Origin of the sequence: Pelagicoccus sp. SDUM812002 (assembly GCF_031127835.1) — a bacterium.
Classification (GTDB): Bacteria; Verrucomicrobiota; Verrucomicrobiia; order Opitutales; family Opitutaceae; genus Pelagicoccus.
On sequence record NZ_JARXHX010000014.1, the window covers coordinates 1 to 57671 of the forward strand.

38 protein-coding genes and 1 pseudogene (1 of these 39 running past the window's edge) are annotated in these 57671 nt (G+C 54.7%); 17 read left to right on the plus strand and 22 right to left on the minus strand.

Annotated elements, in window-relative coordinates:
* The 4 genes from QEH53_RS17675 to QEH53_RS17690 all read right to left on the minus strand — a co-directional run.
* Positions 1 to 7787, minus strand: a 7787-nt coding sequence (locus tag QEH53_RS17675) for a hypothetical protein (protein WP_309024540.1), incomplete at its 3' end; no start/stop codon positions are given.
* A 40-nt stretch (positions 7788 to 7827) separates the two neighbouring features.
* The gene (locus QEH53_RS17680; protein WP_309024541.1) at positions 7828 to 9810 is read right to left on the minus strand and encodes a tail fiber domain-containing protein; all 1983 of its coding nucleotides are present in this window, start codon (positions 9808 to 9810) and stop codon (positions 7828 to 7830) included.
* A 41-nt stretch (positions 9811 to 9851) separates the two neighbouring features.
* Entirely contained in the window at positions 9852 to 11534 is a 1683-nt protein-coding gene (locus tag QEH53_RS17685) for a hypothetical protein (RefSeq protein ID WP_309024542.1), read from the minus strand.
* Entirely contained in the window at positions 11531 to 12358 is an 828-nt protein-coding gene (locus tag QEH53_RS17690) for a hypothetical protein (RefSeq protein WP_309024543.1), read from the minus strand. Before QEH53_RS17690 ends, QEH53_RS17685 begins: the two co-directional genes overlap by 4 nt.
* A 418-nt stretch (positions 12359 to 12776) precedes the next feature.
* Here QEH53_RS17690 and QEH53_RS17695 point away from each other — a divergent pair, with 418 nt between their 5' ends.
* The 4 genes from QEH53_RS17695 to QEH53_RS17710 all read left to right on the plus strand — a co-directional run bounded on the left by QEH53_RS17695 (position 12777) and on the right by QEH53_RS17710 (position 17232).
* Complete coding sequence (locus QEH53_RS17695) at positions 12777 to 13397, plus strand: hypothetical protein (protein ID WP_309024544.1); 621 nt, start codon at positions 12777 to 12779, stop codon at positions 13395 to 13397.
* A gap of 77 nt (positions 13398 to 13474) precedes the next feature.
* Positions 13475 to 15334: a zinc-dependent metalloprotease gene (locus QEH53_RS17700; RefSeq protein ID WP_309024626.1), complete on the plus strand. Its 1860-nt coding sequence runs from the start codon at positions 13475 to 13477 to the stop codon at positions 15332 to 15334.
* A gap of 396 nt (positions 15335 to 15730) precedes the next feature.
* Positions 15731 to 16819 carry a Gfo/Idh/MocA family oxidoreductase gene (locus QEH53_RS17705; protein ID WP_345785739.1) on the plus strand — a complete coding sequence of 363 codons (1089 nt, stop codon included), beginning with the start codon at positions 15731 to 15733 and terminating at the stop codon, positions 16817 to 16819.
* A 161-nt stretch (positions 16820 to 16980) separates the two neighbouring features.
* Positions 16981 to 17232 (plus strand): hypothetical protein, encoded by a 252-nt coding sequence (locus tag QEH53_RS17710; protein WP_309024545.1) that lies wholly within the window; start codon positions 16981 to 16983, stop codon positions 17230 to 17232.
* Positions 17233 to 17536: 304 nt separating this feature from the next.
* Here QEH53_RS17710 and QEH53_RS17715 read toward each other — a convergent pair whose 3' ends face one another.
* Positions 17537 to 18385 carry an alpha/beta hydrolase-fold protein gene (locus QEH53_RS17715; RefSeq protein WP_309024546.1) on the minus strand — a complete coding sequence of 283 codons (849 nt, stop codon included), beginning with the start codon at positions 18383 to 18385 and terminating at the stop codon, positions 17537 to 17539.
* A gap of 127 nt (positions 18386 to 18512) precedes the next feature.
* On the opposite strand from QEH53_RS17715, the gene QEH53_RS17720 reads away from it, so the two are divergent.
* Positions 18513 to 18770 (plus strand): hypothetical protein, encoded by a 258-nt coding sequence (locus QEH53_RS17720; RefSeq protein ID WP_309024547.1) that lies wholly within the window; start codon positions 18513 to 18515, stop codon positions 18768 to 18770.
* Between the two features lie 408 nt (positions 18771 to 19178).
* Here QEH53_RS17720 and QEH53_RS17725 read toward each other — a convergent pair whose 3' ends face one another.
* The 3 genes from QEH53_RS17725 to QEH53_RS17735 all read right to left on the minus strand — a co-directional run bounded on the left by QEH53_RS17725 (position 19179) and on the right by QEH53_RS17735 (position 26951).
* Positions 19179 to 22124, minus strand: a complete 2946-nt coding sequence (locus QEH53_RS17725) for a hypothetical protein (RefSeq protein ID WP_309024548.1) — start codon at positions 22122 to 22124, stop codon at positions 19179 to 19181.
* Between the two features lie 108 nt (positions 22125 to 22232).
* Positions 22233 to 25334 (minus strand): hypothetical protein, encoded by a 3102-nt coding sequence (locus QEH53_RS17730; protein ID WP_309024549.1) that lies wholly within the window; start codon positions 25332 to 25334, stop codon positions 22233 to 22235.
* Between the two features lie 411 nt (positions 25335 to 25745).
* Positions 25746 to 26951, minus strand: a complete 1206-nt coding sequence (locus QEH53_RS17735; RefSeq protein ID WP_309024550.1) for a Gfo/Idh/MocA family oxidoreductase — start codon at positions 26949 to 26951, stop codon at positions 25746 to 25748.
* A 244-nt stretch (positions 26952 to 27195) separates the two neighbouring features.
* Between QEH53_RS17735 and QEH53_RS17740 the strand changes: the two genes are divergently transcribed.
* Together QEH53_RS17740 and QEH53_RS17745 are read left to right on the plus strand one after the other, a co-directional pair.
* Complete coding sequence (locus tag QEH53_RS17740; protein ID WP_309024551.1) at positions 27196 to 27372, plus strand: hypothetical protein; 177 nt, start codon at positions 27196 to 27198, stop codon at positions 27370 to 27372.
* A 213-nt stretch (positions 27373 to 27585) separates the two neighbouring features.
* Complete coding sequence (locus QEH53_RS17745; protein ID WP_309024552.1) at positions 27586 to 28671, plus strand: leucine-rich repeat domain-containing protein; 1086 nt, start codon at positions 27586 to 27588, stop codon at positions 28669 to 28671.
* A gap of 32 nt (positions 28672 to 28703) precedes the next feature.
* On the opposite strand, the gene QEH53_RS17750 is transcribed toward QEH53_RS17745, so the two are convergent.
* Entirely contained in the window at positions 28704 to 29618 is a 915-nt protein-coding gene (locus QEH53_RS17750) for an AraC family transcriptional regulator (RefSeq protein WP_309024553.1), read from the minus strand.
* Positions 29619 to 29787: 169 nt separating this feature from the next.
* Here QEH53_RS17750 and QEH53_RS17755 point away from each other — a divergent pair, with 169 nt between their 5' ends.
* From QEH53_RS17755 to QEH53_RS17770, 4 genes are all read left to right on the plus strand, one after another.
* A complete protein-coding gene (locus QEH53_RS17755; protein ID WP_309024554.1) occupies positions 29788 to 30525 on the plus strand; it encodes an SDR family oxidoreductase in 738 nt (245 codons plus the stop codon).
* 133 nt (positions 30526 to 30658) lie between these two features.
* Positions 30659 to 31420, plus strand: coding sequence for an SDR family oxidoreductase (locus QEH53_RS17760; protein WP_309024555.1), 762 nt, complete (start codon positions 30659 to 30661; stop codon positions 31418 to 31420).
* A 408-nt stretch (positions 31421 to 31828) separates the two neighbouring features.
* A complete protein-coding gene (locus QEH53_RS17765; RefSeq protein ID WP_309024556.1) occupies positions 31829 to 32374 on the plus strand; it encodes an AAA family ATPase in 546 nt (181 codons plus the stop codon).
* A 102-nt stretch (positions 32375 to 32476) separates the two neighbouring features.
* The gene (locus QEH53_RS17770; protein ID WP_309024557.1) at positions 32477 to 32770 is read left to right on the plus strand and encodes a DUF4143 domain-containing protein; all 294 of its coding nucleotides are present in this window, start codon (positions 32477 to 32479) and stop codon (positions 32768 to 32770) included.
* A gap of 321 nt (positions 32771 to 33091) precedes the next feature.
* Here QEH53_RS17770 and QEH53_RS17775 read toward each other — a convergent pair whose 3' ends face one another.
* The 10 genes and pseudogenes from QEH53_RS17775 to QEH53_RS17820 all read right to left on the minus strand — a co-directional run bounded on the left by QEH53_RS17775 (position 33092) and on the right by QEH53_RS17820 (position 45643).
* Positions 33092 to 33808: a hypothetical protein gene (locus QEH53_RS17775; protein WP_309024558.1), complete on the minus strand. Its 717-nt coding sequence runs from the start codon at positions 33806 to 33808 to the stop codon at positions 33092 to 33094.
* A gap of 8 nt (positions 33809 to 33816) precedes the next feature.
* Positions 33817 to 36879: an N-6 DNA methylase gene (locus QEH53_RS17780; protein WP_309024559.1), complete on the minus strand. Its 3063-nt coding sequence runs from the start codon at positions 36877 to 36879 to the stop codon at positions 33817 to 33819.
* A gap of 357 nt (positions 36880 to 37236) precedes the next feature.
* Positions 37237 to 37386 (minus strand): annotated as a pseudogene (gene lpxI / locus QEH53_RS17785) (UDP-2,3-diacylglucosamine diphosphatase LpxI); the annotation flags it as partial.
* A gap of 156 nt (positions 37387 to 37542) precedes the next feature.
* The gene (locus tag QEH53_RS17790) at positions 37543 to 37803 is read right to left on the minus strand and encodes a hypothetical protein (RefSeq protein WP_309024560.1); all 261 of its coding nucleotides are present in this window, start codon (positions 37801 to 37803) and stop codon (positions 37543 to 37545) included.
* The gene (locus QEH53_RS17795; protein WP_309024561.1) at positions 37796 to 38314 is read right to left on the minus strand and encodes a hypothetical protein; all 519 of its coding nucleotides are present in this window, start codon (positions 38312 to 38314) and stop codon (positions 37796 to 37798) included. The genes QEH53_RS17790 and QEH53_RS17795 overlap by 8 nt, the downstream gene beginning before the upstream one ends.
* Positions 38315 to 38424: 110 nt before the next feature.
* Positions 38425 to 39261 (minus strand): UDP-2,3-diacylglucosamine diphosphatase LpxI, encoded by an 837-nt coding sequence (locus QEH53_RS17800; protein ID WP_309024562.1) that lies wholly within the window; start codon positions 39259 to 39261, stop codon positions 38425 to 38427.
* A gap of 131 nt (positions 39262 to 39392) precedes the next feature.
* Positions 39393 to 39779, minus strand: coding sequence for a GxxExxY protein (locus QEH53_RS17805; RefSeq protein WP_309024563.1), 387 nt, complete (start codon positions 39777 to 39779; stop codon positions 39393 to 39395).
* A 27-nt stretch (positions 39780 to 39806) separates the two neighbouring features.
* Positions 39807 to 42377, minus strand: coding sequence for a leucine--tRNA ligase (gene leuS, locus QEH53_RS17810; protein ID WP_309024564.1), 2571 nt, complete (start codon positions 42375 to 42377; stop codon positions 39807 to 39809).
* A 194-nt stretch (positions 42378 to 42571) separates the two neighbouring features.
* A complete protein-coding gene (locus QEH53_RS17815) occupies positions 42572 to 43063 on the minus strand; it encodes a hypothetical protein (RefSeq protein WP_309024565.1) in 492 nt (163 codons plus the stop codon).
* A gap of 87 nt (positions 43064 to 43150) precedes the next feature.
* Entirely contained in the window at positions 43151 to 45643 is a 2493-nt protein-coding gene (locus QEH53_RS17820; protein WP_309024566.1) for an esterase-like activity of phytase family protein, read from the minus strand.
* 442 nt (positions 45644 to 46085) lie between these two features.
* Between QEH53_RS17820 and QEH53_RS17825 the strand changes: the two genes are divergently transcribed.
* The 4 genes from QEH53_RS17825 (at position 46086) to QEH53_RS17840 (ending at position 50398) form a co-directional block, all read left to right on the plus strand.
* Positions 46086 to 46595, plus strand: coding sequence for a hypothetical protein (locus QEH53_RS17825; protein WP_309024567.1), 510 nt, complete (start codon positions 46086 to 46088; stop codon positions 46593 to 46595).
* Between the two features lie 16 nt (positions 46596 to 46611).
* Positions 46612 to 47361 (plus strand): hypothetical protein, encoded by a 750-nt coding sequence (locus QEH53_RS17830; protein WP_309024568.1) that lies wholly within the window; start codon positions 46612 to 46614, stop codon positions 47359 to 47361.
* Positions 47362 to 47552: 191 nt separating this feature from the next.
* Positions 47553 to 49406 (plus strand): response regulator, encoded by a 1854-nt coding sequence (locus QEH53_RS17835; RefSeq protein ID WP_309024569.1) that lies wholly within the window; start codon positions 47553 to 47555, stop codon positions 49404 to 49406.
* A gap of 185 nt (positions 49407 to 49591) precedes the next feature.
* Entirely contained in the window at positions 49592 to 50398 is an 807-nt protein-coding gene (locus QEH53_RS17840; protein WP_309024570.1) for a hypothetical protein, read from the plus strand.
* Positions 50399 to 50441: 43 nt separating this feature from the next.
* Here QEH53_RS17840 and QEH53_RS17845 read toward each other — a convergent pair whose 3' ends face one another.
* Both QEH53_RS17845 and QEH53_RS17850 read right to left on the minus strand, forming a co-directional pair.
* On the minus strand, positions 50442 to 51770 hold the full coding sequence (locus QEH53_RS17845) for a DUF1080 domain-containing protein (RefSeq protein WP_309024571.1): 1329 nt from the start codon (positions 51768 to 51770) through the stop codon (positions 50442 to 50444).
* 31 nt (positions 51771 to 51801) lie between these two features.
* Complete coding sequence (locus QEH53_RS17850; protein ID WP_309024572.1) at positions 51802 to 53217, minus strand: Gfo/Idh/MocA family oxidoreductase; 1416 nt, start codon at positions 53215 to 53217, stop codon at positions 51802 to 51804.
* Between the two features lie 72 nt (positions 53218 to 53289).
* Between QEH53_RS17850 and QEH53_RS17855 the strand changes: the two genes are divergently transcribed.
* The gene (locus tag QEH53_RS17855; protein ID WP_309024573.1) at positions 53290 to 54489 is read left to right on the plus strand and encodes an ROK family transcriptional regulator; all 1200 of its coding nucleotides are present in this window, start codon (positions 53290 to 53292) and stop codon (positions 54487 to 54489) included.
* Between the two features lie 183 nt (positions 54490 to 54672).
* Here the strand turns inward: QEH53_RS17855 and QEH53_RS17860 are convergent, their stop codons facing one another.
* Positions 54673 to 55383, minus strand: a complete 711-nt coding sequence (locus QEH53_RS17860) for an aquaporin (RefSeq protein WP_309024574.1) — start codon at positions 55381 to 55383, stop codon at positions 54673 to 54675.
* A gap of 109 nt (positions 55384 to 55492) precedes the next feature.
* Between QEH53_RS17860 and QEH53_RS17865 the strand changes: the two genes are divergently transcribed.
* Positions 55493 to 57671: the 5' portion of an ATP-binding protein gene (locus tag QEH53_RS17865; RefSeq protein ID WP_309024575.1), read on the plus strand. It continues 779 nt past the right edge of the window; 2179 of the gene's 2958 nt are visible here — the first part of the coding sequence; it begins with the start codon at positions 55493 to 55495; its stop codon lies beyond the right edge, outside the window.

Below are 57671 nucleotides of genomic sequence, written 5' to 3' on the forward strand. Positions count from 1 at the left end.
AGCACCATACCGGAGGAGTAGATCTTGGTGGCGAAGCTGGATTGGGAGAAGGAGTGGTCGCCAGCGGCGAGTGGCCAGCCGAAGAAGTTGAGCCCTGGCTCGACGGTGGTCGAGAAGCTCAGGACGATGCCGGGGACGGCGCGGCCGTCGGAGCGAGCAATGTTCTCGGCGTAGATGGCGACATCCGGATCGTTCATCACGTTGCTCATGATGTGCTGCTCGAGTACTTGTTTCCAGAGCAGGTCGTCGTCCGGCGTGGCTTGGTCGGCGCGGATGCGGAAGAGCTCTTGGCGCAACGAGAAGAGAGTGCCGTTTTTATCTGGGTTGTTGAGGCCGAGGCGGCCTTTGGCTACGGCCCAGTCGTCGCGCAGTCCGCCGAGAATAGAGGAGAGTCCGGTTTCGCCGTTGCTCGCTTCGATCGGGTTTTCGCCGTCCCAGGCTCCGACGGAGTAGGTCTTGACGATGCTATCGATGAAGGCCTTGCCTTCCGGGGAATCGAGCAAGCCTGTTTCGTAGTCGTAGGCGCGGGCGGCGCTGTAGGCGTAGATCTGGGCGAGCGAGAAGAGGGATTTGTACTGGGAGAGCTCTTCGTTGCGCAGTTCGCGGAAAACGAGATCGCGAGAGCGGTATCCATGAATTACCGACGCGGCTCGTTGGCGGAAGGTTTCACGTTCTGAGAGGATGTGGTTGGCGTCCGCGTAGAGCTTGGCGACGCGTTCGTTGGCGCGTTGCAGTTCGGTCAAGCGAAGGGAGATGTCGAAGGCGGTGGCGAGCACTTGGTCGTAGAGACGTTCGAACTCAACTACGTGCTGTTTCGTCACCGAATCGAAGTTGTAGTTGTCGATGTACTCTTGGGCTTGGCCTTCGAGGTCGGCGGCTTCGGCTTCGAGCAAGGCGGACTTGGTATCAGCAGCCCAACCGAGCAGCTCTTGGGCGTAGGCGGCGGTGTTGCCCGAGAGGAGTGCAGCCATGCGGCCGATGGAGGTGGCGTCGTTGGAGAAGCCGACCGAGGTGGGAGCGGCTTCGGCTGAGGCTTCAGCGAGACCGCGAATGTAGTCGGCGGTGAGGGCGAAGGCGGCGGCGGAAGTGGTGAGCGTGAAGGAGGCTTTAGTCATGGCGGCAGCCTTGTCGAGATCGACGGCAGCGGCGTCATTAGCAGCCCCGAAGTCGTCTATGAATTCTGAATACAGCTGATAGTCGCGGTCGAAGCGACGGTTGAGCGTATCGAAGGTGTTAGCGGCAGATCGCAGGTTGATTTGGGCTTCGTAGGCGTCGAGCAAGGCTTGCTGGATTTCGCCAACTTGGCCGCGGCGACCGAGGCCGTTGGTGACGGTGTCCGAGAATTGTCCCAATGTAAACGGCGAGAGCTTGAAGGTGCGAGTGGCGTATTCAACCGGATCGCGCAAGCGATCGTAGGCATTGTCTACCGACCATTCGGTGAAGGGGTCGAAGTTGACAGGCTCGCGGAATTCGACGGTCACGTCGGAGGTTGTATCCACCAGAGCGGACGGACGATCGATGAAGTAGGAGTGGTAGAGGTCAGGACCGTCGTAACCTTGCTTGTAGAGCTTGCCAGGGCCGACATCGCCGGCGTAAGGGGTTCCGAAAAGGGTGATCAGTTGGTACTGGTAAGCGTCCTCTTGGCGCTGGATAGCGGCGTCGTAGTCGACGAGACTGTCGTTTTGTTGGCGAAGGAGATGGTTCATCTCGCCCGCTTGGTCGAAGGCGTTCTTGGCATTGACGGCGGCTTTGACGGCGCGGTCGTAGATTTGCTCGAAGTGGGATTTTCCAGCGGCCAGCTCGGTGGGAGAGATGTCGAAGGACATGGAGCCAGGGGCGAGGCCGAGCGGATTGACGTGGGCTTGCTCGCCCATGGAAAGGGTGAGGACCTTCTCGGCGCTGGTTACGAGTTCGTTAATCTCCGGAACGGTGGTACGATCAATTTTTTGGATACCTTCGTGCACGGTGTCGACGTCTGGCAGCATGGCGTTGGCGGCCACCCAATTGTAATAGGCACCTTGGAAGACGCGGGAAGACCACTCGTCGGTGCCCCAATGACGGGTTTGGCCGGTCGAGCTGTTGTACTTGCCGTCTTGCATGTGGTCCCAGCCTTCGTCCTCGTCGGAGATGTGAGCCTTGCGAGCGGTGAAATCGATGGTCTCGACGCCGGTACGAGCCAAGGCTGCTGCTGCGGCGGCGAACTTGCGTTCGTCTTGGTAGTCGACTTGCACGGTTTGGCCGAGGACAGAGACGCCTTCGGTGCTCGGCTTCCAGGTGTAGACGGGCGAGGTCAGCAATTTGTAGTAACCCTTGAGGGCCGTGAGGTAGTGTCCGTAGGCGTCGCCATGACCTTGTGGATACATGTAGTAGGCATCGCTGGCGTCTATGCTTCCGTCGGCGTAAGGGCCGTCCGCTTTTTCCTCGATGCCATAGTTGACCGCGTAGAACGGTTCGCCGGAGTTGATGCCATTGGTGTAGTTCCAGTAGAGGCGATTATAGGATGGAGTGGTGCGAGTGCCTGGGCTGAGGAAGTCGTCGCGACCTCGCAGAAGGGCGAGCGTTTCGTCCATGAGGTTGGCCATTTGTCCTTCGAAAGAGAAGCGGGCGGTATTGACGTCGACGGCTTCGCCATCGGCGTCGATGAGGATCGTCGGATTCTGGGCGTCGTCCCAGGCCTCATTGCCGAGGGTCATGTAGAGATCGTTTAGATACCCGGCCACCAGAAGCAGCGTGTCGTTAACGGAATCGGTGGTGATACCGGACTCGAGGCTCTGGCGTTTTACGCGGTTGAGCACAGTCTCGTAGATTTCGATCAGGCCGAAGTCGTCGATGTTTTCGAGGTTCAGCGCGACGTCGCCTTCCCAGCGTTTGCCGGCTTGGGTGAGGATGCTGACGTCGGTGCTGATCGGGTTGTTGTAAAGGTCGGTCTGGCGTTGGTTGAACGGATTGATGCCGTCCAGCACGCGCTTGACCCAGCTTTCCACCAGCACGGGTTGCGTCCAGCTACTCCAGGTATCTCCGGTGACGAGGCCCGCAGATTCCTTGGCACGGTAGCGCATGGTAAAGTAGGTATCGGAGAAAACGAGCAGCGGGTCACCGAGGGGCGAGCCAGCGGAGCCGCCGATGACGATGGAGTTGCTGAACGTGCCGTTGGGATGAAGCCAGGGGGAGCCGACGGATTCAACGAGGTCGGTTTTCGAGGGGACGTGTATCCGGAAATCAATGGCACTACTTGAGCCGCCCGCTGCTTCGGTGGAATAGAGGGCGATTTCGATGGTGTTTGTTCCGACTTCGAAAGCGTCTGGGGGGACTTGGAATTGGTAAGCTAGCCCGTCGTTTGCTAAGCCGCTGCGTGGGGACTGAGCGGGAAGGTTTCCGGGAATGCCGTAGCCGAAGGGAACTTGATAAGCGAGGGTGGGTTCTCCGTTGACGTAGAGAACAAAACCGTCGCTGAAACCGAGGTCCGCGCTAAAGATGACTTCGGAAGGGATTCCGTCGGAGAGGTCGAGTCCGGTTACGCTCTTGAGCATTTGGCCGGGCAGGAATTCGTCGACATCGTACTCGCTGTTGTTGATCTGGATGGATCGAGGGAGCGTGATTTCGGTTTGCGGATAGAGGAGAGCTGGTGGTGAGGTGTCGGGATCGGACAGCATCATCCAAGTATCCGTCGATCCTGCGGTGCCGATGGAACGGGTCTGGCCATAATTATAGATAGCGGGGCTCGCACCGTCGACGGGTAGCGTGTAGCTCCATTGGAATTCGAAGTTTTCCGGATGAGCCGCGAAGTCACCGCTGTGGCGAAGGGAAGTCTGCTCATCGAGGGGATTGGAGGCGGCGATTTTCTTGAGGTCGCCTTGGTAGAGCTCCGGCGTGACGCGGATGATCTGCATGTCGACCGGTTCACCCTGGGGCGTGAAGGCTTCGCCGTTGGCGAAAAGGAGGGTGACGTAGCCGCTGCCTTTGCCTAGAGCGGTGAGGGCGTAGCTGTCGACTGCTGTATCCGAATAGGTGATACTTGGAAGTTCGTCGCTACCGACGGTGGCGGTCTTCGAGGAGTCGACGATGTAGGTGCCGCGACTGTTGGGATTTTCAATGAAGGTCTCGACCGTGGTGGAGAGGGCATTGATAGCGGTATCCCATGCGATCTTGTGCGGATCGGCGCTGTCGACGAGGATTTGCAGAGCTTCCACGTCGTCGGGGCTGAGCGTATTCAGATTTAAGTAGTCCTCGCCGGCGATCTCGTCCTGGAATTCGCCGATGAGCACGAGCCCGCCGAGGTCTCCCAGCAGCGGATCGAAGTAGAAACGCTGCTGCAGGTGCGGCTGGGCGAGTTGGAAGTAGGTCTTGCCGTTCTTGCTGGTGGTCTTGAGCGAGACGGGCAGGGAGGTCATGCCGAGTCGAGAGTCGTTGATGAGGACGGACTTGGCTCGGGTCGCGTCGTGGAGGGTGACGCTCGGTGTCGCCTCGTTCGCGATCGATTGTTGGTAAAGAACGTGAGCGCTTGTTTGTCCGCGGACGGCGGGGAGGCCGCGTTTGGGCAAGGCGAGCGTTTCACCGACGGTTAAGGTCGGTGGGTTTTCTGGCCAAGTGGGGAAATAGCGGATGGTGAGGGAATCGCCGATGACTGGATCGCCGACGCTGTCGCCCTCTTCGTCGAAAGGACGTAGGAACGGGAGGACGGTGCCTGTTGCAGGTTGAACGCGATTTGGGAAGACGAAGTCTGGCCGCATGGTGTAGTAGAACTTCATGCCGAGGGCAGGGTGTCCGCCGTCGTGCGGTCCTCGGTAGACCCAAACGTAGCCCTTGCGATCCTTGAAGGTGAAAGGCGTGTAGGCCTCGGGCGCTTCAGTTGAAAATGGAGGATCTCCGTATCCGGATTCTGGAACGACTTCCGTGTTCTTCACGGAACCGTCGGCATCGACCGGGAGGGGAAGCAGTGGCAAGGGCAGCGGAGCACTTACGATGGTGCCGGCCGTAATGTCGTAGGCGAAGCTGTAGTTGGCGTTCTCGCGCAGGACTTCATAGACAGCCATGGCTGGGCGTTGGTCGGCGGGATCCGTGTATTGGATGAGGACGCGCGGAAGCGACGTGAAGGTTGAGCCGATGGTTGCTCCTTCGGTGAGGTTAAGGTCGTCACGCAAGGCGTATCCACGACCGCCGATCATGAGTGCGTGCTCTTCGTTCGGATTGTAGCCTGTTTGGCTGGGATCCGGCTGGTTGTAGATGGTTCCTTGGGATACGGCGCTGGAGAGGCTTCCGGTTCCTTGGTTGGAAGCCATGACGATCTGGTTTCGCAAGGGAACGTCGATGGAGAGGGTATCGATGCCGAAGGATTCGTCGTGCGCACCACTGTTGAGCGTAGACCCGAATCCGACGGTCAAGGTGCTGGCAATCGGTTCGGTGGCGGTGGCGGTAGCGACAATGCGTACCTTAAAGGCTTGGTCGTTCCAGCCGCGTCCGTGGAAGTTTTTGTAGCTGCCGGGCACGGGCACCATTAACCACTCGTAGCGGATGTTGCCGAAACTGGAAGTGCCAGAGATTGGATCGACTACCTCTTGGCCAGAGAAAGGAACGTCGATGACGCGGTTGCCGTTGAGGTAGACGCGGAAATTTTCCGTATCCCAGGAGTCAATACGGAGGAATCCGAAGGTGACTGTCGCTTGGTTAGCGTTGTTGCCCGCCATGGAGAAGGTCTTTTGCGTGGACGGCTGGGCGGATTTCGCGAAGGGTCCGAGGAAACTGCCAGGAACTCCGTCTATGACGCTGGTGGTGTTGTCGGTCCAGCCGGTTGCTCCCTCGTCAAAGGATTCCTTGTCGATGGAAAGGGAGGTGCGGTAGGCGACGTTGTAGCGACCGACTTTGGCGGTGGTGTAGAAGTCTGAGAATTCGGAGGAAGGTGCTTTGACTTTCTTGAACCACCAAACGGTTAATGGATTCGATTCGCCGGGCAATGCGTTGACGGGGATGATGGCTCCTTTTTCGGCTGCGGACACGCCATTCAGGAACGGATCGATGTAGGCTGTAGGTGAATACGAAGTGCCTTCGGCGATGTAGCCTGCGAGTGAATAGTCGGATGATGGAGGAGCGACGCGTTCGCCAACGTAGGCTGTACCCGTGAGAGCACTACCGCCATCGCCTTCTTCGAAGTCGTCTCGGTCGTCCGCTTGAGCGAGGAGGCGTACGTACCAGATGCCGCCGTTGTCGCCGGTAAATTTGAGGAGGGTGCGGTTGAGTTGGTCGCCCCCGCTGCCGAGATTGACGAGCAGGCGTTGGCTGACGGTGTCGAGAAGCGTTTCGTCGCCTGAGGGAGCGTCTTGGTAGATTATTGTTGGGATCTTGCCGCCTTCGAATTTCAAGCCGGTGCCTGTATCCACGGAGCTGCCACCCAGGCCGACGGTGTAGGAGGCGAAGTCGGTAACGTCGCTCGGCCAGAACTGGAGGTATTTGTTAAGATGCTTTGGCCAATCGATGATGAGCCCGGGCGATTCGCCTTCGGCGAGGTAGATGGAGGCGTCGTGGGATTCTAGCCAGTAGAATACGACGCGGTCCTCGATGTCGTTTTCACGTTCCGCGTAGTAGGCCAGCGAGCCGTCGGGGCGTGGGTTCGAGCCGTAGTAAGCGGTTTGGTCGGAAGAGCTGGTGGTGGTGACCGGAACGGCCAGGAGATTTTCGTCGGGAGTGGGGCGGATTTCTTCGCCCAGCATGACGGTGAGTGTTTTCGGTCTGGCTGCTTGCTCGACGCTGACGATGTCGGCGCCGATGAATTCATGCGTGCCATCGTCGCGCAACTCGCCGAGGTACTCGATGAGGATGCGGCCCACTTGATTGTAGGCGTGTAGTTCGCCTCGGCCGTTGTTCTTTTCGTACCAGAGGGTTCGCAGAACTTCGGTGGCTTCGGCGTTGGGATCGGCGGCGGAGCTTCCCGCGACGACGAACTCCTCGTCGACGGTTTCCGGGAAGACGTTGCTGTAGACCGGATTGACGGCGACGATGCGGCCAGACGGGATGTTTACGCGCGGGCCGTTGAAGCTTTTTTCCGTCCAGAAGATGGTGCGGACGGGGGTCGAGGTAGCGGAGGAAACGGTGAAGGTTTCCTTGTAGAAAATGTAGTTGTTGGTATCCGGATCTGGGATACTCGAACGCCAGGTGACGGACACGTTGCCCGGCTGGTTGGCGAAGACCCGTTTGGCGTGTGGGCTGTAGTAGTAATTGGAAAAGGCCCCTTCCGAGAGGGCGGGGACGGCGGCGGCTTCGCCGGTGCGGTAGTCGACGGTAGGGTTTCCGCTCGGATTGGTAAGGGATTCGGCGGGGCGGACGGGCTCGGCTCGCCAGAAGGTTTCGGGGTTGGCGATCTCGATTTGCTCGCCATCCGAATTGGTAATGAGAGTGGGTGGCGTAATTTGGTCGCCGAAAAAGTAGCGCGGCACGCCGGAAGCGAATCCGCCGCCGATGGAGGCGCGTTCGAGGATGACGCCTTCTCCGGATTCGATGCTGTTGGGATAACCGGTGTCCGTGTTGATGGGGCCGGCTGAGCCGCTAGCTTCGGCGACGTTGGAAAACTGTGGGGTAATGGTGGGCTCGCCGCTTGGGCTGGCGTTGGGGCCTAGGGGCGGGATGTGGTTTGTATTGTCTGCAGGGATACGTTGGCTGAGATTGTTGTAGGTACCGCTCTTGTTCTCGTATTGGGCGAGAAGGAGGGCGGACGGCGCGAACGCCAGAGCAACCGCTAATTGAATGAAGCGGATTAGGCCGAAGCGTGATCTACCAGTTTTGGGTATGCCTTGCATAACAATGAGGGTGGAGGTGACGAAGTGTCGCTCTGGACCCCTACTTGGCTGCTGTTAGCATTTGCTCGATGGCGGCGAGTCGTTTTTCCAGATCTGCAATCCTGGCGTCTTTGGCGGCGAGTTCATCATTGAGGCGTCGGGTGGACGCTTCGATTTCGGTCAGAAGGGCTTCCTTTTCCTGATCGCCGCGTTCTTTCAGTTCTTGGATCGCCTTGATTGCGATGGTGCCAAAAGCGGTGTAGCCAACGGTCAGGTGTTCTTCCGTTTGGCCGACGGGGAGCCCTGAGCTGATGATGTCTGGAAAGAGAGGCTGTACCTCCTGGGCAATCACGCCGAATTCGGAGACAGAGTCTTCAGCTTGGTCGCGCCACTGGAAGCGACGCATGCGGAGCTGGAGGACTCGATCTAGGACTGGCTCCGCGTCTTCGACGTTTTTCTTCAAGCGGGCATCGGAATAGAAATCCAGATTTGAGTCGCCATTGTATAGGAAGGTTCGCCAGCCGCTATTGTGGTTTGAGTTGTACACGTCGACAGAGACACCTCTATTGTCGTATCGGAAACGGGCGTACGAGGTTCGCCCGTCCATGGAGCCGACGACAGCGAGTGAGCCTCCTATCGTCAAATCAGCTTGAGAAGTATCCGAAGTATTGACACTGACTTTCCTGTTTCCGTAGACGTTGAGGACTTCGGTCATGCTGCTCGAGCTGCCGCGACCGATGGCTACTTTGCTGCCCGAGCCGGACGAGAAAATCTGAAGCGTGCCACTGGATATGCCGAAGCCGTACTTTTCGGAACTATTGGAGCCGTAAAGCGCAATCTTTTCGCCCACTGTGTCAGCAAAGCTGAGCGGAACTCCGGGGCTGGTATTGCCGATGCCGACTTTTCCGTTTGTGGATACGAAGAGGGAGTCGTTCTGGAGACTTGCTCCGTCTTTCCCGCCTAAAACTCCTGCACCGGTTTCGGCGTAGATTCCGTATTTGCCCCAGGCAGAGCCAACGCGCAAGCCGTTACCGTCGGACTTTTCAGAGTCCTTGAAGAAGTTGCGGCCAAAAGTGCCGTTGAAACGAACTCCCGCGACGTCGAGTTTCGCTACGGGGTTTGTGGTGGCGATGCCGACGTTCCCATTGCCTTTGATACGCATGGTTTCATGGAAGTTGCTCGAAGTGCCGTAGCCGAAGCCGATATCGGAATTACTGGAACTCGTGTAGAGCTGCATCATGCCGTTTTGGATTCCGAAACCGAAGTGGTTGCTGCCATTTCCATAGAGGGAGATCTTGTCGCCCAATGTGTTGGAAAACGTGAGCGGGAAATTCGGATTGCTTTGGCCGATACCGACATTTCCGCTGGAACGGTAGACGTTTGCGCCGCTGGTGTTCCAGAGGCCGATGCTGTTGGTGTCGAGCTTGGCGGCGGTGATGACGTTGTTTCCGATATCTGCGGTGGCGATGCTGCCATCAGCGATCTTGGCGCTGGTGACGGCGGAGGCGTGTATTTGGTTGGTGGTGACAGCGCTATCGGCGATCATGCTGGTGCTGACGGCACCATTGGCGACGGTTTCGGCGACTTTGGCACGGAGGGCGTAGGCACCGCTGACCAATTGCTGGCGAGGGGCGATTTCGGCGTCGACGGTGGCGCCGTTTCCGTCGTCGACGGTGATGCCGAGGTAGAGAGAGGTTGTGCTCGCAGCGTTAGTGATGTCGCTGAGCGACTTGTAAGGGGTGGTTGCTGGGGAGCTGGGTCCTGGAGATCCGGATACGCCGGTGCCGTTTCCGATGAGCACGCTGAATTCGCCTGCTGAGATGGTGACGGTCTGGGTTTCCGCATAGATGGCAGTGCCGCCTGTGGAGACTGTGTAGAAGCGGAAGGTGACGGTACGGTTAACCGGCGTGGCATTGCCGATGAGAGCGCCCGCGGCATCTGTCACGCGGCCTTGGTAACTCATGAGCGAAGGCACGGTATCGGCGTAAGTGGTGACGATTGAGAGACTCAAGAGCAGTCCGAGCAAAGTTGATTTAGCGTTCATAGAATTGGCGGGTTGTTTTTTGAAATTGGTTTGTTGGAGGATCAGTCTTCCGACGGCGTGAGATCGATGTCTGCAATCTCGGAGATGCGTCGCATGGCGAAGGTGCCGCTGACTTGGAGGGGCTGGCTGTTGAGGCCGGTAAGCGTTTCGGCGTAGGTGCCGCCGAGGACGGTGGTTCCCCAACCGGAAACAGAGGCCCCGCTGGGAGGTTCGTTCGTGAAAGTAAATTCGCAGGTGCGACCGATCGAGTAGCTCTCTTGTCCTTCCCCTAGCTTGAGGGCGAAGGAGGCATCTAGGTTGTCGTGGTCTGGGTGATACGAGTGGACGAAGGGGTTGGTGGGATCGTCGTAAGGGATAGAAATATTACAGGTGGCGGTGTCGCCGATTGCGACGGAGCCGGTGGCTGCGATGAAGGGAACGAGTGGCATTTGGGCGGCGAAGTAGCGCTGCGGCGATACGCCTGACTGAGCGTAACTTTGGATAGCGTCCTCGCTGATAGCGATTCCGCGTGGGTTGCCAGGCGAAGCGAGGGCGCCAACGTACGCTTGCGAGAGGAGGCGGGCGACGCCTTCGCCGTCAACGTGCATGAGGAAAATCAGCTCGAAGGGGCGGGAAGTGGTGGAGCCGGACGGATTAGGAGAGATGTTTACTACGTTGCTTACGGTTGCTTTGGAAAGCCAGAGACCCGCAGTGCTGGCGGCTTGAGCGCTCACAGGCAGCCGGACGTCGGTTAAGGAAGACGTATCGCGTATTCGTAATATGGATGCGTGATGGGCGTTTGAGTTCGTTAGTTCGCGGCGGTCGACACCGAAATCGAGGTTGGCTCTGCCTGAAGCCGGAAGGGTGACAGTGAAGGAGCCTTCAATCGGAATCTGATCGTAGGAACCGGTGGAGCTGTTGAATACGCGTCTGAATAGGGTGACGCTGCCGTTGATGCCAGGTTGGCCGCTTGGGGCTGGTACAGAGTTTTCTAGGTTGATGGTCAGCGTGAGGCTGGTGGTGGACCGATTGGTGACGCCAACTGTAATGGAATTTAGGGTACGCCCGAATGCGAGCCCGTCGTCGCTGGGTAGTTCGTATTCAAGGGGTGCGGTAAAGTTGCTGACGGTGGCGGTTTGAAACCAGTAAGCCGCTTGAGGGTCGATGGTTTCGGTGCTGGGCGAGACCTGTATGGGATTGGATGCATTTAGCGGTCCGCCTGTGTATTTGTAGATCTTGGACGAGGGAGAAAGTACGGTGGTGTTGGCTGATGGGAAGCTGGCAAAGTACTTGGAGAAGGTAGGCGTTTGGGAGAGAGCGGGAAACCCCAAGAAATTGGCTCCGGAGATTTGCCACGAGGCGGCGGGTGGAAGCGGCTTTTGCTTGAGGACTAGGGAGGTTGCTCCTTCGGAGTGTATCAGGTATGCGGAGTTTCCGATGAAGCGGGAAAGGGTTTGCTCGTTGGCGTCGCCGCGTTTCCAGATCGTCCACTCTTCGCTCTGGGTGGTTGGCAGTGAGGGCGAGGTGGTGAAGGTGACTTGGTCTGGATTTGGGTTCCATCTCCAGACGTCGGTGATGTTTGGATACGCTGAGAGAAGGTCGGAAACCGTCGCGTAGGATGCGTCGCCTGAGAGCCAGATACTGTTCCAGCCATCTGCTAGGGCATAGGTTTTGTTGACCCACTGGGCGTGGGTGTTGAGGGCGGTCGAGCAGATCGCGAGGAGGAAGAAGGCGGTCTTTTTCATCGAGAGATCAGACGGAAGAAGGAGTTCGACCGGCTGACGTACACATTAGTGACGCCTGTGGTCTCGGAGCGCAGGGTGGTGTTAGTCGCGGTGTCTTGTTCTGCCGCGCTGACTGCGAAGGGAAGAGGCGTCCAGGTAACCAGATCGGATGAGGCCTCAAGCCGGTAGATGCGGCCGAAAATCGCGTAGAACTCCAGTCGCATATACTCAGACCCGATCTCCTTTACTTTGAGTTCAAGGGTTGTCGTGTGGTCGTCTGTGTAGGTTCCGGCAGTGTAGTCTGCCCAATTGCTGATACCGTCATTGTTAAAGTCGCTGTCGCGATCGATCAGTGACAAGTCCCACCCGTCTAGACCCGGCTGATAGCCAGCGATGTGGAGTTGAGACTCTTCCCACGAATCGGGAAGTCCGTCGCCATCGGAGTCGACTCCGAGCGTGAGATCCAGTCTCCGACGTTCGGCTGGATTGCCAACGACGGGAGCTTGAGCGATTTCGAGAGGATAGAAAAGTTGTCCTCCAACGTTAATGGCGATGGTGAAAGCGTCGTCGGGCCGGAGGGCGATTGAGCTGTAGCTGCCTGTGGCGACTCGCATCATATCGATGCGGAGGCGTAATTGGTAGTTGTGGTCGGCCTGTCCAGGATTTGTAAGACGCTCGCGTAGTATTTCTTTGTCGCCTTGGTATAGAATGACCGAGGCGTCTCCTGCTGGAATAAGATCGCCGTAGGCGTCGCGGACGTCGCCGTAGATCGTGTAGTAAGGTGCGGGCGGAAACGCCCATGCGGGGGAGATCGTTGAGAGCAGTAGGCCCAATAGGACTACCAATCTGCCGCAGTTGCGGAGATTGCTCAGATTTGGGCTAGGTAAGTTAGTGGAGTTCAATCACTCCCAAAACGGCGAAAATACTCACGAGTTGAGGAGTTTCATTGTCGCTCGCGAGAATTTAAAGTCATGGCAGGGGACACCGCCTAGGTGATCGGTGCAGCCTCTTCTTACCGTATCGAGGATTTTTGGCGGGTATCCTTCCTTTTCGTGAATGATGACAGTGCCGGCATTGATGCGGCGGTTTGGTATCTGTAGATGGTTATGTTTCGGTTAACGTTCTTCGAATTCCGACAAGGTTCTTAAGGCTCTCGATTCGATAAAGTTTGGGGTTTGACCAGGTACAATCGGTCGCGCCATAAGATCTGCGGTTCTCGTCCTCATTCGGGGATTTTATCGTTTGTATTCCAACCTAGCGATTATGAAATACCCCCTTTTGCTATCTCTGTTACTAGCATTCACGACGATCGGCCTGCCATCGTTTGCTCAAGAGTCCCAATCCGACGAGTCGGATGCGGAAGAGTCGAAGGCAGAGGAAGGGAATAAGGAAAAAACGATCGCTGAACTTACCGAGGAGAGCGATCTGAGCGAAGGCCTTTTCGATTTCTACCGAGACCGGAAAACAGGTAAGGTGCGACTGCTGCTTACCGAAGATGATCTGGACAAGGAATACTTGTATTTTTCTTATGTTGAAAACGGTGTAGCTGAAGCTGACTGGGCAATACGAGGAGCCTATAAGATCCAAACCGCTAAGGTTTTTGAGATTCGGCGTTTTTTCGACCAGATCGAATTCGTCGAAAAGAATACCAGCTATTACTTCGACTCGGAAAAAGCGATTTCCCGAGCGTCTAATGCGAACGTTTCCGACTCCGTTTTCTACCAAGCGAAAATCGAGCAAGAAGACGAGGAAACCAAGGAATTACTCTTAGATGTGGACGGTCTATTTCTTGGCGAATCGTTTTATCAATTTTCTCCAGCGCCGGATCCCGATAAAAAACCACATGAAGTTTTTTCCATGGGTAAACTTAGCAAGGAGAAGTGAAAGATACGGGAGATTAAGAACTACCCTTCGAATACAGATGTGATCGTGGAATATGTCTACAAAACGAAAAGCCTTACCTGCGGGGTAGTCCAGCTGTCACTGACCCGCGAAACCTAAGTTTCGTCGTCCAGCACTCTTTGCTGTTGGCTCCGGAAGAGCCGATGGAGCCACGGTTCGATGATCCAAGAGTTGGATACTTCGGGCATCAGGTCACCGATCTTTCCTCTACAGACGTTACTCCTTACCGGGATGTGATCGAACGGTGGCGTTTGGAGAAAAAGGATACTGACGCCGAAATGTCAGAACCATTGAAACCTATTGTCTTTTGGATCGAAAATACGACGCCGGTAGAGATACGTCCAATAATCGAGAAAGCCGCTCTTCGCTGGAACGACGCTTTTGAAACCGCAGGTTTTATCAACGCTCTCCAAGTAAAGACCCAGCCTGACGACGCGGAGTGGCAAGCGGGTGACCTGCGATATAACGTGCTACGGTGGACGTCTTCGCCTACGCCCCAGTTTGGAGGCTACGGCCCCAGTTTTCACGATCCGCGAACAGGTGAGATTCTTGGGGCAGATATCATGCTCGAGCACTCTGTCATCAGTCGCCAGTCGCTCAGTTCGGACGTGATGGGAGAGGGCGCGAATCTTGATGCGTGGAAAGAACAAAATCCCGAACGGTGCTCGGCATCTTTTCACGCTCACAACGAAACCTTGTTTGGCTTGGCCACTTTGGAAGCTCTCGGGGCGGACGGTGAAGAAGAGCAGCGATTGATAGAAGAGTTTTTATATTATCTGATCCTACACGAGATTGGCCATACCCTCGGACTGAATCACAACTTCCGCTCGAGCTACCTGCACACTCGAGAAGATTTGAACGATCCAGATAAGACTTATTCGCTCGGCCTATACGGCTCCGTGATGGATTATCCCGCGGTTCCATTCGCCAAGATGGGTGAAAAGCAAAACCAATATTGGACCACGCGACCCGGCCCGTATGATGAGTGGGCGATTGCATTTGGCTACACGCCCGGATTGCAGGGCGAGGATTTGGAAGCCCACCTAGCAAAGTCCACCCAGCCGGAATTAGCCTTCGCTAACGACGCAGATGACATGCGAGCCCCGGGCAAAGCGATTGACCCGAGGGCCATGATCTACGATATCAGTTCAGATCCAATCGGGTTTTCGCTGGATCAAATAGAACTTATCAAAGCGGTACAACCGAGATTCAAGGATCGCCTTTTAAAGGAAGGAGCATCATATCAGTATCTACTGAACGGATACAATTTGAGCCTACGCCGCTATGGGAATGCCTTCGAGACTGTTTCCCGTTTCATCGGTGGTGTCTATATTGATCGGGCTGTTGTGGGGCAAAAGGACGGAGCGGAACCGTTGACGCCTGTAGACGCAGTAGATCAGAGAAGGGCTATGGACGTTTTGTCCGACAAGCTTTTCGCTGCGGACGCGTTCGACGCCTTCGACGATGTAGCGCGCCAACTTTTGCCGCAACGCAGAGGCTTCGACCACTACGAAACCACGGAAGATCCGAAGCTGCATGCGAATGCTTTGGGAATTCAAAAGGAAATCTTAGACCATCTCCTCCACTCCAGAGTGCTGGCCCGCGTTACGGATTCGACTCTGTACGGAAACCAATATTCCGTGGATCAAGTTTTCACGGACCTGACCCAAGCTATTTTTGAAGCCGATTTGAATACATCGGTAAATACGATTCGGCAGAACCTGCAACTCGAGTACGTGGACCGCTTGGTCGGTATTGTAAGTGATGGTGGGTATGACCGAATAAGCCGATCCATGGCCTTGAACCGTTTGCGTTGGATCGAAGTAAACGTCGCGCCGCGCCGCGCGGATGACCTGCAAACACGAGCTCACCGAGAGCATGTTCTTTATCGGATAAAAAGCGGACTGGATCCAAAGTAATGGATTCGGGGATTTAATCTGAACACTGCCAGAAGGTGAGCAATCTCGATATTTTAATGTGTCTCAACCTAGTTTACCGAGAGCCCGTTTAGAAGAGGTACACTCGAAGTTTTTTTGTCATGGATCGTCGAAATTTTGTGAGCTATTTAGCCCTAGGTGGCGCTGGTCTGGCACTGGGATCCTCTCTTCGCTCCGCTGAAACGAACGGTACTCTGATTCGTCTTGGGATCATCGGTTGCGGCTGGTTTGGCGGAATGAACTTTCAAGCGTTTGCGAGGGTTGCGAACGTGAGGGTCGTTTCAATCTGCGATCCTAACATTCTCCACTTGGAATACCCAGCGTCTAATTGCCTCCCACCAGTCGGACTCCCCACTCGTATTCGCCGACTATCGTAAAATGCTCGAGGCCGAACCGCTCGACGTGGTGATCGTGGCGACTCCGGACCACTGGCATGCTCTACCTGCGATAGAGGCGATGAAAGCGGGAATAGATGTTTACTTGGAGAAACCGGTAAGCGTCGATGTGCGAGAGGGAGAGGCACTGCTATCAACCGCTCGAGAGTATAAATGTATCGTTCAGGTGAATACCCAACGACGCAGTAATCCTTTTTACTCGGAAATGGCTGAGAAATACCTGCGCAGTGGCCGTCTCGGAAAAGTGGGGCTGGTCGAGTGTTTCAGCTATTTGAGTCTCGAAGGCTGGCAAGCGGGGTCGATCCCCGATGCTGACGTTCCAGATCATTTGGATTACGAGCTTTGGGCCGGGCCCGCTCCGAAGCTTCCCTACAAAGGCATCCTCGAAGATCGCGGGTGGCGATCTTTCATGGAATATGGCAATGGGGTTATCGGGAATCTTGGGGTGCACACTTTGGATAAGGTTCGTTGGTTGCTAGACTTGGGATGGCCGGAATCGGTGAGCTCTACCGGCTCTCGTTTTCATGAGGAATCCTTCTCGAACGTGCCTGATACGATGGATTGCGTATTGAGGTATCCAGACCTCAACGTCAGCTGGAAACATCGCATGTGGGGCGTCTCTCCCATTCCGCAGCGTCATTGGAGCGACCAATGGGGCGCTCGTTTTATCGGCAGCGAGGGTACCTTGACGGTCACTATGTTCGAATATGTTTTTACTCCCGCCAACGGTGGGTCGCGAGAAGGGATTCACATGCTGTCGCAGTCTGGCGATCTGGAAAATATCGAATTTGATAGGTTGATGTCAGCTTATCTAGATACGGAGAACCGGCACGTGCTCGATTTTTTAGCTTCTCGGGAAGCGAGAGGAAGTCGGCTGCCGATCGCAGATATTGAGCAAGGCCATATCTCTTCGGCATGTTGTATTTTGGGTAACCTCTCGCTCGACCTTGGGCGGCCGCTGGCGTACGATCCATTTACGCGATCAATCACCGGAGACGAGGAGGCGACGAGACGTCTTGCGCGGCCTTATCGCGGAAATTGGATACACCCTGGGCTGAAAGAAGACGTTTGACTCTCTGAGAGGGGAAGTGCGGCTAGGGTACATTTTCGAGCGGGTTGCGAAGGCACTGCCTCCTACGACGGGAGTAGTGAATCGATCGGTATAACGGATTCGTTTGTTCTGCCCAATCCTGGTACAACCTTCTCCGGCTGGCGCTACCTCACGCTGTCGGAGTGCTCGACACTCTAGCTGCGCATCCTTTGAGCGACTTGGACAGAAACGGAGTCAAGCGACTCGAAGAGTACGATTTTAGTCTCTTTGCCCCGGAAATTGTTGGGTCAGCGATCATCCTCGAGGTACCCGGGTCACCCGGCGATCCGTTGCACGGCGATCTATCTTACTACCGTAACCGTTTGGCCGTAGACCTTGAATACACGATTCAACGTTTCGACTCTTCCAGCAGGTGGGTGCCGGCGAAATCTTGAGAGCCTCGGCATCATTGCCCAAGAGTATGCACTCGGCGCTTCCAACCATGTAAGCGAGATTGTTTATTCGGATATTCCGCTCGCGTCGGTCGATGACGTGCTACTCGGGGTCCGAGTACGTCTCTTAGAACATTGAGTGGAACGGCAGCATCGGTTGATGTGAGCTTCTTCACTGTAAATGAACAGGACATGCAGTCCAAGCTCGTAGCGAAGCGTACGAGCTTCTATCCGCTAGCAAAGGCTGTCCATGCTTACGGGTGTCCGTCCCGGTAGCCGTGGTTCGTAAACAACTACCAAGGGAAACTCACTGGGTGAAAACGGCTCTGAGGCCCATGCTGATGGAAGGGGCTACCATTGTGAAATGGTCGAAACCGGGGAGAAGGACTGTCTCGTAGCTATCCGGAGCTGCCCATTTGGAGTCGAGCAGGGAGCGCAGCGGTTTTAAGTCATCGATGAAGTAGGTGGGGTCCTCCAAATCGCCGGTAACGACGAAGAGGCGGCAATCGCGCGGGGGAAGTCCGGCTGCAGTCTCTTCAAGCAGCTCGAGCTGTCCCGCGAGAAAGGGGCTGCCGGCGACGATGCCTTGGAACGCTTCGGGTTGTTTCGTGTAAGCATAGAGCGAAAAGAGTCCACCCAAGGAGTGTCCGAAGAGGTAGCGTTGCTCGGAGTCCGCGGGGATATTGGCTTGGATCTCGGGAAACGCTTCGGAGAGTAGGAATTCAAGGAATCGAGATCCGCCGCCAGAGTCCTCTTCTCCGTCGTAGGGTTGCGGGCTGAGGTCGCGGGAGCGATGATTTCCGTTTTCAAGATCGAGTGTTCCGTATCCAATTCCAACTACAATAGCAGCAGGTACTGCTCCGCTCCAGCTAAGCTCCGTGGCGACGGAGCACATCATGGGAAACGTGTGGTCGCCATCGAGGGCGTAGATGACGGGGAATTTCCTGTCCGGTTGAGCTGCAGCGTCCGGCGGAACGCGAACGTAGAGGACGAACGCATCGCCGACTGTTTCGGAACGGAGGGAAAGAACCTCGGTGCCCGTGAGCACGGGAAGCTCGCTGGTAGAGACATCGGCGGAAAGAGTCGATCCAAGGGAAAAGAGAAAGGTGGCGAGCGCTGCCAGGAAGATGGGAGGGGTGTGGGTCGATTGCTTCATTGGAGCGATTTTAAGCACGTTTGGTGCCGTTTGTCTTTGAAGTAGCGAGCTGCGTTTATCTTCGCTCGGTTGGATTTGTCGATTTCAAGGACCCTCCCCGTGGCGTGGTTCTGGCTTGAAGAATGAAATGTCTAGATTTCCGTTGATCGCCCTTATCTCTGTTGTCTTTTCCAACGCCACTTGTTCTTTCGCTGAAACAGAAACCGAGGAGGCTCCTGAACCAGCGAATAATTTAGTTTATGCCGTGGATTGGAAACAGACTGCAGCTGAGTATCGGGCATTGTACTACGTGGTCGAGTCATGGCTGACCGTGCTAAGGGATACTTCGAATAAGCAGAAGCTTCAGGACGAAAAACTGAAACCTTCGAGATCGTCGTTTTCCTAGGGGATAACCTAAACGACTTTCGCCGCTAATACTACAGTGAGGGCATAGATGAATGTATCGAATTAATGAATACGGATCGTATGGGAGTCGATACATTCTCTATCCAAATCCCACTGATGGGCACTGAATACGGGCGATTTATGAGGAAAGCGAACCCGCGACGAGCGAATTGAATCGGTCGATCTTGAAGTCGGCGGCAAGTCGTGAAGCGTGGGCGCGACGGCTGCAAGATTTAGGCGGGTGTGTCGAGGAATTACAAAATGCAGGGTAGGCGCAGAATCGAACCGATGCAGGAATTGGCTGGCCTCTGAGAGATAAGGGACCCTCGTGGACATAGTAATGAAAAAGCCGTTGCCTTTGGTCCTTATTGATGGATCCGATCGCGTACTTCAAAAATAGAAGAGATCTCTATCGACGAAGCGATAGGCGCAGAAGGGGCAGGGGACCGGACAGGTTCGTTAGCTTTATACGGGCGAGTATAGGGGATGAGGTCAGGCTGGATCGCGCAGTCTCTGGAACAATGGAAATGTTTTGCCAATAGATTTGACCGGTTTCGCTGTCTATCGAGCCTTGTTGAAGGGACAGGGTGCTGAGGTTAATCCCCTTGGGTAGATAGCTGAGCGCGTAGAGATCGTTCTTCGCGCTTTGGTTGTATCCAGAAACTGGAACGAAATCGACGCATTCGGTGGGCCGAGCCTTAGTGTAGGGGAGGACCGCTTCTCTGTTTAGGAATTGCTGCAAGGTTTGAGCAGGAGTGTGCGTACCTCTCAGGAACCAGACAGGGAGGTCGTATTGTCCAGGATTCGTTCCGCGATTTAGTTCGCTAGCGTTAGAGATACCATCGTGATCAAGGTCATCCTCGGGCGATAGGCGCGACGAGGTAGCGAGTGCAGTAGTGGGCACTACAGCCTCCAACCGTTCGCGAAAGGCGTCGGCCAGCGGAATGGGAGTGAAGGTGAGGGAATCGAGGTAACAGGTATTTGCGGGCCATAGGTCTGCGTCGAGGGCAACCCAAGTGAGCAGGTGTTTCCCAGCAGGAATGTTGATTTGGTAGCTTTGCCCGTCAGCGAGTTGAAGAATGGGTTTTCCGTCGAGCTTAAGAGTGTTGCTGTAAGTGGTGTACTCGTTGTCTATGTTGCCGCGGAAAGTGAAGCTAAGGGTGCCACGTTCGTCGAGTTGTAGGTGGATGGCTTGTTGGAAGAAGGAGAGGTCGATGCCTTGTTCGATATCGCTACCGTCGAGAAATTCGATCTCCTGGCTACTATCGAGTAAGTGGTAGATGGAGCTGGAGTAGAGATTCTCCAAGGGAGAGGGAACGGCTGCGTACAGTTGCCCAACCTTGTGGCTGGTAACGGTAAAGGTATAGGGTAGGCTCAGCGTTTCACCTGACGGCTCCAGGAAGAGGTCAACCTGAGAGGGGCCAGGCTTCAGGTCGACGGGCCAATCCACGGTGACTTGATCCCCTTCGCGGTACGAGCGCATGTCTGGGACGATCTGGAAGCGGCTGCCACGCCGTTCGGAAGAGAGTTCGACCTTGTAGCCGCTCAGGTAGTAGCTAGGAGCGGAGGTCAAACTACGAGATTGCTGGAGGCGGACGCGGTGCTTTCCGTCCGGGAGGAGGAAGTAGCTGCGCTCCTTTTCGTAGGGGTAGGCTTCGGATGCAACACCGTCAACGTAGAGGCGGGGTGAGCTGTTAACCCCGACACCGAGGTAGAGTGTGCCTGGGCCATCGAGGAGGGCCTCGTAGGTGTAGGTATCTGCGGACTGGGTAATGGGAGTCCACGTCTCTCCAGTGGCCCCGATTACCGGAGATTCGACATTCGCGGGCCTGAGCGAGAGGTGTTGGTTTAATGCGGTGATTCTCAGCGGATTGTTTTCGCTTTGAAGAGTGCCAGTCCATGAGGAGAAGTTGAAGCCGTCTAGAGGGTTGGCTAGAAGGGTAACGGCTTCGCCGGGCAGGTAGTATGGCTTCTTTGGATACCGAATTACGGAGGTTTCCGATTCGTCGATATCAAGCATGTAACCGTCGATGACTCGCAGGTTGTGCAAAGTGCTGTTCGAGTCGCTGGTCTGCGGATCGTAGGAAAGCGTGAGGCTGTGAGTCCCAGCAGGAATCGGATAGTGATGAGCGATGGGGCCGTTGTGGTTGGGATGCGTCACCGTGTAGATCGAATTGCCGATCTCGAGAATAAGGGACACGCGTTGGTCAATGTGCGACTCGAGTTCTAAGACCTTTGGTCCAATGACGTTTCTGGTGAGCGTGACGATTTCGTCCTTTAGGGTGATACTCTGGTCGCCTCCTGAGTTGACGAAGGATGGGACGAATCCGATCGCTTGAAGTGCCCAAGGTAGTTGCGCAGGGGGTACGACGGGCTCCGGTGTTTCGAAGTAGCTGAAGACGGGCAGCTCGCTATTTGGTTTGGCGATGATGCTAGGCTCCGATGATTCGATAGGAGTGAGCCAGATATGAGTGTCGCCTGCCTCGTTTGGAATGGCTCGAAGCGTAACGTTGGCGTTGGTGGTAGATACGCCTTGGGCGGGCTCTATCTTTATCATTCCAGGACCAAACGAAACGAGAGGGGGCGCGTAGCCGCTGAGGGTGTCTATCAGCGAGAAGTGACTGACGTCCCCTGCAAGGCCGCTGTCGAGGATGCTGAAGCTTATGAAGTCTCTACCAGCAGGTACGGGAACGCCGATCTGCATCCATTCGCCGAAACCTTCGATGGGTATGTCCACTCCGGATACGAAGGAATCGAATATGGCGATATCTCCTTCCGGAACGTTAAGGTAGAAACGAATGTATCTGCTGCCACCTGCGTGGATGCGACAGAGCGTGCTGGAGTCGAGTTCCTTGCTGGCCTTTCCGTCAGGAGCCAAAACGTTCGAATTGCGGACGCCTGTTTTGGGGGTGGTGGTGAGTTGACCTTTGCTGCGGGTGAAGGTGGTACCGATGTTTCCGGTGACGAAGGTGTCGCCATTGATGGAGACTTTGTATTCCCTGACGAAGTCAGAGCTAGGCCACTCCGTCTTGTCGTAAGACGTCCGGAAGGTCACGAGATCGTAGAATCGCGAGCTGGAAGGAAAGGAGTTGCCGAGGGAGATGGTGACTTGCTCTCCCCAAGCGTAGTCCTCTTTGAATGGGCTTACTAGGACGTCCTCGCTATCAGGACCGAAGTCCCCCGCGAGGAGAAAGCGGTTTCGGGTCTGGAAGTTCCTGAGTGTGACGAACTCGCTAGAGTTCACGGGTATATTAATGCTAAGCGTTGCGGTTCGCTGTTGGGGGCTCGGGGGTGCGGCGATGATCGAGCCAGCGTATTTTTGCAGTGTCGGTTCTCCGGAGACTTTCCAGGTCATGGTCGTTTCGAGGGTGCCTTCTGTCTCGAACTGAAGCTCTTGGTTTGCGGGTACCGTAAAAGTGAATACGGTTGGGCCGCTGGTCCCGCGGACCTCTAGAGGTTGGTCCTATTCGTGAGGGATCGCTAGAACGTTAGATCCTTTGGCGAGACTAAAGCTGCTGGGGGCAATGGATTTGGTCGGGCGGTAGACAGGCGCCACGCTCAGATGGCGGTCCAGTGTCACTTGGATGGAACGCGTAGTACCCGATATGTCGCCAGACCAGCGGTCGAAGGTATTGTACTCGATAACCGGTGCGGTGAGGGTGACCTTGCTCCCTGCGGGGTAGACGTTGGCAGGAAGAGTCGGAGACACGGTGAAGTCATAGCTTTGTGGCGCATTGAATCCCTTGAGAAGGGCGAATCCGGGAAGGAATTCTAGATTCCAGAAGCCGATGCTGTTTCCGTAGTGAGCGTGGGCGATGTCGGTGGAAGCGCTCAGCCGGATTTCGATTTGATGGTTTCCGGCGGGAATAGGAATCTCATGGAGGAAGGTGTTTTCCTGAAGACTGAAACCGGAGTGGTGCTGAATCGCTTGACCATCGATGAGAACATCGGCGTTGGTGGCGGGGCCGATGCGGAATCGAAGCAAGCCGGCTGCGGACGCGTTGAGTACGAACGGCACGACCTCACCGCGTGCTGGAGGCTGTAGCGCTTCGAAGCTTTTATTGTAACCACGGTATCCCCAGTCCTCAAAGCTTTCGGTTGCGACAGCGATTGATTCTGCTCCGAGGTCGAGGGTGAAGCGGGGGATAAAGGTGAGATCGCGGTAGAGTTCGACGGTGGTCGAGTTGGAGTCCTTTGAGAGTTCGGGAGAGATCCAGCCCGTGAAACGGTAGCCGTCGTCCGGTTCGGTGCTAAAGGATACGGTGGATCCAACGCGACGACTGCTATTGTAGGAGTCTCCCAAACTGACAGAGCCACCATCGACGTTTCTGTGGGCAGTGATGGTTTGGTAGACGCCGAGGAATTGCAAGTCTAGGGAGCTACCGGGGGCACGCCCCGTGAAATTTACCGAAAAGTCCCCCGCCTTCTGTATCCAGATACCAAATTCAGCGGAGTTGTCCGACCCACTGGATTGAAGGTAGGGGGTGCTGGTCTCGGTGGGAGTTCTGAGTTCGATGTTCGGGTTGCCGATGACTTTGAATCTAAGGATGCAAGGACCTTCCGCGTGGCCGCGGAGGGTTGTTTTAAATTCAGTGCTTAGGGAACTGAGTAGATGCCCCCCTTGGTTTTGGAAAACAAAAGGGAAGGGCGAGCTCCACGTGAGCGGGATGGGTGATTCGAACGGCGCTGCTTGTTGAAAGTAGGCGGCGACGCTGAGGTCCCTCGATACGGGGACCTGCAAGCTGGGTTGACTGGACACTATGTCACCCCGCCACCCAACGAAGCGATCGCGGTAGCCTTCCTTGACGGAGAGGGTTGCCATCTCCTGCGGTGCGTAAGGTCCTGGCGATTGGTTGAACGTTTGTGAATCTCCTGTGACCTCGAGGGTGTAGTTCGGTTCGTCAGGGATTACGTGGCGAAATTTGTACACGAACGGGTCAGTTTCGCGGCTCTCGAGGTTTCGTGTGATGAGATAGAAATCAGACGCTTCGGCCTGCTGACGTGAAATGTTGACTGAGTCGTAGGGCCCGGTCCACTCGATCGCTCCTGCAGGCAAGTTTTTAGCGTAGGCTGAAATGCCTCTAGCAGTCAGGTAGCTCGATTCCTCGCCGCTTTCATATTTCAGAGAGACCCCGGTGTATCCATCGGCAGCCTGAGAGCGAGAAAGCGCGGTTTTCCCATCGTGCACGAATACCAGCGATAGCGCGTCGGATTCGAAGGATTCTCCGAAGATGGCTATCAGACTACGTGGGCCAGATTCCTCAAGCACCAAGCTTTTCTCGAATGAGAAAAATGGGCCGTCTTTAAAACGTCTCCAACCGATGAATACCCAACCCTCAGCTGGTTCGGCATCGAAGCGAGCACGCGGCAATCCTGTGTCGGAAGGCGCAATCTGCTCGCGCACCACTTGGCCGAGGCCGTGGGTGCCGACCACCGTTTCAGGAGCGGTCAGGTAGCGTAGGTTGCGGATTTTCATTGTGCCCCGCGCCTCGTGGTATTCGTTGCCGGTGTTGAAGAACCATTCGACCGAGCCGGGAGCGGCTTCGAACGGTATCTGCACCGTCACGAAGGTGCTTTCAGTCGGGCTGGCGGAGACTTTGAATTTTTCCGATGAGCGCGAAGAGGGAAGGGTCAGCTCCACGGTACCATCCTTGTGAGCGGAGAGCTCGAAAGTCAGAATACCTGGTTGGTGGAGGCCTTCGACGATAGCTTTTTGGACGAAGTCCTGCGGCCGTTCGAGGTCGTACCCCGGCATCCCGTGTGTCGGCTCCGCGGACCACGCCTCCGCCCCCTCACAGGGAATCTGCGTATCGAAAGAAGCGTAGAGGTGCATGTGAGTTCGCATGAGCAGGTTCAGAGAGGCCCGTTTCTGCAGTTCGTTCGGGTAGTCGTACCGCGCTTGATCAGGCCCGTAGGACAAATCGATGGATTCGATATTGAATTGGCGGAAGCGATAGCCCGGTTTGGCCTGAGCGGACACCGTTACGCTCTCGCCCTTTGCGAAGGTTGAACGAGGTGGGTTTGCGACGATCGTGCCCCCGACATGCGACTCGAAGACAAGCGCGTTTCCAGGCGTGACCTTGAACCCGTCGATCAGGAGAGCTGCGTCTGCGTTTGGCTCGTCGGATTGCAGCCAAAATGACAATTGCAGTTCTCGGCTTTCATTAGCCAAAGCCAAGACTCTCGCTCGCTGCCACCCCGCTCCGTCGGCTTCGGTCCAGATCGTTTCCACGTTCTGCGAGTTAAGCTTGGCGTAAAAGTCAAAGTAGCGGCCGATATTCCGCTTCTTCACGTAGAATTCTACGAGCGTGTTTTGTTCGATCGAACCGGAGATCGAAATCGAAATGGCGCCGTTAGGGCTACTAGGGGAACGGGTGAGGGCGAGGCTGGAGCTCCCGACCTTGGCTTCAGGATCGATCGCCGACGAATGGGTTTCGCCAACGGAGAATCCGCTCGCGACTGAAAGTTCGAGAGCGGCACGAGCTTCCTCAGTGGTGGGGGCCGCTCGGGTAATAGGAGAGCTCAGCAGGGCGATGACCAAAAACAAAAAAGAGCAATGTCTCATACTAGTCGCAGGTAGACTGTAGGGGCAATTTTGTAAGTCAATCTGGCTAATGCGGCACTAAACAGCTATTATCAAAGCTACTATTGAACCTCTTAGTCGAAGGCGATGGCCGCTTCACGATTGTCCGGTCGTAAGCGAGGGAATTCAAACTGGGGAAAGGGCCTCAAAAGAGAGTAAGCTCTTCCAGCTTGAGCGGCGGCGAGGCTCTTTGGATATATCGATTCCCTCGAGTGTAACGTTCGTTCGGTACTCGTAACCCTTTCGCTTCGCTCTGATACATTTTTCGGCCCGGCTGTAGAGGCTAGCCTTCAGGGCGGCTCTACAGATGTTCTGCGCGTTGATGACCTCTATAGACCGTAGTTAGAAACCGGGTACGTCGTAACGGTACTTGGGAACGTGACGACGGGAAGCTTAGAGGAGAATTCTTTTTCCTGTCCGAGCAGCTTCTCGGATCGCTTGTATAATCTGGATTTCACGGCGTCCCAGTTCGCCAGGTACGATGGTTTCTTGATTCTCTTTGAAGTCTAGGGCGATGCTGTCCATCTGCTTTGCCTGTTGGTTGAAGCCGGCGTAAGAGGGCAGTGCGCCTTGGATACTAGTTTTCCCATTCAATCCACCGTAGGAGTAGGCAGGACCGGTCTCGAACCAGCCTTTGTCGCCCTCGGCCCGAAAGTGGTTCGAAGGCTGGACCCAGCTCGTCTCTCCGTCGCAGGTAGAGCCGTCAGCGTATTCGATTGTGAAATACATTGTTTCTTCGACTTCGTCGAAGGTGTTGGGGAATTTCGCGGTAGGGATCTTTGCGGTAACCGCAATGGGGGCTTGCTCGTTTTTGGCCATGGCAGAGACGTAGAGAACGTAAACGCCGAGGTCCATGAGGGGGCCGCCACCCATGTCGCGTTTCATGCGCCAAGTGCCGCCGGGACGGTAATTGAAGCCAAAACCGCCGGAGATATCGGTAAAGTTTCCGAATCGGCTATCAGCGGCTGCGTCTTTTAGAAGTTCGTAGTAGGGGTGGAAGTGGGCTCGGTAGCCGATCGCCAGCTGTTTGCCCGCATGACGGGCGGCGGCGAGCATTTCGTCGCATTCTGCGACGTCCATGGCCATTGGCTTTTCGGAAATGACGTGCTTGCCCGCTTTGAAGCCAAGGAGGGTATCGCGTTTGTGCAGGGCTGGCGGGGTGACGGAGTAGAGTATGTCGATATCATCGTTGTCTGCCATTTCTTCGATGGTGTCGTATCCATAGACACTCGATTCGGGGAATCCGTATTCGCGGGCCCAGCGGCGGCCTTTTTCTGGGTCACCTGTAACGACTCCGCTCAATTCGCAGTGCTCGGTTTGACGGAGCGCGGGTCCGAGCTGTCCGGTCGAGTAGGAGCCTAGCCCGCAGAGGGTAACGCCCAGTTTCCTGCTGGAGGGAGATGGGCTGGGTTGTGCAAGGAGGCGAGGAAAGGTGCCGAGAGCGGCAGTGCCCAAGGCGACTTGTTGGAGAAACTTTCGACGGTTCTGTTTGTTTTGATCGAGCGTATCCATGTGGGAGGAACGCATGGCGTTGCGCTGAGCTTGCGGAGATCCCGCGTGTCGACGTCCTGTGTCGGGAGTCGCTCGTTCGACTCGCACCGATACGGCGTCTAGGATGCGGTTAAGCTCGGACTCTCTAGGCCAGGTTGAGGTGGGGCGTTCAAGTTGGGACGGTTGGAATAGTAGAGCTACAGTAAACTAACCCTTTTTTGCTGCCTCTGGCCATCGACTCTCACTTTTTTGATAAGGTCTGTCACCTCTCGTCGGAAGTTAGGCACTTCATTTCGAACGAAGAAATGAATCCTAAAACGAATCGAAGATTATGAATGACAGAACGAATAACATGAAAACGTGCGCAGGTATTGCTGCTATCATTGGCCTAGTCGGTTTCCTCGTCGTGTTGCTCTTCGCAATATTCTCGCCTGAAAACTTGCCAGCTAGCGCTTGGATCGTGGCTCCGCTATGTGTCATGGGCATCGCTCTGGGATGTTTAGCCACTAAAGGCGAGATGTTGCGATAATGAGCTGGGTCATGTGTTTTTTAACTATGGATGAACACAGATGTACGCGGTGATCATTGGGCGTGGTGATTGGTTCTTCGTCCATGTAGGTCGCTTGACTGCATGTGGTTGAGTTGAGGCTTGATAGAGGGGGAACGTTATTAGTGTTGTCATTTTCGCTCGTGGATTTGCTGTGTGCGAACAAGTGCAAGTGCACGACCAGTTGAGTTGGTTATGAAAATTTTGAAACAAGGAAATTCGTTTTGGCTGCTTTCCAGCTTGTTGATAGCTCTCCTAGGATCTCCTTTTAAGCTAGCTGCGGAAACGTTTTGGTATAGGGTCGTTAACGATGAAGTAACGATTACTGGATACGCGGGGACTGAGGAGACGGTGATTGTTCCCGACACGGTTGATGGGCTTCCTGTTACTCGGATCGGTGTTGAGGCTTTCCTTGAGTCTGATTCGGTATCTACCTTTAGCAGGATGCGTGGGGTACTTTTCGATAAGGAAAGGGCGACCCTGCTGATTTATCCTCCTGGAAAACGCGGTGAGTATTATGTTCCAGGAAGTGTATCCACTATTGCTGACTATGCTTTTGCCTACACAGTCGAATTGGCTACAATAAGGTTTGACGAGGGGCTCGAAACGATTGGTAACCGAGCATTTCTCAACAGCAGTTCGCTTGAGTCGGTTGTTCTTCCGGCCAGCGTCGTTAGCCTCGGCGAGCAAGCGTTTGCAGGCTGTCCTGAGCTCGAGCACGTTTATTTCAAAGGGAATGCACCCGTGCATGGAGATAATTTTTTCGACAACGGGGCGGAGCAAGCGGTTGTTTACTATCAGTTGGGGGGCTCTGGCTGGGAATCACGCTATGGCGGGCTCCCCACGATCGAATGGGATCCGGAGGCTACCTACGCTGCGTGGATTGCTAGCTATTCGCTGGACGAGCACGAAATGGGACTTCAAGACGATCCAGACCACGACGGTCAGCCAAACGGTATGGAGAATCTTTTCGGAACCAATCCGACCCAAGCGAGCGCAGGGTTGGTTGTCGTCGAGATAGGCGAGACGACCACTTTTGTTCATCCTTACAATGCTGCTTCCGCTAAGGATCTCGTTCTTGCTTATCAGTGGTCACTGGATCTGCGCCAGTTTTACAATGCAGATTCCTATGATGATGCAGGCTTAACCAGAGTAGCGTTTTCGACTCAGTTGGATACGCCAAGTGCAGGACTCGCCACGGTCGCCGCATCGATCAACGGCTCCGAGCTCCCACGCCGTATTTTTGTCCGGATACAAGCGACTCAGGATCCGGTTTTTTAGAGGGCGGGCGCTGGCGGAAGCGTTTCTGTTCTTTATGCGAAACGTGTTAAACTGGAGCGTAGTTGCGATGCGATTTCCGCTGGTGTTCCGCCGAAGTGACGCTTGAATTCGCGGCTAAACTGGGAGGCGCTCTCGTATCCGACTTTGATAGCCGCAGCGGATGCTCCCAGTCCGTGATGTACCATTAGCATGCGGGCTTTGTGCAATCGAATGGTTTTAATATATTGTAGCGGCGAGGAGGCGGTGACGTTTTTAAAGTGTGTATGAAAAGTGGATACGCTCATACCTGCTTGGCTGGCTAGTGTCTCGATATCGTGGGTGCCGGCGTAGTTCGTGTGGATGACGTTGAGCGCACGGGTGATTTGACCGAAATGGCTTTGAGGTGAAGCGAGCCCGCGCAAGTTTGCCCCGCTTGGCCCCGTGAGCACTCGGTAGACGATCTCGCGAATGATCTGCGGGCCGAGGATATTTGTGTCGTCTGCAGAGTCTAAGCACTTGAGAAGGCGGATGGCAGCATCACTTAACGCGTCGTCAGTAGGAGCGGATTCGATGGCGTGCGGTTTTTGGACGGCGTGATGGGGAGCGGATTCTAGTTGCACGAGCAATTCCGCCACGATCACTGGCGTGACGGAAATTGAAAGGCCCAATAGAGGCTCCTCGGACGTACCAAAGGTTTCGCACTCAAAGGGAACCGGAGCACTCATCACCAAGTAGTTGTTAGGATCGTAAACAAACCTCTGGTCACCGAGCCGACCTCGTTTTTTGCCTTGAGCTATAAACACGATGCTCGGTTCGTAGGTGATGGGCGAAGGGGGCACGTGTTCGGTGGAGCGCATGAACTTAACGCCGCTTAGGCGAGAAGCGCTAAATCCCTGTCCCGTGGCTAGATTACCCAATAAGACGGACATGGTTTTATCGGCAACTTTGGTGGGGCTTGTTTGTGACATGTCGTAGAAATAGGCAATTTATCCAGGGATATTGCAATTATCTAACCTTTTGTTCGTAGGATTAGGCAAACATTCGAGAGGACTGTGTATTGTGGGTAGATCCATTTTGCGATAGTGTTGTGGAGTCGAGACCGAGGGAAAGATCCCCGACCGATCACTAACAATCAGAATGAACCCCATCGCTCAAAAAGTAGTCCTCATTACCGGTGCCAGCAGTGGCATTGGCGAAGCCACCGCCCGTCACCTGGCCGCGGAAGGGGCCAAAGTCGTTGTCGGCGCTCGCCGAACAGAAAGGCTTGAAAGGCTCGTTGCAGAGATTCGCTCGGCAGGCGGTATCGCCGATTTCCATACGCTCGATGTCACTTCGCTAGAATCGATGCGAGCGATCGCAGCCTTTGCTTTGGAGCTTTACGGGCGTATTGATGTATGGGTCAACAATGCTGGTGTCATGCCGCTCTCTCCGATGGCTGAACTGAGGGTCGACGAGTGGAATCGAATGATCGATGTCAACCTGCGTGGCGTGCTCCATGGGATCGCTGCAGTGTTGCCGCATTTCGCGGATCGTAAGGAGGGACAAATCGTTAACGTATCTTCGATCGCCGGGCATCACGTGTGGCCGAGCTGTGCGGTTTACAGCGGTACGAAATTCGCCGTACGTGCGATCTCCGAAGGATTGAGGCAGGAGTCGAAGGACATTCGGGTAACAATCATATCGCCAGGCGCGGTGGAGTCGGAGTTGGCGGACAGCATAACTTCGCCCGCAACGGCAGCGGCCGTCGCCGAGCACTTCCGTCAAGACATGCTCGCGCCTGACGCCGTCGCTCGCAGCGTGGCCTATGCGATCGAGCAACCCGCCGATGTCGATGTGAACGAAATCACTATTCGCCCAGTTCGCTCTTTCAACTAGCTATGTCCGAGGCCACTCCGTCTTTAGCCTCGATCGAATGGGCACCGGAAAATGCCAATGAATACGTATTATGGTTACGAAAAGAGGCCTCGAAATAAGCCATTTAAATATAAGCCCAGCTTGCAGAAACTAAATGAAACACGAAAACAAAATAGCGCTCGTAACCGGTTCCTCCCGAGGCCTTGGCCGAAACATCGCTCTCCAACTCGCACGTTCCGGAGCCGATGTAATCGTAACCTATCGATCCGGTCGTGCCGCTGCTGATGAGGTTGTAAGCGAGATCGCTGCGTTGGGCCGCAAGGCGATGGCGCTCCAGCTCGATGTAAGTTGCGTCTCTTCGTTTGTCAGCTGCCGCGGTTTTCTCAAGAATGCTCTGTTCGAAGAATGGGGACGGGAGACTGTCGACTTCCTTGTCAATAACGCCGGCATTGATCTTTCCAAGCCATTCGGCGAGTTTGCTGAAGAGGATTTCGACGATCTGATGAACGTACACTTCAAGGGAGTCTTCTTCCTGACGCAGACCTTGCTGCCGCTGATCGCGGACGGTGGTCGAATTGTGAATACATCGACTGGTCTTGCCCGCTTCTCGATTCCCGGATATTCAGCTTATGCTTCGATGAAAGGTGCTGTCGAAGTATTCACTCGCTATCTTGCAAAGGAATTGGGATCGCGGGACATCTCCGCAAACGTAGTTGCTCCGGGAATCATCGAGACGGATTTCACGCGAGCAGCGCTTTCGCATCCCGGCGCTCGCGCGTTTATGTCTCAGAATATCGCGTTGGGACGCGTCGGCGTTCCCGACGATATAGGAGGTGTGGTGAATTTCCTCTGCTCCGAGGAAGGACGCTGGGTAAACGGACAGCGACTCGAAGCCTCAGGTGGGATGTTGCTGTGACTCGATTCTTCCGAACCTCTATTTTTATCGAGATAGCAACGGAAGCGAAGTCAATATTCTGGCGACTTCGGGAAGCCAGTTGGTCGGCATAGAGATCAAGTCGAGGACGTGTTTGCTTGTGTGAGTGATTTCTCATTGTCGCTTGGGTTGTGTTTTTTAACCGCTAATCTTTGAGAGGCAATTAGCGGCGGGGTGATCGCCTTTTCCAGGAGGCCGCTCTGATGCGATGGCGGACTGGCGTGAGCGGGGTCTCGTTTAGGTAGGTCTCGTGCGGGGGATCAGGGAATCTTTGTAGTTGTGAATAAGCACGGAACGAACCTCTTGTATCCCTCTTTGAAGCCACTCTTTGGTTAGAATCTATGCAAATCAGGACTTTAACTCCTTATTTGCATATGATTTTTGAAGGCCATGATCGCTCGTCGGATTCAGGAAGAACTGTTCGCCCAGTTGGCGGAGTTTCCAGTGGTGACGGCGTTGGGTCCGCGGCAGGCGGGTAAGACGACTTTGGTGAGAGGTGTGTTACCTGAGTATGCTTACGTCAGTTTAGAGGATCCGGAAAATCGGGCGATCGCGGAGGAGGATCCACGAGCGTTTCTGAAGCGGTTCTCTGGTAAGACTATCTTGGATGAGATTCAACGGGTGCCGCATTTGCTCAGCTACATCCAAGGGATCGTGCATGAGGAGAATGAAGTGGGGCGGTTTGTGCTGACGGCTTCGCATCAGCTTGAGCTTCGCGAAGCGGTGGGTCAATCGTTGGCGGGGCGGACGGGAATCCTGCATTTTTTGCCGTTTTCGATTGGCGAGTTGGAAGCCGCTGGAATTCGTTTCGATTCGTTTGAAGCGTATCTCCTCCAAGGCTTTTGCCGCGTGTCTATGATCAGAATCAACGCCCGCGCATTGCGTATGCGAGTTACTATCAGACCTATGTCGAGAGGGACGTTAGGCAGCTGGTGAAACTCAAGGATGCTTCTCTTTTTGAGAAATTCATTAAGTTGCTCGCAGGGCGGGTGGGGCAAGTGATCAATTATAACAGTTTGGGAAACGATGTCGGTGCGGATGCGAAGACGATCAAGCACTGGCTCTCGATTTTGGAGGCGTCGTTTGTCGTGTTTAAACTGCCGCCATATTTCAACAATTTTGGAAAACAAACGAGTAATCAAATTTCCAAAATATTATTTTATGGATACAGGATTGCTATGCTACTTGCTTGGTATCGAGCGCGTCGAGCAGGTGACTCGTGATCCTCTGGTGGGAAGTCTCTTTGAGAACCTTGTGGTATTGGAAGCCTTGAAAATCCGCTATAATCAAGGGCTGGTGCCGAATCTCTATTTCTATCGAGATAGCAACTGAAACGAAGTCGATATTCTGGCGACTTCAGGAAGCCAGTTGATCGGCATAGAGATCAAGTCGAGCTCGACCTATCATCGCGCCTTTAAGAAGGGGCTGAATCGTTTTTCAGAGAACGCTTCGCCGCTAAGCGGAAAATATCTCGTCTACGCAGGCCAAAAGCAGGACTTTAGCGACGGGGTTAAGGCGCTCCCGTTTGATCGAGTTGAGGAGGTGTTTGCTTGAGGGAACTCCTTCTGCGAACGGATTCGAATATCAAACATTACGGATCAAGCCCTTTTTTCGTCTTTGGAGTTGGCTTTGTGAACGGTGTTTCTGATCGCTTTAAGATTCACGTTTCAGCCAAAGGTGGCGGATCGTTATCGTCCCTGCGGGACTTCCGTTTTCGACGTAGTCGAATGTTCGGGGGTGTTTTGATATAGCAACTTGTTCAGCGGAGGTTGTAATCACGGATTTTGTGCAATTCGATGGGCCGAAGGAAGTTGATATTGGTTCTTTCCGTTTTGATTTGAGTGCTTTTGGTAATTTGTCGAGCAGAGTGTAGCCCTTTCGTGTATAGCCAACCATCATTGCACTTTGCATCGTCCAAGCGTAGTCTCCTCTGATGAATCGAATGAGACCTTTGTCGCAATATGCCGAGCCTGTTGGATGTTCTCGGTCCACGGGTTTGCACTCGATGAATAGTCCGTGTTGTGAATTCATGACCCGTGCTGGCCGGTCGACGAAATCCACAAAAAGGTCCGGCATTTTATCGGGGTTGCTGTAATTGAAATTACGAATTTTCGGTTCGCGATGTACAGAAGTGAATATGTTGCCATCGAATCCGTCTACCACTCCTTTGTTGAATATTTCGTCGTAGAGCCGCTGGTATAATTCGAGAGTTATCGTGTCTTCGTCGGCCGTTTGTAAGTCGAAACCAACTCGGACCTGACTCAGCATTATTTCCCATGCTGCCCGTAGTGCTTGTTCAACGATTAGATGAAGACGAAGTGAAAGTGGTGGGTGGGGAAATGGCGCGGTATTGTCCGCTTCTTCGAACATATTCAGCGTCATGTGTCGAATACGTCGAGGTGTTCACGGACGAGCTCAGCTCCGAGTAATCGTGCTCGGCTGGGTGTCCAGTAGCGATATTGGTTAAGCACTGCTACAAGTAGTCCATTGTCTACTTGTTGAATGATGCGAGTGCTGCCAGTATCGTCTGCGAGTTTGAGCAGAACGTCTCGGAACAGACTATCTGGCGAGGGTGCAGTGGTACCCTGCTTGGATATTAGCAGCAATCCGAATGGAGATGAGGTTTTAAGGAATGCTTCAGCTGGTTTCCAAAGCTCAACTAGTGGCTCATCTCCTGTAATTTTGAAAAATGGCCTAAGGATGGATTGGAGACGTTTACGGAAGCACTCTCGTTCCAATGGGCGAGGTGGATTACAGGCACGGTTCCGGGACTCAATATAGGGCATCGCGACTTCTACTGTGTCGCGCACAACTTCCATTGCTTTGCTATCTAGTCCAAATAGTTCTCCAAAAAAGCTATCAATCTCGTCAAAAACCGTACGGTCTTGAGCGATGAGTCTTCGGGACAGAGCTTCTACTGTCTGAAGTTGTTTAGCTGATAGACTTTCGAGTGGGTAAAAGGGACATTCATCTAAGTCTCCCTTTTGTAACTTTCTTCTCTCTGCAGCATATTCACTACTAGTGTTCAGCAAATAGTGCATCCAAATTGTTGAATGTGTGAAAAGTTGTAGATGTTTTGCGAGAAGTTCTGCTTGAGGATGCCCGGCGGTTGAGTATCCGTAAAAGCTCTCGTTAAAAGCTGAATCTTCAAGGCACAAAACTGCTCTGCAAGTTTCTGCATCGCTTCTAGGTGCGACCTTAACTAGTACCAATGGAGCTGAATAATTTTCTTTTTTCCGTGGGCGATTAAGGCTCTCTCTAGAAAAAGGAGGCTCGAATTGTGGATTTATTATGAAATCTCCAGGGGCACTATGTGTGATATTTGGGAGTCCTTTCAAAAATGAAGCATCCAATTGGGCTTGGGATTCTGCTATTCTGTAACCTTGAGTTGTCAGGAGGTTTAGTCTTTGCCAGTAGGCACGAAGTGTTTCTTTTCCTAGGCCATTTAAGTTTTTAACGACCTCCACATCTAATGATGTCCCAAGCGCCAAGGCCTTCCAGATCCACGGCAGCTCAAATGTCGATTCGACCTGAATTGGTTGAATCGATTTTGTATCGATCCGCATTTCTCCGTTTTTATTCAGAGATTTATCAAATTGCGGCGTAATTAGTCGGAGCGAATGCCCGGCTTTCGGTTTTCTGTTGCGGGCGAATAGCAGTATAAATGGTTGAGCCATTTTGGGCCAAACAGGCGTATCGGAAAGGTTTGTCCCATTTATGATGCCCGTGACTTCAACTTGCTTTAGAAACGTTTCCCGTGCACGGCGCGGAATAGCTTCCTGTTTTAGTAAAATACGGGCGGGTAAAGCCATTGCGATTCGGCCGTCAGGTTTACACCATTCCGTTGCTTTCCATAGAAATGGCAGGTCGGGTCCCAGATCTGGGTTTTCGTATGCCGCAGCAATTGTGTTATCTGCTGTTCTCCGCGATATGATCTCTTTGCTTAGCTGATTAAGTTCATCGGCTAGTGGGCGTTCTTTTCCTTTGAGACTGGTCCACGGTGGATTGCTGAGAATCAGGTTGAATTGATTATCGAAGCGATTGCCAACATGTGCACCAAGACTGCCCGCAACCGCTCCTTCTTCTGGATCTACCTCTTCGCGTCGAAAGTTGAATAGAACATTGTCACGCAGTTTACGAAACTTGAGTTTTTCTGGCGGAACAGGAGCTGGGTCGAGTTCGATTGCGGTCAGGTAGAGGCTGAGCGCTGCGAGCTTGATTGCTGATTCGCTGATATCGAAACCGACAATTTGTTTGTTCAGAATCTCGCGAATTTTTTTGGTATTGGGGCGCTGTTTGGTGGCTTTCCATTTTTCTTGGTAGAGACGCCGAAAAGCGAGAACGAGAAACACTGAAGCACCGCATGCTGGATCGAGGACTCGGGCCGAAGCGGCGTTTGGAAGATTTGTGAAAGCCTCATCGACCATTGTGTCTGCGATGTTGCGTGGAGTGTAGTGAACACTTGTTTCCTTCGCAGTCTTGTGTTCCCACTTCCACGCGAATCGTTCATAGACTTGGCTTAATAAACCGACGGGAACGTGCGCAAAATCATAGGTACCCCAAGTCCGTTCCTCAGGGCGAAAGTTCAAAAGAGTTTGCCACCCTGAATCTCCGATTGGTTCTTCGCCTCTTAAGATGGCGGTTAGGTGCAGGAAGACGCGGCCGCCTGTCCTTTTCCCGATTCCTTCGAAATAGGAGGTACTACCGTCGTCGGTAAGCGGAAGAAGGTCGCCATTGAAAGTGTTGTCCAGCCAGGTCGAGGTACTCGCAGTGTTTTCCGCATTTGCAAAGCAGTCCCCGATGCTGCGGGCTTTGGGAGCGATCTTTGGGCAGTCCTCCTCCCGTACAATATTGCGATCGTATAGAAAACGGAAGAACAGTGCTCGTCCCATAAGCGACAGCACATCTGTACGCTTGAGACGTAATGCTGCTAGTCTGTCGGCCACGTTCCATACCAGTTTGTACATTGCCGAGAAGACGTAGTCGGCGTCTTTGGGTTCGCCTTTTCCATCGTACTGTCCATTCGCCAAGCGCGAAAAGAAGGTGAGGGCCTCAGATGTTCCAGAAGTGTAGGGTTGCCACTCGGGAGTCCGTTCATCCAAAGAAACTGGTACTACCGCTAGTTCGCCAGGTCGAATTCTTGCGAGATAAGCCCGGTCACCGCGGCAAGCTAGTTTTCGCCGGAGATCGCTGAGTTGCTGATCTTGTTCGCTAGGAGATTTTGCCAGCCGACTTTCATTGACGATGAATAGCAGGGGGCGTCCCTGGCTTTCAACAACTCCATCAGGGAGCAGGTCATTTCCTTGAGACCGCTTACCGGTGACCGATTGTTGAAGATCCAAATAGTCTAGGAGTTCAGGTGTTGCAGCACCGTCCAGCACCCGCACAGCTGATGTCTCTGCACTTATTCCATAGTTAGAAAGTTCTCGAGAAAAACTCATGGGTTGTCTCGCTTGATATCTGGATTATTTGTGGAATTGAGACCGGGGAGATTTGGCTGAACTCGATCTGAAAGGTAACGTCGGGCTTGGTTTTCAAGCCAGTCCTTTAAAGTGGTAGAGTCTGCGGCAAGGGCTGCGTGTAAGTCTCGTTTTAATTGTGGATCAGTTTCCACTACAATTCTGCCTGAAGGTCCCTTAGCCATAGATGTTATGTTACATAAGTAACATCAGCGGGAAAGGTCAATCTTCGCGGCTGTGTAAAGAAATGGAGAGTTTAGCGGATGGGGTAGGACATTTGTGGTCTGTGGGGGGAGCCTGAATCGAATGGATAAAAATGTCTTAAGTGGAGGACCGCTTTTAAAGCTCAATCAGTTGGATCTTGGCTTTGGCAGCGGCTGCTAGGATCCTTTCTTTTTCGACCATGATGGTGGAGCCGGCTTTGAGGACGGCGGTGCGGATGTTGTGTTCGGCCATGATCTCTAGAGTGCGTAGTCCAAAAGCGGGTACGTCGAAGCGGTAGTCTTGCTCGCACTTGAGGGTTTGACAAAGATGAGCTGGTTTTGCTTGTCGGGAAGCTGGAGCGTCCTTCTAGCTAATCGCGTGGCGAGCACGCTCCCACAAGTGGCTTAAAGCCGAAGATCTCGCGGTTTGCTTTGGCCAGTGTCAGCTAGGGTTTTTGTGGCTGTTGTATTTTGCGGAGTCTTCAGCCACGGCTCGCTTGCGAATGCGTTCTTTAGTGTTGGGATCGATGTAGGGTAAACCTTTGGCTTTTCGTGCGGCGATGAGCGTTGCTCCGAGTTGATTAAGGTCATCTATTGCGTCGAGCTTTTCGGAAAGAGGGAGTTTGCGCCAGCGTCTCAATTCCTCACGCCGCGCTCCTTCCCATGTCGAGGAGGACCAGTCGGGTGATGTATCCTCATTCATCGTTTTTAGACTCCTCTTTTTGAATCCATCTAAGGTGCTCGAGGTCTACTAGGTCTTGGGGACGGCTTGCCGTTTCTTTCATATCGATCAGTGTCGCAAGGCTCGCGAAGCGAATTTCTTGCTTACTGTGTCCCAGCGACTGTCGATAGGCTATTTTCCACTCGCTTGTGAAATCGAAGGGTGCGTTAATGAAAACGTCTACCGGAGTATCGCGATGTTCGTCGCTCCAGAACTGGAGAACTGTCATGTTCTTTTGAATCGTCCAGTTCAGGCGGTTTTCAGGTTTGGAGAAACTTGAGGGGGTGATGGGTACGGTCGGCTTGTATCCGAGAGACTCGAGCGCCGTAAATGCCCGTTCGATATTATTCGGGAGGAGTTCGATTACGATATCGGCAATTTGGGTCGCTCGCAAGTAGCCGTGGGCTACGACGGCAAGGCCCCCAACGACAATGAATCGAGATCCGGCTTCGGTGAATGCTTTGTTGAGAGCTTCGAGACAAGAGGCTTTCATGGTGTCGCCTGATTAGGAGGGAGACATTGGACCTGAGCAATGGTGAATTGGCAGAAAGGAGATCGTCCCTGAAAGCGTTGATAGGAAGATAGGGATGCAAAAAGTAACTTTCAGAAGCCTATGAGTTGGATCTTTTGGCGTTTGGCGGCGGTTAGGATCTTTTCTTTTTCGATCATGATGACGGAGCCGGCTTTTAGGACTGCGGTGCCGATGTTGTGCTCGGCCATGATCTCCAAAGTCCGTAGTCCGAATACGGGTACGTCGAAGCGGTAGTCTTGCTCGCGTTTGTCGGTTTTGACGAAGATGAGTTGGTCGGTCTTGAAGGTTCCGGCTCGTTTGAGCATGGGGTCGGTGCCTTCGAAGGCTTCGACGGCTAGGACGGTGCCTTTGCGCACGACGACGCCTTGGCCGACGTCGAGGCGGGCCATCTCTTGGGCGATCTCGATGCCGTGCTGGATGTAGGTGTCCTCAATTTTCTCATACGCTTTGGTCATGTGACCGAGGTCGGCCATTTGGTCGTCGAGGAAGCAGCGGGCGTCGAGGGCGGTTTGCCCGTTGGCGGCGAGTTCATCAGCGATGGCGCCGAAGATGGTGTGGGCGTTTTTGCGTTTGAGTTTGAGGAGGAGGGCGGCGGCCTTGATGTCGGGCTTGAGGTCGCGGAAGAGCTTGCCGGGCTTTACTTGGCCAGCGGCGATGGTGTAGCGGCAGTCGAATTTGCGCAGGGCTTTGAGCCAGGCTCCGACTTTGCCGACGTTGATGATGGCTCGTTTGTCGGCGGGGAAGAGGTCGATGGTTTCGGCGGCGGCTTCGCCGTCGAAGGCGATGAGGCGGAGGTCGATGCCAGCGGCTAGGGCTTTCTCCGCGATGAGACGAGGATAGACGCCGCGCCCGGCGATGAGGCCGACGGGGGCGGTGGGGGTGAAGTCGGGCGGGAGGAACTGGGACATGGATGTATTTTTTTACCGCAGATGGACGCGGATGAACGCAGATTTTGATCTTGTTGTGTGTTGGGAGCGCGTCTGATGACGCTGTGTTGTTCTTTAATTTTTATCTGCGTTAATCTGCGTGTATCTGCGGTTCAGGAATTAGTTCGTACGACTCGCTTCCATTCTAGTTTTGAATGCTTGAAGTTAATAATCAGGCCGGTTCTGTGTTTGGTGATGGCTAGGTAGTTGAGCATCTGACCGACCTCGTTGTCTCCGATTTGTTCGACGACTTTAGTGTCCACAACGATTTTGTCGTAGGCAATTAGGTCGGGTATGTAATCCCCAACGTTGGTACCTTTGTAGTCGATCTCGAATCTTGGTTGTTGGAGGTGAGGGATTGATTGTAATCCGAATTCAACTACTAAGGCATTCTCGTAGGGCTTTTCTTTGAGCCCGTGTCCGAGTATGTTGGAAACTTCCATCGCCGCACCGATGATAGCAAAGGTCTCGGTTTTGTATTCGAAATCATCTGCGTTCATCGGCGTGTATCTGCGGTTGAAAAAAACCTAGTTGGCGACGATGTTTAGGATGCGGCCGGGGACGTAGATGACTTTGCGGATGGTTTTGCCTTCTAGGTGGGCGGCTACTTTGGGGTCCTGTTTAGCGAGTTCTAGGACTTCCTCTTGTGTCGAGGTTTTGGATACCATGGCTTGGCCACGCATCTTGCCCATGACTTGGAAGACGATGTTGACTTCGTCGGAGACGAGCTTGGCTGCGTCGAAGCTTGGCCAGGGGCCGAGGCCGACGGAATTTTTCTCGCCGAGGCGGGACCAGAGTTCTTCGCCGATGTGCGGGGCCATGGGGGCGATCATTTGCACGAAGGCTTTGGCGGTGGCGAGAGAGATGACTTTTTGGCTCTGCAGGTGGTTGATGAGGATCATCAACTGCGAGATGGCGGTGTTGAAGCTGAGGGCGTCGAGGTCTTCGCTGACCTTTTTAATCGTTTCGTGAAGGAGTTTCTCGGTTTCTTTTGAGTCTTGATGGCCGTCCTTGATTTTTGGATTCAGTTCGCCGTCTTTGCCGACGATTTCGCGCCAGGCTTTGTTGAGGAAACGGCTGATGCCGCCGATGCCTTTGGAATTCCAGGGCTTACGGGCTTCGAGTGGGCCGAGGAACATGAGGTACATGCGCATGGTGTCGGCTCCGTATTCATTTACTACGGACACGGGATCGACGCCGTTGCCAGCTGACTTGGAAATCTTTTTGCCGTCTTCGCCGAGCAGCATGCCTTGGTGGAAGAGCTTGCGGAAGGGTTCCTTGTTTTTCACGACGCCTGCATCGTAGAGGACCTTGTGCCAGAAGCGGGCGTAGAGAAGGTGCAGTACTGCGTGTTCGGCGCCGCCCACGTACATGTCGGGCGTTTCCCAGTACTCGAGGGCTTCGGGGGAGGCGAGGGCGTCCTCGTTGTGAGGATCCATGTAGCGGAGGTAGTACCAGCAGGAGCCGGCCCATTGCGGCATGGTGTTGGTCTCGCGGGAGGCGCGGACCCATTCTTCGCCTTCTGGCTTTTCGCCGGAGGCGGGCACGTAGGCGCCGGTGGCGAAGTTGTACCAAATCTCCATCCAGTCGTCGGCCTTCTTGAGCGGGCTTTCGCCAGTGCCGGCGGGTTCGTAGGACTCGACGTAGGGGAGTTCGAGCGGGAGAGCGGATGGCGGTACTGGCAAAGCGAATACAGTGCCGGTCTCGTCGGTGTAAGTGACGGGTTCGTCGGGGAGCCAATCAGCGAGGGTGCCGGAGGCGACGGCTGTGACGTAGTCTTCTTCGGATACCCAAGCGATTGGGAACGGCTCGCCCCAGTAGCGTTGGCGGGAGAAGAGCCAGTCGCGGAGTTTGTACTGGGTGGATTCTTCGCCGGTTTTTTCGGCTTTGAGCTTTTCGGTGATCTTGTCCTTGGCTTCTTGCCAAGGGAGGCCGTCGAACTCGCCGGAGTTGATGAGGACGCCGTCGCCGGTGTAGGGAAGGGTGTCTTCGTCGCTGCCTTTGATAACGGGGGTGATGGGGAGATTGAATTGCTCGGCGAATTCGTGGTCGCGGGTGTCGTGGGCAGGGACGGCCATGATGGCGCCGGTGCCGTAGGAGATGAGCACGTAGTCGGCGACCCAGACGGGGATCTTGTCCCCAGTTATTGGATGCACGGCGTAGGAGCCGGTGAAGACGCCGGACTTTTCCTTGGCGAGGTCGGTGCGCTCGAGGTCGGACTTGGCGGCGGCGGCGGTCACGTAGGCGGCGACTTCGTCCTTTTTCTCGGCGACGGTGAGCTTGTCGAGCAGCGGGTGCTCGGGAGAGACCACCATGTAGGTGACGCCCATGAGGGTGTCGGGGCGGGTGGTGTAGATTTCGAGCGACTCGTCGAGTCCGTCGAGAGCGAAGCGGGCGGTAGCTCCGGTGGATTTGCCGATCCACTCGGCTTGCATCTTTTTGGTGGATGCGGGCCAGTCGACGAGCTCGAGGTCTTCGATGAGGCGGTCGGCGTACTCGGTGATCTTGAGTACGACTTGGCGGAGGTTTCGGCGGACGACGGGGTGGTTGCCGCGTTCGGACTTGCCGTCGATGACTTCTTCGTTGGCGAGCACGGTTTTGAGTTCGTCGCACCACCAGACGGGACGCATGTCGACGTAGGCGAGGCCGCGCTTGAAGAGCTGGAGGAAGATCCACTGGGTCCAGCGGTAGTACTTGGGGTCGGTGGTGTCGACTTCGCGGTCGTAGTCGAAGGAGAAGCCGATGGTCTTGAGCTGGTTTCGGAAGTGGCCGATGCGCTCGACGGATGTTGTGCGCGGGTGTTTGCCGGTTTTGATGGCGTACTGCTCGGTGGCGAGGCCGAAGGCGTCCCAGCCGATGGGGTGGAGGACGTTTTTGCCTTGGGCGCGCTTGTAGCGGGCGAGGATGTCGGAGCCAGTGTAGCCGAGCGGGTGGCCGATGTGGAGGCCGGCGCCCGATGGGTAGGGGAACATGTCCAGGACGAAGAACTTCTCCTTGTCGGACTCGTTGGAGGCCGCGAATGTTTTGTTCTCTTCCCAGTAGCGCTGCCAGGTCGATTCGATTTCGCTGAAGTTATAGTCGGAGGATTTTGTGGACATGATGGAAAGTGTGTTTGGCCCGCGAAGGGCGCGGAGGGTCACGAATGTGGCGGAAGGGAGCTGTGTAGCTAGGTTGCCTTTGGAAAAAGAGGTGGGATGTTGAGGAAAAGGTGGAAGGCGTCAAGGTTGTGGGACTGCCTCGCATCCTGTGTGAGATTGACCGAGACGAGGGTATTACGGGGAGAAGGCTTGCCCTAGAGCTCTTTGGCGACTTGGCGGGCGATTTGTTGCTGGAGCCAGTCGATGGATTCGCGGCCGGTGCGGCTGGCGTCGGGGCCGAACAATTGGGTCGTTTGACGGAGGTTTATTTGGGTGGCTTGGTAGCCGGAAGGGGACTCTGAGAGTGTGAGGCTTAGTGTGATGGTGGCGTGACCGGCTCGGCCTTTGGTTTTGATTCGGAGCGGGACGTTGCCTTTTTTATAAGTCGTGACGGTTCCGGCAAGGATGAGGGCAGGCTCGGTTGGAACGGAACGCAGGACCTGGCTGAATTCTCCTTTTCGGATGAGTTCGGAAGCGATTTGGTCTGCGAGAATCCGCCCGACTTGGGAATCTGCGGACTGGAAGTTTAGCACGGCGATGGTGTCGTGGCGGGCTCGATCGACGAAGGGATTCCATTCGCGGGTGCTGCTGCACGCTGCCAAGGCGAGGGACAGTATGAGGACGATCGATTTGCTTAGGTTTCTCATGCGTGCTGATTTGGGTTATCTGAAAACGAAAATGCCGCCTGGCGCAAAACCAAGCGGCACGATAGTATGTTATTCTAGGGTTGCGGCCTAGTTAGCTGGCAGTGGTCCGAGGTTGATGAACTGGGTCTCGCCGCTGCTGTCGTCTACGCCGTCGTTGTCGGTAACGACGATGGCGTCGCCGTTGGCGAGCACGGCTAGGCCTTCGACCTTTTCGATTACCAAGCCATTCGCGGCTTCAAGGTTCGGCAAGATATCTAGGACTTCGCTTTTAGCGATGGTCTCGAGGCTGCCGGACAGGTCGTCTGACTTGAAGGTCAGGCCAGCAATTGAGAATTGGTAAATCTTCTTTATCGCGGCGTCCAAATTACCTTGGTTGTCTCGTTCGAGCACGATGAAAGTGTCGTCGTCGAGGGCCACGATCTCAGAGAGGCCGACCCATCCGCCAGCGGCAGATTCGGGAGTGTCTAGAGGGTAAAGGGCGAAGGTCCACTCGCTGGTTGCTGTATCGTAACGGCCGATACGCGGCTCGGAGTCACCGGCCCACTTGCGCTGGATGGCGACGTAGAGGACTTCGTTTGAACTAGAACCAGTGACGGCTACACCTTCGAATCCGAAACGAACTTGTTTGGCGTTGACCGAGTCGGGTAAGCTGACGACCTCTTCAATAGTGCCGTCTTCGGAGACCTTGAAGAGCCAGTCGAGCGATTCGATGGGACGGTCTGGATCACCGACGGTACCGGCTCCCTCGGAGGCGAGCCAATAGCCGCCGTTCGCGCGACGAGCGAGTCCCTCGGGGTCGAGGTTGACAGTGCCATCCTCGTTGATGAGGTCGTCCTCGTTGAGTTCAAAGTACTCTAAGCCTGCGCTGTTGATCGCGTCGTAGTAGGGATTGCCGGGAGAGGTGGCGGCAAGAATGGCGTTTTCGATCTCTGTTGCAAAAACGCCGTTGCTGTCTTTGAGGACGATTTCGTTGTCGATGAGGGCAGGAGTTCCTGATGTATCCACACTGAATATACGGCTCTTTTTATAGTAGCTGTCGTACACGGTCCAGGCTTGGTTGGCATTGGTGGGGTCGGCCGCCAGGGCGGAAAGGGCTGCCCACGGTATGGGGGTGCCATCAGGACGGTCTTCGGAAGCGATTGTCGGGTAAATTGGCTCCACGGCGTTGCGTTTGTAGATGGTTACGGTAGCGCGGAACTTGTCGTCACGGTTGTCTTCTTCAGAGGCGGAGATGAAGAGGTTGCGCTGTGGGATGGCAAGCAGACCTTCAGGGCCCATGCCACCGGCGAGGACCTGCAGGAATTCAGGCTCGTTCGACTTCTTCGGTAGTTTGTAGACGGATACGACGCTAGAGCGTTCAGAACCGACGAAGATGAGCTCATCCTTCCCGTATTTCGCGACGGTGACGCCTTCAGGTTCGTTGCCCTTGTTTTCCGAACGGCTTTCTGGGTAGTGGCCGATCATGGCGGTCATGTGGTCGTCCATGTTGCCGGACGAGAAGAGTACATTTCCGTTCTTGTGGTAGATTGTAAAACCGCGACTGCCGCCATCGAGGTCCCCTTCGTCAGCGGTGACGAAGCGTTTACGGTCGATCCAGGCGACGGCGTCGGCTTCGCGGGGAAGGTTTTCTAGTGAGCCGTCAAGTTCGATGAGGTCGTTTTCGTTGGTATCGATTTGTGTGAGGCTGACAGATCCAGCGGAGAAGTCGTTGATGATCCTGCCGTTGGTGAGGTTGACGACGATAATGTGATTGTTTTCCTGCAGTGTGATGACCGCTTGGTTGCGATCGTTAATATCGACAAATTCAGGTTCGGGATCTTCAGGGAATTTGTCGGCGATGCCTACTAGACTGACGGTACGGAGGGTCCATTTGTGTGGCTTGCCCACGAGGTCCACGATTGCGAGGAATCCTGCAGGGGCCTGCGGCGGTGCACCGTCGCCGAGATCTTCGTCGCGTTCGTTTTCGATAGCGATGGCAGCGTAGCGCTTATCAGGGCTGATGGCAATGGCGTCGGGCTGACCGCCTAGTTCAATGCTGGTAACTTGGGTTTTGCTAGCGATATCGACTACTACGAGTTTACCGCTGGTGTTGACGAAGTCTTCGCTGGTGTTGATGCAGACGAGGGCGTATTTGCCGAGCACTTTAACGGAGGTGGGTTCACCTTCGAGTTCGAGGGTGCCAAGCGGCATCGGGTTGTAGGGGTCGGCGATATCGACGAAACCAAGTGCCTCAAGTTCTGCGTCGGTGTAGACGAGGGTTTTGCCATCTTTAGTGGCATCGATAATTTCGGAGACTGTGTCGTTTTCGATGTCCGAATTTAGGAAAACAGGAAAGCTGGCGATGCGCGTGAAGTACTCTTTCTTCTTCTTTCCGGGTTTGTTAGGTTTGTCAGGATTGTCGCCATGTCCGGGCTTATCGTTGCCGTCGCCGTTTCCTGGGGTGTTGGGTAGGGAGGGTGATTGGGGCGAACTGAAGAATAAGAGCAGGGCGAAGACCGCGAGTAGGACTGCCGCACCGATCTTAAATGCGGCACCGAGGTTGAAGGGGCTGCCAGAGGAGGCTTTTGGTTTTAGGCGCATGGATTGGTTTTAGGTTTGGTTTCAAGGTGGCGCGGAGCAAGGGAGCTCCGAGCTGACGCTATCAAGGTCCCACCATCGAGTTGCCAATACAATTCGGCGATTGTAACTTTACGGAGTCTGGGAGGTTACACCTAGGTTACGAGATGTAGTTGAGGTTTGGTGACGTCGAATAAAGTACCGAAGCAGCGGATTTTTCATTAATAACGCACAAGGAGTTCATACTGTTTTCATGTAATGCGGCTAGTCTGGTTCAGTGTTTAAACAAGTGTGGAATCTTGTACGAGAATTGCTGGCAGGAAGCCCCGAAGTGCTTGCGCGCTGGCTTCAGCTGAGGGCTAAGTCATGTCTATGGATTTGTCTTTTCTCTGTGGTAATAGGAGCGGGTGCCTACGGGGCGACCATAGGATTGTGGAGGAGTCCAGGCCAAGCGTTGTTCGCAACGATGAAATTTCCGTTGGTGATCATTCTCACGTGCGGGGCAAATGTTGTATTGAATGGGATTCTGGCTCAGGTTTACGCCACGGGATTGAGTTTTCGACAGACGACTTTGGCGATATTAATGAGTTTTGCGATCGCTTCGCTCGTGTTGGTTTCGCTTTCGCCACTTGCGCTTTTTTTGCTTTGGAACACACCACACTTAGCGACGGAGGGGGCGAGTACCGGGCATAGCATTACCTTGTTGGCCCATGTCCCGGTGATCGCTTTTGCGGGATGGGCCGGGACGTGGAGGTTGTATCGATTACTTGTACACATCGCTCCGAGCCGTGGCAGCGCTCGTTCGACGCTGTTCGCATGGCTCGCGGGGAACCTGCTGTTGGGAAGTCAGGTTTCGTGGATACTAAGACCGTTTATCGGCAATCCGAATCTCCCCGTCCAGTTCCTGAGGGATAATCCGCTTTACGGTGGGTTTTACGAGCAGGTATGGCGGTCGCTGATGCAACTGCTGTCCTGATGTGTATCCAATACTTATGACAAAAGACAAAATGGAAAACGAAAACGATAATCTCTCAAACGAGGCGAAATTGATAGCCCCTGCCCGAGACCCTTACCTGGAGGAGCCTCTGGAAGGGAGTGGCTTGCTGGTGGCACTGGAGTCGCTGCTGAAGCGGCCCGGTCGCTTGATGCACGCGGTTCGAGGAGAATCGACGAAACGGGTGATCGTGCCGTTGGGCGTAGTGGCGTGCCTTTGCTTGCTGTTTTACGGGTTCGTGGTGGGAGGACTATCCGGCGGGGGGCAATTGTGGCAGGCTCCCTCTAAGATTGTTCTGGGCACGCTGGCGAGCTCTCTGATTTGTTTGCCGAGCCTGTACGTCTTTCTGTGTATGGGTGGAGTGGATGCGCGTTTCCGAGAGGTGTTAGGGTCGCTGGTAGCGATGGTGGCTCTGTCTGCGGTGATGTTGATTGGATTGGCTCCGGTAGCCTGGGTGTTCTCGCAGTCGACCGACTCCGTTGCTCTGGCGAGCGTGATGCATCTGGGGTTCTGGGTGATCGCTACGGCAGTGGGGACGCGGCTGTTGGGACGTTTTCTAGGTAGGCCCGGTAGTACGGCTCGGCTTCGTGGCTGGATAGCCATCTACTTGCTGGTTTGCGTGCAGATGATGACTTCGCTGCGACCTCTCGTAGGAACAGCGGAGACTGCTTTACCGATGGAGAAACGGTTCTTCCTTCAACATTTCTTCGAAATGCTGGATGGGGATTTGGAAGGTGGAAGTAGGTGAGGGATTTGTTTGGGCGTCGAGGTAGAGTGAAATTCGGCCTGAAGAGGCAAAGCTGCGGCGGTTGGGTTTTTACTAGGGAGAAGATCTCAGACGGCGGAGGGGAGACTTCCTCATATTCTCTAGCGCGGTGAAAGTCCTAGGCGCTTCAGCCGATAATGAGCAGGCCGCTGAGCGGATTGCGATGACTAGAAATGGAAGAAGATAACAAACTAAAGGAATTGGTACACCTTCGTCGAAAGGTTGTCGGGCTCGCTTTATTGTATTTGTCCTTTCTCTCTGCTCCCGTGTTTGTGGTGTCGGTCGTACACGCCTTCCAAAGCGGCGTGAATTGGTACTTCATCATCCAGAGCTGCTGCTACGCGGGGCTGATTGGGGGGCTGCTGGCCAAGGATAAGGTGTGTAGTTTTCACTTGTCGCTCTTTGTGGTGGGGATCCTCGCGGTGGTGGGTCTGGCTGGGATTCTCGCTTGGGGGCCGGCTCCGAGTCGTTTGATTGTCGTATGTTTCGCGTGTTTGCTCGCTGCTATTTTCAATGGTACTGTGTCGTCGCTAGTTACAGTAGGCGTTTCCACTGCTTTGATGGTCGTTTCGGCTTGGTTGCATCCTTATGTTGGCGAGGTGCCGGGTGGGGATTCCATTTCTGACCACACTCCTGTCCAGTGGTTGGTGACTCTTACTTGTTTCGCTTTCTATACCTCAGCAGGTTCGTTGTTGGTGTCTTGGGTTATGAAGTCTTTGCAGTGCACTATTGTTGCGTTGAAGGATAACGAAAGCGGCTTGCGAAAGGCTAACGATCTTCTACAGGAGCAGGCGGTTGAGCTTGAGGAGCAGGCGGATTCGCTGATCGTGCAGCGGAATCTCGCCCAGAGCAGCGCCAGAGCCAAGGAACGTTTCCTCACTATTGTCAGTCATGAGTTGAAGACGCCATTGAACCCGATCGTGGGCTTTTTGAAGCTGATGGAGGATGACGCCTCGATCAACGCGGAAGCGCGGTCCCAAGTCTCGCTGATGAAGCGGTCGGCCGAGCACCTCCACCGTTTGGTGAGCAGGGTGGTCAATTACTCGGCGATCGATAGGAAAGAGATTTCTACGAACCCTAGGCGAGTTGAGTTGGGAGATTTGGCGAGGGATATTGCCTCTAGGCAAGGCCAGTCGGCGATCTATGGGGAACTCGAGTTTTCCTCCGACGCGGGAGCGTTGAGTACTGTTGCTGTAAAAGTGGACAAGCGACTTTTGCTCGATGCTGTCGAGGAACTCGTGGCCAATGCGATCAAGTTCACCAACAAAGGAAGCGTTAAGGTCTCGTTTAGCTTGGAGTCGGTTCAAGACGATCCGTCAGACGAATTTTTGCAGGTGGAGGTAGCTGATACCGGCTGCGGCATGTTGGAGGAGGAGCGGGAAAGACTCTTTGAAGGTTTCGTCCAGTCAGACGATACGAAGACGAGGCAGTTTGAGGGGGTAGGGCTCGGTCTTGCTGTATGCGAATCGCTTGTCCACTTCTTGGGTGGCGAGATAACAGTGCGGAGCGAGCGCTGGGTCGGAAGTACCTTCATCGTCAAGGTGCCGTGCGTCCGCGCTGATACCGAGGTCGTGAGGAGTAAGGCATCCACGTCCGCTAGGTCTCGTTTTGAAGTTTCGCCAGACGTGCTGGTGGTTGAGGATGACTACGTGAACCAGCGAGTCGTGAGTTCTTTGTTAAAGAAGATGGGTGCCAGCGCTCGCTGCGTGGGCAATGGCGAGGAGGCATTGGAGGAACTCGTCAAGAATCGGTACGATTTGATACTCATGGACCTGAGTATGCAGATCATGGACGGTATCACTGCAACTTCGGAAATACGGACGAGGCGCCTCGCAGACGGGACACCCATTGTGGCATTGACCGCGCACTCCTATGCTTCCGCCGAGGATGAGTGCGACAAAGTGGGTATGTCCGCTTTTCTCAATAAACCTGTGAAGTATGCGGAGCTTTTCGGAACGATTTACGATTTGACTAAGCAGCCTGATAATAGCCTTTCGCCGCATCTTGATTTACACGACGTAAACTGAAGTCGGCGCGGGTGGGAGATCTCGTGTCGCCGAGTCAGATCGGTATTTTGAAAGGTTAGTCGGCTCGAGGAGCGGCGACTCACTGTGGTGGTTGGCTTCCGAGTCTTCAGGTTGCTACCACTGTGCTCGCGTAGCATCGGTTCAGGTTTGGCGAGGGTTGTGCTATGCATTGATTTTGTATGAAAGTGGATCCAATATTGCCTACTCAGCTGAATGCTCAATCGAAGGTGACTTCGAGCGAGGTAAACGCTCCAGCGGGCTCTTTCGAGTCGGTGCTGGAAGGTGTAGAGGGAGAGACGTCGGCCACTCGGGTGGCACGTTTTTCCGAGTTGCAGGAGTCGTTTTACGATTGGCGGAGTGAGCTCGATACGACTCATCCTTTGAATCTTCCGCGTTATGATCAGGTGATGGGGAGCTCGGATGCGTTTCTGGGGATCGTGGAGAAGGCGGTGATGGAGGATGGCTACTCGGATCCGCTGGCATTCGTACAGGGCCTGTCGGGTGTGGAGTTAGATACCCTGAAGGCGATGCATTCGACGGGGGATTTGAATCCGGCTACGATGACGGAGGAAGGGGCTTTGAACTTGATCTTGCCGTTCAACGAACGGCAGGACATCGACAACGATGGGTTCGTGGAAAAGGGGCATGGCGTGGGTTGGAGCTTTCCGCCGGTGAATGCTCCCCAGCACGTGCATGATGCTTGGAAGGAGACGACTGAGGGAATGACAGCCGGCGAAAAGATGATGGCAGAAGCGGCGTTGTTACCGTCGATGCTGAGACGTGACAACGCTACGGGAGAGGTGACCCAGGTGGAGCGTTCCGAATCGAACAATCCGTATGCTCGGGCAGGTTTTTCCTACGTCGCCATTGTGCAGCAACGATTAGATAGCCTCGAAGCTTTCAAACATGATATGAGCTCGGAGCAGTACGATTTTAAGAAGGATTTTCTAACTCGGTTTCGCGGGCATCTTTCCGATGAGGGAACGAGTTAGTCTTACACGGATACGAGGCTGAAGCTCCCCGCTTTGGAGTCTCCTACAATTTGCGGATCTGGACGTTGCGGTACCAAACTTTGTCCCCGTGGTCTTGCAGGTGGATCGCGCCGGACCCGCTGCCGAAGCCTTCGTGCTCGGCGTATTTGCTGGCGGAGAAGGCAGAGCGCCATTCCTCGCTGCCGATTTTGATATCAAGAATCTTGGTACCGTTGAGCCAATGCTCGATGTGGTTGCCTTTGGCTACGATGCGGCCGCTGTTCCACTGGCCAACGGGCTTGATCGGCTTGTCGTCAGGCGCTGCGAAGAGGTCGTAAAGGGAACCGGACCGGTGGCTGGGGAGCTTGCCGTCGCTGTGCTTTTGGTCGTCTAGGATCTGGTATTCGAGGCCGAGGTTTCCCTGAGCGCGATATTTGACGCCACTGTTTCCGCCCTCGGAGATCTTCCAATCAAAGCGGAGTTCGAAGTCCTCGAATTCAGCTTTTGTATTGATGCCTCCAGGACGAATGCCGCCGCGTTGGACGATGGCATTCTCGATTGTCCAGGCATCGCTTACGGGACCTCCGCCGGTTTTTGTCCAAGCAGAGAAGTCGCCGTTTTCGAACAGGTCAGTTAAGCTTCTTTTTTTTTTAGGCGCGAGTTCCTTGACCTTGACGTTCCGGAAGTGGACCTCGCCCTCTTTGCCGGAGTGAATCTGAAGGCCAAAGAAACCTTCGAAGTAGGTGTCGGTTTCGTAGTTCGCGGCTGGGATGCCGTTTACCCAGGTTTTGATGCTCTTACCGTCGGCTTTGATGGTGATGCGATTCCACTCACCCTCCTTGAGAGCGGCGCGAGCTTCTTTATGGGCGTCGAGCCAGAGCGGGTAGAGCCAGCCTCCTGCGGCCTCGCCGTAGATCCCACCGGACCAGCCGCGATCGCTGTTTAGGCCTTCCATCTCAGCTTGGGGGCCGTAGACCCTGCCGTTTTCGTCCGCTTTGGTCCGACCTCTGAAGATAACGCCGCTATTGCTGTCGACGGCCCACTTGAGTTCGGCGGAGAAAATGAAGTCCGAATAGTCGTCGCGGTCCGTGGAGAGGAAAGTGTTTGGGGATCCGGGCACGCAGGTGCCTACAATGGCTTCGCCCTTCGGCTCGAAAGTACATGTGCCGCCTAGCGCTGTCCACCCGTCGAGGTCCTTGCCGTTGTAGAGGTCGACGAAACCTTTCTTAAGGTTTGGTTCCTTGTCGGTGTTTATGAGGGCATCCTCGGGCTCCACTTTGAGGGCATGAGTCTCGTAGCGGGCGATGTACTCCTGCTGGCTTTCCGAGACTTGGCCAGCGGTAGCGATTGAGATAATGGATACAGCTGCGGTAAGGATTAGGGATTTTTTCATTTTCTATTCTGGGGGTGGAAGTGTTCTGAGTTTAAAGGGCGTAATATTGTTCCCAACCTTTTCGCGGAGCGGGATCGAGCAAAGCGTTGGCAAGCTTGTTGTTGGTGATCTTTTTCTTTGATCGGCTGAACTTCAGGTTACCTCCGAGGCGTTGGGCGATGCAGCCGAGGTTGAATACTTGGGTAAGCGGCCCGCTGACGCTGAATGGCGAGCGAGCTTGCTCTTCGCCTTTGCAAGCTCTGAGAAAGTTCAGGTAATGGTTTGAGTTCTTTTGCGGGAAGCGAGGAAGGTCGCGTCGCATGTCCATGTATTTCTCGTAGGGAAGGATTTTGAGGTAGTCGGAGTGAGAGCCACCTTGGAATACGAGTTCTTTTGAATAAATGATTTTGCCCGGCTTGGTGATTTCGACGGGAGCGCGGGCGGTCTTGCCAGTAGCAGGGTCGGTCTCGAGCTTTCCGTACTCCGCTTCGACCTCGGGGATGTTCTCGGTGCCGTCGTACCAAGTGACATCGCATTTAGGCATTTTGTCCCGCTTGGGAAACGCGAATTTGATAGTCGATGCTTGAGGGAAGACGAACTCATTGGCGCCTTCGCGTTTGACGGCGGTGATTTTCGTGGGAAGTCCCAGGTCGAGGAATTCGTGACACGTATCCAAAATGTGGGGACCCCAATCTCCGAAGGCTCCGCTTCCGTAGTCGAACCAGCTGCGCCACTCCGCGGGGTGGAGCTTGTCGCTATGCGGGTGTTCGGGTGCATAGTCCATCCAGAGGTCCCAGTCCATGCCCTCGGGCACGGGTTGCTGTGGGTAGGCGGTGACATCTTTGCCCCAACCGTGCCAGCGGCGCTTGTTGTTCATGTGGGCGGTGATGCGGGTAACGTCTTTGATGATCCCTGCGTCCTTCCATGCCTTGAACTGGAAATAGTTGGCGCCCGAGTGGCCTTGATTGCCCATTTGGGTGACGACTCCACTGCGCTCTGCGAGGTCCATGAGACGCTCGACTTGGCCGAAGGTGTGCGCGAGCGGCTTCTCGACAAAGACGTGCTTGCCCAGCGACATGGCCAGCATGGCTATGCTGAAGTGAGAATGGTCGGGAGTGGAGATGAGAACGGCGTCGATCTGGTCGGCCATCTCGTCGAAGAGCTTGCGGAAGTCGCTGAAGGTGCGGGCCTTGGGGAAGTTTGCTTGGACCTCGGCGGTATGCTGGCCGAGTAGGTCCACATCGCAGAGAGCGACGATTTCGCAAATCTCGTTTTGGGCGATATTTCGGGTGTTGGCGCCGCCTCGGTTGCCGATGCCGATGCAGGCCAGCCGTACTTTTTCGTTAGGAGTCCCCGCTCCCCAAAGCATTCGGGAAGGGAGAATTGCGAAAGCGCCAAATGCGGCGGATGCTTTCAGGAAGCGCCGACGGGAGACCTCGGTGCGGGGGACGTTTGGGGCGGGTATCATGTTTCGGAACTTGAGCGCTTTGACGCTTGAAATCAATAGTTTATTAACTAAACAAATTGATTATAAGAACGAATGCAGACCAAATACGATAGAGGTGATATCAGGCGTCTCAACGCGGTGAGCGCGCTGAAGCAGTTGCGCGAGCATGGCCCTTTGTCGCGTGCCCAGATCGCGGATAAGCTAGGTCTGACACGTGCGACGGTGTCGGCAATCGTGGCGGATTTGATCAGCGCCTCTCTCGTGAGCGAAAGCGAGTACGAAGAAGGCGGCGTGGGGCGCCGTGGTATGTTGCTCGACTTGAATCCCTCCTGTGGCTCCATGATCGCGGTGGAGCTCGACATCGATCGGGTAGTGGTGGTGTTAGCGAATCTCGGGATGAAGTTTTTGTGGCGGGGCGAGGCGAGTCTTTCGGCCCCCGTTTCAGCAGACGAAGGACTGCGTCGGGCCGGAGCTCTGGTGGAAAACGCGCTCCGTCGCGGGGAGGAGTTGGACTTGCCCTGTTTCGGTATCGGCGTCGCTTGGGCTGGACTCGTGAAGCGGGCGACCGGCGAGCTCGCTTACGGACCGATTTCCGGCTGGCAGAGCGTGCCTATCAAGGGAGATTGGGAAGCTCGATTCGGGACGCCGGTTTACGTAGAGAACGAAGCCCATGCGGGCGCAATCGCTGCCCATCACCTTGGAATGCCGCGGGGTGTACGAGATTTGATTTACCTGAGCTTGGGTGTGGGCCTGAGTTCCGGAGTTTTTGTGGATGGCGGACTGCTACGGGGTAGCGAAGGGTACGCCGGGCAGGTGGGGCATACGCCTTTCGTAGCCGAGGGCCACCTTTGCGGCTGTGGACGAAAAGGCTGTTGGGTGACCGAAATTGGAGCTTCTGGCGTTCTTCGGAAGCTGCGCGCGGAGGGAGTACATCTTCCGGATGCTGCGGATTCGAGTTTAGACTGGATTCCCGGCATTTGTGAAATGGCTCAAGCAGAAGACCCGCGTGTGCTCAGAGTTTTGGCTGAGGAAGCCAAGCAAATCGGGGAAGGGCTGGTCCAATTGGTTCAGGTTTTTAATCCTTCCCGCGTAGTGCTAGGGGGGCATCTGAGGGATATTTTGGCTTTATGCGAAGATCAGATCCGAGAAACCCTAGAGCAAAGGGTTTTGTATCCAATGGGTAAGGACGTGACGGTGATTGTGAGCGCCTCGCCGGAAGACCAGCTCAAGGGTTGCCTTGCAACTGTCTTCGAGGCGGTGATGTCGAATCCCATGCCAGCCTCGGCAAGGTAGTCAACTTCGCTTCGCGGCATGAGTGCTTTGCTCGGGGGTGGGCCCTTGGAGGTGCGGGCTCGTTGAGTCGAAACCACCTGAAGGAAAGGAAGTGGAAGCCCTAATCTCGGGAGAGGAGGACTTTTTACAAGAGAGCTCCGGCGATGGGGGCGACGACGTACACCGTGAGCCCAGCCGTGCCCGTTAAGCTCGAAAGGGAGGCTGCACCAGCCCGCAAGGCTGGTAGAAGAGACGTGGGGCAAGGTCTCGGGCGGGATTGAAACCACCCATGGAAGGCGGAGCGAGGAGGGAAATTAGGACGGTGAGAGTGGCGCCGATCGCGAAGGGAGCGTAGCGGGGAAGTATGGCGCTGTTCTTAGGATCGGTGAACCCGAAGACCGCAAAGGCGAGTAAGGCGGTCCCGACGAATTCGGCGAACCATGCCTGCGTAGTGGTGATGTGGAGACGAACTGTCTCAATGAGTGGCGCTCCTGCGGGATTAGGATAGATTTCGCCGAAGATCATTGCTCTTGCTTCGCTGCCTGCCGCTCCGCGCAGGATACCATTGTTGGTTTCGAAGAGGGCAATGCCGCCATTAAACAATCCATAGAGAGTAGCGGCGGCGAGGAAGGCTCCTATGAATTGGGCGGCTAGGTAGAGGGGAACGCGTCGCCAAGGGAAGTCGCGTACGGTTGCGAATGCGAGTGTGATGGCGGGGTTGATGTGGGCGCCGCTGGCAGCGCCGGTGAGGAGGATGGCGACGCAAACGCCGAAGCTCCAAACGATGGCAACTTGGAAGAGTCCCACTTGGGCGCCCATGGCGACAGCTGCGGCCACGCTTCCGCATCCAAAAAATACGAGGAGAAATGTGCCGACGAGTTCGCCGATGAAGGCGGTACTCGTTTTAGGGGACATCTTTAGGAGGAGGAATGAAGGTATGGTTTTCTATTGTTGGATTGCCTTGGAGTACAGGGGATTGCAACGATGTCGATAGTTGGAATGTTAAATTTGCCAACCCAGCCGCATGCTTCCCACCGATCCAAATTCCCCGCAACTGATCCCTAGCTGGATTTTCGAGCAGGATTTTCTCGTATTCCTTTCGTTTTTTGGGTGGATGTTGGTCGGCTTGTTGGCTCTATCCAAGCCATTGTCGAAGAATGGCGGCGTGCGGTTGCCGTGGTTGTGGATCGGCTTCTACGCCTTTTCGCAGGCGGTGTCCGACTTTTTGAGGACGCTCTCCTTTTCGGACGAGTTTTTCCGAACCTTCAACCTGGAGGTAGGCTTCGAAATGCTCGGATACGGGCTGCTGGTGGAAATCGCGATTCGCTACGCGAAGAAGGACGAGGGGCGAAACCTCTTTCCGTATTCGGCCTTAGGCGGCTTGTTTCTGGGTCTTTCGATCGAGATCGGAGACTTGCTCTATACGTTAGTGGTATCGCTCTTGGTCTCGGCGGGAGCCGTTTTTTGGGCGTGCCGCGTTTTCGCTCGCGCAGCCAAGGAAGAAGGACGCCGGGAACTCTATGTGATCGTGGCGGGGCTAGTCTTGCTTTTCCCCACATGGCTCTTGGCCCCGGGACGCTTGGACGTGGTGCTTCCATTGGAAACGGTTTCGTATGAAGATTTTCCATACTATGGATTCGATTTGCTGCTGTTGAGAATCGTTGCCGGGTGGACGATCTTGGCGGGGTTTTGGTACTACCGCTTACAACGCCGCATCGAGGATGTGGCGCCGCAGATTGCCTCCCAACTCCGACTTTGGGGGCATCGGGTTTTACCAGTCGCCTTGACGCTTGTCGTAGGTGCCAGCTTCTTGGTAACTAGCTGGAACGGCCAGCGTATGAAGAGTCGCATGTCGCAGGACTACCTGTCGCGAGTGCAGACGGCGGCGGTGCCGATGGACGTGGCGGAGATCGGCGCGTTTGACGAAATCATTGAAGAGGGGCGCCGATTGGAGGGTGCGATAGCGGGACAGTTTTTGGGGATAAAGCGCGTAGGTTCGGACGTGCGAAGCGTGTACTTGTGGAATGGGGATGGGGAGCTCATTCGCACCGCGGCGTTCGAGACGGAGCAAAGCGAGCAGCCGTTCCTAGCTAAAACGCATGTGAACTTGGCGGCGATAAGTGGATATGTATCCGGTGAAGCGTTTCTGGCGGGCCCTTTTTCGATTGGCGGAAAGTCGCTCATGCACCTGAGTGCACCTATCCGCGAAAGGACATCGGGCGAAATCGCTTACTGGCTCGGAATTGACGTTTCAGGGGCGTCGTGGTTTCGCAACGTATCACTTTCTCGACTACAGACGATTATCATAGCCGGCTTGGTCATGGCTTTGGTAATCTTTTTCCTGTATTATCAAATCGAGCACGAGAGCGAGTCGGACTTGATATTAGCCAAGGAACGCGCGGAAGCGGGCGATCGGGCTAAGAGCGAGTTCCTAGCAGTGATCAGCCACGAGATCCGCACGCCGTTGCAGAGCGTGCTTGGATACAGCGACCTTTTGAAAAGTACGCGTTTGGACGACAAGCAGCGGGCATGTTTGGATACGATTCAATCCGAAGGGAAGATCCTCTTGCGCATCGTGCAGGATATCCTGGACTTCAGTAATCTGCGCAAAGCCAACTTCCAATTGGAATACGGTCCTGTGTACTTGCGCCACTTGATCGAAGAGACTTTTCGTACCATCAAGCCGATGGCGGATCGAAAAGGACTGAAGGCTCACCTCGTAATAATGAGTGAAGTACCGGAGCTGGTGCAGGCGGACGGGGTGCGGTTGAGGCAAGTGTTGCTGAACCTTTTTGGCAATTCGGTGAAATACACGGAAGAAGGGGAAGTCTTCTTGAAGGCCTTCGTCGGTGGGGATTCGGATAGCGAAGCCCTTCCTTTAAATTTTGAGATTTTGGATACAGGGGTGGGTATCAAGCAGGAAGATCTGATCCGACTTTTTGAACCGTTTATCCAATTGGAACACTCCAGCAAGTTTCCGCGTGAGGGAGCGGGACTTGGACTTGCGATTGTAAACCGTATCGTCGAACTGATGGGCGGGCATATAAACGTACAGAGCGAAGTCGGGAAGGGATCTCGCTTCACAGCGTCGTTCGATTTCGATGTGCTTGAAGTAGAGGAGTCGAAAGAGGACCTATTTTTGTCTGATAGTCAGGATGAGGAAGACTCGCTTCCTATGGGGCAGTTGTATCCGCTCAAGATTC

Bases quoted from the DNA above. Each gene is read 5' to 3' on its own strand.
- QEH53_RS17825 (WP_309024567.1), top strand. From the start codon at position 46,086: ATGAAATTTCCGTTGGTGATCATTCTCACGTGCGGGGCAAATGTTGTA.
- QEH53_RS17860 (WP_309024574.1), bottom strand. From the start codon at position 55,383: ATGTCCCCTAAAACGAGTACCGCCTTCATCGGCGAACTCGTCGGCACA.
- QEH53_RS17845 (WP_309024571.1), bottom strand. From the start codon at position 51,770: ATGAAAAAATCCCTAATCCTTACCGCAGCTGTATCCATTATCTCAATC.
- QEH53_RS17760 (WP_309024555.1), top strand. From the start codon at position 30,659: ATGAAACACGAAAACAAAATAGCGCTCGTAACCGGTTCCTCCCGAGGC.
- QEH53_RS17815 (WP_309024565.1), bottom strand. From the start codon at position 43,063: ATGAGAAACCTAAGCAAATCGATCGTCCTCATACTGTCCCTCGCCTTG.
- QEH53_RS17855 (WP_309024573.1), top strand. From the start codon at position 53,290: ATGCAGACCAAATACGATAGAGGTGATATCAGGCGTCTCAACGCGGTG.
- leuS (WP_309024564.1), bottom strand. From the start codon at position 42,377: ATGTCCACAAAATCCTCCGACTATAACTTCAGCGAAATCGAATCGACC.
- QEH53_RS17850 (WP_309024572.1), bottom strand. From the start codon at position 53,217: ATGATACCCGCCCCAAACGTCCCCCGCACCGAGGTCTCCCGTCGGCGC.
- QEH53_RS17680 (WP_309024541.1), bottom strand. From the start codon at position 9,810: ATGAACGCTAAATCAACTTTGCTCGGACTGCTCTTGAGTCTCTCAATC.
- QEH53_RS17800 (WP_309024562.1), bottom strand. From the start codon at position 39,261: ATGTCCCAGTTCCTCCCGCCCGACTTCACCCCCACCGCCCCCGTCGGC.
- QEH53_RS17775 (WP_309024558.1), bottom strand. From the start codon at position 33,808: ATGTTCGAAGAAGCGGACAATACCGCGCCATTTCCCCACCCACCACTT.
- QEH53_RS17820 (WP_309024566.1), bottom strand. From the start codon at position 45,643: ATGCGCCTAAAACCAAAAGCCTCCTCTGGCAGCCCCTTCAACCTCGGT.
- QEH53_RS17685 (WP_309024542.1), bottom strand. From the start codon at position 11,534: ATGAAAAAGACCGCCTTCTTCCTCCTCGCGATCTGCTCGACCGCCCTC.
- QEH53_RS17750 (WP_309024553.1), bottom strand. From the start codon at position 29,618: ATGTCACAAACAAGCCCCACCAAAGTTGCCGATAAAACCATGTCCGTC.
- QEH53_RS17830 (WP_309024568.1), top strand. From the start codon at position 46,612: ATGACAAAAGACAAAATGGAAAACGAAAACGATAATCTCTCAAACGAG.
- QEH53_RS17740 (WP_309024551.1), top strand. From the start codon at position 27,196: ATGAAAACGTGCGCAGGTATTGCTGCTATCATTGGCCTAGTCGGTTTC.
- QEH53_RS17835 (WP_309024569.1), top strand. From the start codon at position 47,553: ATGGAAGAAGATAACAAACTAAAGGAATTGGTACACCTTCGTCGAAAG.
- QEH53_RS17770 (WP_309024557.1), top strand. From the start codon at position 32,477: ATGCGAAGACGATCAAGCACTGGCTCTCGATTTTGGAGGCGTCGTTTG.
- QEH53_RS17720 (WP_309024547.1), top strand. From the start codon at position 18,513: ATGTCTAGATTTCCGTTGATCGCCCTTATCTCTGTTGTCTTTTCCAAC.
- QEH53_RS17730 (WP_309024549.1), bottom strand. From the start codon at position 25,334: ATGAGACATTGCTCTTTTTTGTTTTTGGTCATCGCCCTGCTGAGCTCT.
- QEH53_RS17745 (WP_309024552.1), top strand. From the start codon at position 27,586: ATGAAAATTTTGAAACAAGGAAATTCGTTTTGGCTGCTTTCCAGCTTG.
- QEH53_RS17725 (WP_309024548.1), bottom strand. From the start codon at position 22,124: ATGACCTGGAAAGTCTCCGGAGAACCGACACTGCAAAAATACGCTGGC.
- QEH53_RS17715 (WP_309024546.1), bottom strand. From the start codon at position 18,385: ATGAAGCAATCGACCCACACCCCTCCCATCTTCCTGGCAGCGCTCGCC.
- QEH53_RS17765 (WP_309024556.1), top strand. From the start codon at position 31,829: ATGATCGCTCGTCGGATTCAGGAAGAACTGTTCGCCCAGTTGGCGGAG.
- QEH53_RS17780 (WP_309024559.1), bottom strand. From the start codon at position 36,879: ATGAGTTTTTCTCGAGAACTTTCTAACTATGGAATAAGTGCAGAGACA.
- QEH53_RS17695 (WP_309024544.1), top strand. From the start codon at position 12,777: ATGAAATACCCCCTTTTGCTATCTCTGTTACTAGCATTCACGACGATC.
- QEH53_RS17805 (WP_309024563.1), bottom strand. From the start codon at position 39,779: ATGAACGCAGATGATTTCGAATACAAAACCGAGACCTTTGCTATCATC.
- QEH53_RS17790 (WP_309024560.1), bottom strand. From the start codon at position 37,803: ATGAATGAGGATACATCACCCGACTGGTCCTCCTCGACATGGGAAGGA.
- QEH53_RS17795 (WP_309024561.1), bottom strand. From the start codon at position 38,314: ATGAAAGCCTCTTGTCTCGAAGCTCTCAACAAAGCATTCACCGAAGCC.
- QEH53_RS17705 (WP_345785739.1), top strand. From the start codon at position 15,731: ATGCTCGAGGCCGAACCGCTCGACGTGGTGATCGTGGCGACTCCGGAC.
- QEH53_RS17755 (WP_309024554.1), top strand. From the start codon at position 29,788: ATGAACCCCATCGCTCAAAAAGTAGTCCTCATTACCGGTGCCAGCAGT.